Origin of the sequence: Acinetobacter sp. FDAARGOS_724 (assembly GCF_013364475.1) — a bacterium.
Classification (GTDB): Bacteria; Pseudomonadota; Gammaproteobacteria; order Pseudomonadales; family Moraxellaceae; genus Acinetobacter; species Acinetobacter variabilis.
This window is the reverse complement of record NZ_CP054908.1, coordinates 285,642-343,312: the sequence shown is the minus strand read 5'-3', so window position 1 is coordinate 343,312 and position 57,671 is coordinate 285,642. Positions and strand designations below refer to the sequence as shown.

Genomic DNA, 57,671 nt, shown 5'->3' with positions numbered 1-57,671 from the left:
GGCTCTTGGCCATCGCATCAAAAATTTCCTTATATACGCCGTCTTGATGATAAAGCGCGTCATGTTCACCGTGTTCGGCAATACAACCTTCTTTCATTACATAGGTATAGTCTGCATCAATAATTTGAGACAGGCTATGCGAAATAATAATCACGGTACGGCCTTGCTTGATCTGATCCAGACTTTGTTTGATCTGTTCTGTCGCAATGGCATCCAGACTCGCCGTCGGCTCGTCCAGAAAAATAATCGGCGGGTTTTTCAGGAACATCCGTGCGATGGCAATCCGCTGTTGCTGACCGCCAGACAGTTGCAAGGCATCGGAATCATAGCCATCCGGTAGCTGTAAGATCTGTTCATGAATTGAGGCTTTTTGAGCAGCAGCAATCACTTCATCCATACTGGCATTGGTTTTGCCATAACGGATATTGTCAAAAATCGTGCCCTGGAAAATATGGTTTTTCTGTAGTACCAATCCAATATGATCACGCAGATATTGAGTGTTATAATCTTTTAAATCAATCCCATCCAGCTTGATCTGGCCTTCCTGTGGTTCATAAAATTTATCTAGCAGACTGATCAAGGTTGATTTTCCGGCTCCCGATAATCCTACCAGTGCGGTAATGGTATTGGGGCGGATTTCCATATTGATATCTTTTAAAGCATGATGCCCATTCGGATAATAAAAATTCACACCACTTAGCTCAAATTGACCTTGGACAGGTGGTTTTTGCTGTCCGCTTTGCTCAATTTCAGCATCCGCTTCCAGAATATTGAAGAAGCTCTCTGAATAAATCATGGCATCATTCACTTCATCATAAATCCGGTGCAATGAGCGAATCGGGGCAGAAACATTATTAAAGAGCAGCACATGGTACATAATCATGCCAATACTCATCTGTCCATCCAGTACAAAATAGGAAGTCAGAATAATAATCAGGACTATACCGATCTGTTCAATAAAGGTTTTCAGACCATCAAACAGGAAGCTGGTCTGCCGGGTTTTCATCTGGTTATCGGTCAGCTCACGCTGCAAGTTCAGCTGCTTGTCTGATTCAATCGATTCCCGGTTAAAGGATTTGATGACTGTAATTGAATTAATGATGCTGAGAATACCTTGGCTCTTTTTTTCCCGACCATCTCTCAGACTACGACGCCATCCACCGAGTTTTTGTGCCTGTTTATAGGTGAGCCAGAAGTAGATCGGCACAATCGCTGTGGCGACCAGTCCGACATAAAAATTGGCATAGTACATCAGCCCTAGCGCGACAATTGCACTGGTAAACAGAGGAAAAATATCAATAAAAAAGATCTGAACCAGTCGGGTGAGGGAGCCAATTCCGCGGTCGATCCGGGTCTGTAATTTTCCAGCCTGATTATTGTCCTGATTAAAAAATGCCAGCCGGTATTTTAAAAACTTTTCAATAATGCCTTGAGCCAGATCTTGGGAAATAAAAATCCGCAGCTTTTCTCCATAAAACTTCTGCCCAAACTGGACCAGTGCATTTACCACCTCTTTACTGAGTAAAATGGCAGAGATAGTGATCAGGATATGCCAGCCTTCATCCAGCCCTTGCCCTTGTTCCAGCAGTGCATTGATGCTGTCAACTGCATATTGCAAGGTCAGTGCATTGACCTGAGCAGTAAAGGAACCAATCAGGGTCAGAATGAGGGTCGCAATTACCAAGAGCCGATAAGGGCTGACAAAGGGACGAAGTTTTAAAAACAGCTGCCATAAATTCATAAGCAATTATTTTTATTGTCAAAGTTGAATTTAGTCTAGGCAGGAATGGACGTGCTCTCAAGAGTAAATGTTGTATTTATTTGTGAAATAGGATTGTAATTTCTCTGGATAAGTCTCAATCTTTTCAACAAGATATCGTAAATTTTAGACTAATTTTAAATGACTTTGGACCTGTTTGCCCCAGAACCTCAAGCGAATTTATTACCTTTTGATGGGGTGGTAGAGGATTATGGGCAGATTTTAAATGAGCAGCAGAGCCAGCAATATTTACAGCATTTTCTAGCTCATCTGGCCTGGCAAGCGGATGAAGTCACTTTATTTGGCAAGCATTATATTACTGGGCGAAAAGTCGTCTGGTATGGTGATGAACACTATCAATATCATTATTCCAGAAGTTTCAAACAAGCTCATATCTGGACACCGGGGCTATTTAGGTTAAAGCAGCATATTGAAAAATTGGTGGGCCATTCCTTTAATTCCTGCCTGGCCAATTTATATGAAGATGGTTCGCAAGGTCTGGGCTGGCATAGTGATGATGAAGCTGCTCTATATCAAGGAGCATCTCAAGAAAATGTGATTGCATCCCTCAGTCTGGGTGCAACCCGCAAGATGAGTTTTAAACATAAAACGGAAAATAAAACAGTAGATCTGCTTTTACAAAGTGGACAGTTGATTGTGATGCGTGGACAGACTCAACACTACTGGAAACATTGTATCCGGAAAACGACTCGGGTTCTGGAGCCTAGAATTAACCTGACTTTTCGTTATTTTTTTCCTTAATTAAATTATCTTTGATAAAACAAAAAATACTAGTTCATTAGTATTTAAAATTTCTTCTCCCTCAGGGAGAAAGTGAGAATGAGGGAGTTTCTTTGCTCATTGTTGAATAATTAAAAAATGATTGATGAAGGCACTCTATTGTTTTTAGATTAAAAGTACCCCAATGAACTAAAAAAGAGATTCTTCAATTCAAAAAAAATAGCATCTCGAAAGATGCTATTGCTTATATTTAAAAGAAATTTAGGGTTGCAGTCCAGCCGGATGCCTATACCAGCTTTCAATCAAGAGGGCAGCAGCAATACTGTCCGCAGACAATTTTTTGCCGCGACCTTGTGCCTGATAATGATCCAGTTCATCCCGTGCTTCACGAGTGGTCAGGCGTTCATCCACCATCAAGGTTTCAATATTGGTCTGATGACGTAAACGGCGGGCAAATTTACGTGCCCGTGTCGACAGTTCAGATTCACTATCATCCATATTTAGTGGCAGGCCGACCAAAAATAGGCCCGGCTGATGACTTTTTACAATTTTCAGTAATTCGTCCCAGTTCGGAATCCCGTCTTTCATAGGAAATAAAGGGAGGGGATTGGCACTTTCAATCAGGGATTGGCCGACTGCCATTCCCATTTTCTGTGTACCAAAATCAAACGCCATAATGGTGTTTGGCGCGTTTACATCAGGCATGTCCAATCTCGGAAGATAACCAGGTTCGGTCTACGCCCATTTTTTTATAGGCAGCATCCCAGCGGTCGTTATAAGGTAAATTAAAAATCAGGTCCATATCGGATTCACAGATCAGCCAGTCACCCCGGGCAATCTCTTCTTCAAGCTGCTGTTTGCCCCAGCTCGCATAACCCAATGCGATCTGATAGCGGCCTACACCTTCATTATGCGCAATCGCATCCAGAATATCTTTAGATGTGGTAATACAAACATTTTCACCCACAGCAATAGAGGAATGCCAGGTCGGCTGACCGGTATGCAGGACAAAACCGGCCTCAGGTCGCAAAGGTCCACCTTGCAACACTTCATGGGGATTGACATTATCCGCCTCAATATCCAGGTCATTTAGCAATTCTTTAATTTGAATGCCAGCAGGGCGGTTAATAATGATCCCTTGAGCGCCATCTTCATCATGACGGGCCAGATAAATGACCGTGTGGGCAAAAAAATCGTCACTTGCATGGGGTGGCGCAATCAGACAACGATGAGTCAGATATTGTTTAGTCACCTGAGCGGCTCTCCAAAAGTCTATATCGTTTGTGATCGTGGTAGATGATTTATCAGGGCAAAAGACTGGATTTTCAATTCTGCAAATTGTCTATTCCTTTATTTACTTATCCCACAAAAATGCACCACTGACAACTTAGCTTTGTAGATACTAAGGGCTTTGTTGCACAAACCTATCTGTAAAGGCTTTTTCAGCGATATAATTTTCAAATGAAGAAGCCTACACACAAAATCTACCGCACAACCAATTGGCCCGCATATAACCGAGCACTCATGAGTCGCGGAAATATTGCCATTTGGTTTGATCCTGCTACGCAATGGTATGCTCCATCAAAAGGCAAACAAGGGCGAAATCAAACCTACTCCGACGCAGCCATCCAATGCTGCTTAATGATTAAATCCTTATTCCGTCTATCTTTACGTATGGTCACTGGCTTTGTGCAAAGTCTGATTAAACTTTGCGGATTAAATTGGATAGCTCCAGATTACACCACGCTTTGTAGAAGACAAAAGCATATTGATATTGTAATCAGCTACCAAAAAAGCAGCGATGGGCTGCATCTACTCATGGACTCTACAGGCATGAAGTTTCTAGGTGAGGGCGAATGGAAACGCAAGAAACATGGAGCTGAATATCGTCGCCAATGGCGTAAACTACATATTGGTATAGATGCCAAAACCCTACAAATACGCGCTATTCAGCTCACAACCAATAATGTCAGTGATTCACAGGTGCTTGGTGATTTACTTAATCAGATTCCACAAGATGAGCAGATTGACTCTGTTTATACCGATGGAGCTTATGACACCAAGCAATGCCGTCAGGTCATTGCAGATCGGCAAGCACATGCGGTGATTCCACCTAGAAAAAATGCGAAACCATGGAAAGATACAAAGAGTAGCTCGCTAGAGCGAAATGAATTACTTCGAACAGTTACACGTTTAGGCAGGACACTATGGAAAAAATGGTCAGGCTATCATCGCCGCAGTTTGGTGGAAACCAAGATGCATTGCATCAAATTATTAGGCGATAAATTAATGGCAAGAAGCTTTCCTAGTCAGGTGAATGAAATTCATGCACGTGTAGCAGTCCTCAACCGATTTACGGAATTAGGTCGACCACTTACCCAAATTACGCCTTAAATTTGGCTCAATTAGGGGCGCTCTGCATTTCAAATCTTTGTGCAACAAAGCCCTTTGCTGGATAAACAGCAAAATCGTGCGAAAGTCAGTGTATCCCGTGTGGGCTTTAAAGCTCTGGCTTTGATGAGTAATGATTCAATCGTTCCTTATCTGGTGCCACCTCACGAACAGGTACTGGCACATATTTCTCAGGCAAAAAATTATATTTTCCTCAAAGATTTAGAGGCTGCATCTGTAGAAATGCGGGTCGCGCAAGGCCTACAGCGTGAAATTGAACTGGCTCATCAGAAAGAGCTGGAAAGAAAAAAAGACAAAGTTAAAAAACCGGCTACTGAAGGAAATCCGCTCAGTGCACTGGATGAAGCATTTATAGGTCTGGATCCTATTGCCGGCAAGATTAAAAACAGCTACCAGAATGCGTATGCGTTCTACATAGCTGCAAATTTATGGGAAACCTTAGGTGAATATAACGATGCCTTGGTAGATTATAAAAAGGCCTATGAATTACAGCCAGATGCGCAGATTGCCCAAGACGTAAAACGCCTGAATCAGTTAGTAGCAAAACCAAAAAGTGGCAGTGTGCCGGTGATTGTCTTTATCGAGCAAGGCATTGTGCCGCAAAAGGTTGAAAACAAGATTGATGTGCCAACACCAGGCGGTCTGGTCAATATCGCTTTTGCGACTTATGAACCAAGCACCTATGTGGCACCGAAAAGCTTAAAAGTCAAAGTCAACAATAAGCCTATGCAAGACAGCTATGTAATTAGTGATATTGGCGCTCTGGCGGTTAAAGATCTGAAAGAAAAAGTAGTAGGCAATCTGACCAGTCAAATCATGCGTGCAAGCGCTAAATATGCTGCACAAAAACAGTTAGGTAACCAGCTGGGTATTTTGGGCCAGGTGGCTGGCAATGTGCTCAACATGTCAACTGAACGTGCTGACTTGCGTGGCTGGAGTACCTTACCAAGCAATGCCCAGATTGCCCGCTTAAATCTTGCTCCAGGCAATCATAAATTACAGCTCTCTAGCGGCAGTCTTTCCAGTTCAGCTGTCAATCTGGATGTCAAAGCCAATCAAACTGTCTTTGTTTATGCACATCACGTCAATGACAAGATTACTGCCAGCGTAAGCACCATCCCACATTAATAAAACCTAAGAGAACGATATGAAACGTCAATTCAGCTTTGCAGTACTTGGTTTAGGGGCACTGTTAATGGTGGGGTGTACTGCACCGAATGCCTTGTCGACCCAGACCAATTCAAGTAATGAAATCAGCATCCGTACGATCACCAATAACCCGATCCTGAGTACAGAAGTATTTGTGGAACGCGTAAATATGAGTGCGGCAGGGGATTTGAAACGTGCATCGATTGTAATCAAAAACCGTCGTTTTAATAACAAAGACTTTAGCTACAAGATCGTATGGGTGGATGCGCAAGGTGCGGAAGTGAATCCTGAAGGCGCCATCTGGAAGCCGATTCAGTTAACCGGCCGTGAAACCAAAGGCGTGCAATCTCTGGCGCCAAATCCATCTGCTGTCGATGTTATTGTGTACTTGAAAAAATAAGAGAGATTAAACATGAATGCAAAATTGATTTTCGCTGCATTGGCAGCAACGACTCTGGTTAGTGGCTGTGCATCTACTGGTGCAGTGAGTTATGGCGATGCGCAAGCAGTTGAAACTTTGACGACTGACTTCGGTTCGACTGATCTGCAAATGATCGCAGCGAAAATGGTGGATGACATGCTGATGTTCCCGCCGATCGTGCAGATGACACAAAACCGTCGCCCGGTGATTGTAGTAGATCGTATTCACAATAAAACTCAGGAACATATTGATACCGAATCAATTACCGATAGCATTCAGAACAAGCTGATCAACTCTGGAAAATTCCGTTTTGTGGATATGAAGTCTGTAAATGCGATGGCGCAGCAACTGGCCTACCAAAAACAGAGCGGCATGGTGAATCAGGCAACTGCTGTACGGAGCGGTGGTCATATCGGTGCTGAATATATGCTAAATGGTAACTTGTCGAGCATTGTAAAAAATGCAGGCGGTAAGAGCGATGTGTATTACAAGTTCACCTTTAAATTGCAAAACCTGCAAACTGGAATTGTCGAGTGGACTGGCGAGAAAGAAATCCGTAAAGCAGGCAAGCGTTCGACTTTCGGTCTGTAATTTAAATTAAGGTTGCTGTGCTTTGGCGCAGTGACCACAGAAGAACTCAATATGAAAAAAATATTACTTGCAGGCCTGTTATCCGGATTGCTCAGTTCATCTGCTTTTGCAGCAATTAAGGAAGTGATCAAAGAAGCCAGCGGCAGTGGTCCTACACAGCATCAGGCTATTTCTGAAGCGTTATTGGTAGCGGTTCAATCAGTAAATGGTGCTTCGGTTTCTTCGCAGATGGATTATGAAGAAACCGTTTCTTTATCAGTGAATCATCAAGGCTGGACCTATACCGGCAAAGTATCCCCAGTCTTTAGCGTAGCCAATCAGGGTTCGGGTTCAGTCACTAAATTCCAGGTACTTAGTGTTTCTGGAGCGAAGAATAATTATCGGGCCAAAGTCCGTGCTCATGTGGTTAAGTTTGAATCTGCTGTGCAGGATCAGCATTTACACCGGATTGCTGTTTTACCATTCCAGATGGCAGAAAAAAATAATCGACTGGCTGGTGGGGTATCTGCCCATGAATTTAGCCAGGAATTATCTGATACCCTAGGTACTTATCTAACCCAAAGCGGACAATTAAGTGTAGTTGATCGTCATTATATTGAGGAAATGCAGTCTGAAACTGATTTCCTGTATTGGGATGGCGCACCACAGGAACTGGCACGTATCGGTCAGAAAGTTGGGGCAGATTATTTGCTGGTTGGTCAGATTAAAGATTTATCTAGTGCCAGTGAGCAGCAGATGTATGGTCTGAATGCTGGCGCGGCTCAGGTGCGCCTAAGCTGGCGCGTGATTGAAGCTGCGACCAGTAAAGTTGTTGCAGCTGGAATCTTTAACCGTACCTTGTCTAATTTAATGACACAGAATATTTTGACGAACAGTTTAAATGACAGTACTGCAGACAAAATTGCTCAAGGTCTTAATCCAGAGATTTTACAAGGTTTGAAATTGCAACCTGTACTGACTCGTCAAGCTTATGACCAGTCACCCGGTTATGGAATGACGCCAGGTTCTAGTGATCAACCAGTCAAATGGTAATTTTTAGCTTTAGCTAAAAGTTGTTCATAAAAAAATCCCTGCACTAGTCAGGGATTTTTTATTAAGCATGATTTATGCTTGCTGAAACTTTAACTGTCTTAACTGACGTGCATGCTGCAAGGTGGTTTCATTAATTTCCACGCCACCCGTCATACGTGCAAGTTCCTGTACAATTTCACTTTCTTCCAGATTAATAATGGTACTACTGGCCGGATCAGTCTGGCGCTTTTTCACCAGTAAATGCTGATCGGACTGTGCAGCCACCTGTGCCTGATGGGTGATACATAGAATTTGTACATGCTGTGCCAGATCAGCCAATAAGCGACCCACGATTTCCGCAGTACCGCCACTGATCCCGACATCGATTTCATCAAAGACCAGTACTTCAGCTTCGGTTTTTTCTGCATTCATCACCTGCATCACCAAGGCGATACGAGATAATTCACCGCCTGAAGCCACCCGTGCCAGAGGTTGCGCTGGAATGCCTTTGTTGGCAGTAAACAAAAGTTGAATAAAACTCAAACCTTCACTTGATGGATGTTCCAAAGGCTCAAATTTAAATTCAAAATGCGCTTCAGGCAGGGCAAGCTGTTTCACCTGTTCGGTCAGTTTTTTCGCCAGAGGTTTGGCTGCATCACGGCGAATCTGATCCAGATGTTGTGCTTTGCTCAGGAACTCCTGATAAGAGACCTCAACCTGTTCAGCCAAAGTTTCTGGGTCTTCCAGCTGATGCAGCTGCTCAAGCTCAGCCTGCCAGGCCTCATATTCTTCTTTCAGCAATTCTGGCTGGGTGCGGTATTTGCGTGCTAAACGGTGAAATACTTCCAATTTAGAATTCAGTTCTTCCATACGTTCCGGATCAAAGCTTTGTCGATCCATAAACTGGCGTAAGGTCGCCGTCGCATCTTCGAGTTCACTTTGGGCATTTAGCAAGGAAGTGTAAATCTGGGAAAGCTGCTCGCTACGACCGGCATGCGATTCCATGCGACGCAAGATTGAAGCCAGTTCCTGCGAAATATTCTGTTCTCCTTCGTCCAGGCCATTCAGGTTATAGACACAGTCCTGCATAATCGCTTCATGATGTGAAAGGCGGTCAAATTCCTGCTCAATTTCCTGATAATCCGTCTGAACGACTTCTTCTAGTTCTTCGAGTTGCAGCTCCAGAGTTTCCATACGTTGCTTACGGGTTGCTTGTGCATCCAACGCTGCCTGATGCTGGCGAATATTTTTATGCCAGGTACTGTAAGCGTCACGTACTTCCTGAGCGGGTGCATAAAAATTGCTATAGCGATCCAGCCAGTGTTTGGGATAAGGCGGTTCTAACAGTTGCTGCTGACTATGCTGGCTATAAAGCTGAACCAGTAGTCGGCCAATTTCTTTCAGTTCTGACAGGCTGCTTGGGCGGCCATTGATCCAGGCCTTGCTGCGGCCAGTGGCAAAGATCACCCGGCGTAAATGAATTTCCCCTGACTCATCATCGAGTTCATGCTCTTTTAACCAGCTCGCCTCAGCGCTGTCTTCCTGATAGCTAAAGGTTGCTGTTATATCGGCTTTTTCGGTGCCATAACGCACATAATTGGTATCGGTTCGCTCACCCAGACAGGCAGACAGGGCATCCAGTAACAGGGATTTACCTGCACCGGTTTCACCAGTAAGAACGTTAAAACCTTTATCAATATCAATAGCAAGATGCTCGGCCAAAGCAAAATTGATCAGAGTTAAATGTGTCAGCATAAACGCATCCGGGCTGCGAAAAGTTTGAATGAAATAGCATGTCAGTTGCTTCAGTCTAGCAACGCGGCTGTTATTATAAATCAGGATAAATCGATTTCATTCTATCTTAAATTTCAGGGATTAATACACGCTTATTTGAATGTTGTGTCACAGGAACCAAGATTAGGCCACTGAAGTTACAAAAGATATTTTCATTTTTCTGACATGCTTGAAGGTTAAATTAAATCAGATCGGAATATATTTTGCTTATAAATAGCGGGAAAAATCACGGCATTTTCCAAGCTCTGCCGAAATCACTCAAACAGCCTGGAATCAAGACAAGCAGGGGTACCCAATAATTTCATTCAAGTCCGATAAACTTCGATTGATTAGTTGCGGGTGCACATTTAAACTACAGCAATCAAAATATTACAAAATGCTTTATCTGGAGAAATGGCATGTCAGCTCAGTTTGATCATGTATCAGTACTTAAAAAATCGAATGTGTATTTTGGCGGGTTATGCATCAGCCATGTGGTGCAATTTGAAGATGGCACTAAAAAAACCTTAGGGGTAATTTTACCTTCAGAAAATGCATTAACTTTTGAAACACATGTCCCTGAGCGTATGGAAATCATTTCAGGTGAATGCCGTGTGCAAATCGCCGACAGCGAAGAGAAAGAACTGTTCCGTGCTGGTCAGTCGTTCTATGTGCCAGGCAATAGCCGTTTCAAAATCGAAACTGATGACGTGCTGGACTATGTTTGCCATTTTGAAGGCTAAACAGACCTACAGATGAGCTGTAACCGATCAAGAAATTTTGTTCTGAATCGGTTAAACTAAGCTTGATAAAGAATCCTGTGAAGTTGGCTTTGCAGGATTTTTCTTTTGCTGCCTATTTCCCAATTTATTTTCGAGGTCGTTCATGGCTAAACCTGAGTATTATTATGGCGTCCATTCAGTAGAATCACTGCTGGAGCTTGAGCCTGAACGTGTCTTGACTCTTTTTACCCTGAAAGGTCGTGATGATCAGCGCCTGAAACGTGTGCTGGAATTGGCTGAGCCTTTCGGCATTAGTGTCCAGCAGGCCAGTCGTGACAAGCTGGAAAAATTGGCAGGTTTGCCTTTTCACCAAGGCGTTGTGGCGGCAGTTCGTCCGCATCCAACCTTAAATGAAAAGGATCTGGAAGATCTATTGAAGCAAGATTCTCAAGTACTTCTATTAGCGCTCGATCAGGTAACTGATCCACATAACCTGGGTGCTTGTATTCGTACTGCCGCAGCGATGGGTGTAGCGGCTGTGATTGTGCCACGTGACCGTTCAGCAAGCCTGACGCCAACTGCACGTAAAGTGGCAGCGGGTGGTGCAGAAAAAGTGAAGTTCATTCAGGTGACCAATCTGGCGCGTACTTTGGGTCAAATCAAAGATGAATTTAATGTACGTGTGGTTGGTACGATGCTGGATGAAAAAGCTTTACCTATCCAGAAATTTGATTTTACCGGAACAGGTGTATGCGTGGTGATGGGTGCGGAAGATACCGGTTTACGTCCAATTACCCAAAGCCAATGTGACCAGACGGTTTATATTCCGATGGTAGGTAATCTGCAAAGCCTGAATGTGAGCGTGGCAACAGGTATGGCTCTTTATGAGGCCTGTCGTCAGCGTCAAGCTTAAGTCCTTTTTATTGTTTATTCATAAATACTGTTAAAGAAGAAGTCTATGTCTCCCCGAACGCAAGGTTATGCCTTTGTCTTAATTACCATGTGTATTTGGGGAGGTTTTACCTTAAGCACGCGCTTAAGTGCCCAATGGGGGATTAGTGCCTGGGATCTGGTAGGATTACGATTCCTACTGGCTTTTCTGATTCTGATGCCAGTCCTGATTTATAAAAAGGACACAGCCTTTTTATGGAGTAAGGAATCCTTTCTCTTAGCCATGATCGGTGGAGTGGGGTATTGCCTGACCGCCTATACCGCTTTCCATTATGCACCTGCAGCCCATGCTGCCGTATTTCTCAATGGCTGTATTCCGCTTAGTACCGCAGTGGCCGCTTTTGTATTATTTAAACAAGGGTTTGACCGACATACCTGGATCAGTATGGCGATTATGCTGCTTGCGATTAGCAGTATGAGCTGGCTGATGTTCCGGGAGTCTGGTGTTGCCTTGGGATTAGGCGATCTGCTGTTTTTCATCAGTGCGATGTGGTGGGGGGTGTTCACTGTACTGCTACGTCAATGTAAGCTATCTGCCTGGCATTCTATGGCTAGTGTGGCGATCTGGTCAGCCATCGTTTATGTGCCAATTTATCTGCTATTCTTCCCCAAACATCTGGATGCGGCTGAACCTTGGCAAATGGCTTCCCAAGTTCTCTTTCACGGTATTTTTGTGGTGATTGTAGCGACACTAACTTATGTGGAAGCGATTAAGCGTTTAGGTGCATTTAAAGCGGGCAGTATCGTGACCCTCGCACCATTCATTGCTGCCATACTGGCTGTACCGTTATTAAATGAACCTCTAAGTCTCGCGATTGTCTCTGGTTTGGTAGGTATGGCAATTGGTGCCATACAGCCTTGGCGCTGGTTGATGCATCGAGATAGCCTGAGTCAAAAACTGGAACAACAAAAAAAGCAGTCCTAAAAGGGCTGCTTTTTATTTGAACTCTGACTGAGTTCGGGTTAATGATTTTGAGCAGCCATCTGAAGATATTTTTCATGCAATGGCGTGAGATGGGCATAGAGATGCTCCAGCTCACCATCATTCAGCACAATATCATCAGCCATGGCACACTTTTGTTCACGCGGCATTTGTGCGGCAATGATCTTCTGAATTTGCTCTACATTTTGTCTATCACGCTGCGAAGCCCGTTGAATTTGCAGTTCAATAGCAGCATCAATTAATAATGTATGTTGTGTCAGTTCATGCTGATTGGTTTCAAACAATAAAGGAGACACTAAAATCGCATAAGGACTTTGTGCTGCATGCAACTGTTGAATAATTGAAGTGCGAATAGCAGGGTGGGTGATATTTTCCAGCGTTTTTCGTGCTTCTTGAGAATGAAAAATATGTTCGCGCAAAGCACGGCGATTCAATGAGCCATCCTCAAGCAAAACCCAATCGCCAAAAGCTTGCTGAATCTGCTGTAGGGCTGGTTGACCAATATCAACGACTTCACGGGCGACAATATCCGCATCTACGACAGCAATCCCTTGAGATTCAAACCATTGGCTGGCAGCAGACTTGCCACTGCCAATTCCACCAGTTAAACCTAGTACAAATTTCACTTTACTGACCTAAATAAATTTTCATGATCTGCTCACCCCATAAAAAGGCAATCCAGCCGGCAATGGCAATATAAGGGCCAAAGGCAAAGGGCTGATTTTCTTTACGGACTTTAAGCAGGATAATCCCAATAATCGCACCCACTAATGATGACAATAATACAATGAGTGGTAGGAGCATAGGCCCCATCCAGGCACCTAGGGCCGCTAACAGTTTGAAATCTCCATAGCCCATACCTTCCTTGCCGGTCACCAGCTTAAATAGATAATACACTACCCATAAGCATAAGAAGCCAATGATATAGCCCCAGATGGCAGAACTAGGGGTAGTATAAATCGCATAACTATTAATACCCAGGCCGAGTGCAGCCAGCGGCAGGGTATAGCGATCAGGTAATAACTGGGTGTCGAAATCAATAAAGGTGAGGGCAATCAAGACATAGGTAAAAACCAAACCAAACAGCATCTGTATTGTAGGCCCGAATGTTGCTACCACTATTAATGCACAAACAGCTGTGAGAAGTTCGATAAATGGATAGCGAATACTGATTGGATTCTGACAGTTGCCACATTTACCGCGTAATAAGATCCAGCTAATCACTGGAATATTTTGATACCAGCGAATAGGAGTCTGACATTTCGGGCAGGTTGAAGCTGGCTTGCTTAAAGTAATTTTGCTTTCATCAATAATGGGCTGATCTGGATGCAAAAACAGCTGGCAATCTGTACGCCACTCCTGTTCCATCATTTTAGGGGTGCGGTAAATGACAACGTTTAAAAAGCTACCAATACAGAGACTAAAAAGCCCAACTGCGAGATAAAGCGCAGTTGGGTTTTGACTGAAATATAAAATAAAATCTTGCATTAAACCACGGAACCCATTTGGAAAATTGGAAGGTACATTGCGATAACAAGGCCACCAACAAGGACACCAAGAATGGCCATAATCAAGGGCTCCATCATGGAAGTTAAACCGTCGACCGCATTGTCGACTTCATTTTCATAATGGGTTGCGACTTTATCCAGCATAGCATCTAGTGCGCCGGATTCTTCACCAATCGCAACCATTTGTACGGCCATAGAAGGGAATTTATCGGTGACACGCATGGCAAATTGAAGCTGTTGACCGGTTGCAACATCTTCCTTGATTTTTAATACCGCCTCCTCATAGACCACGTTATTGGTTGCACCAGCAGTCGATTCAAGCGCATCAATTAATGGCACACCGGCAGCAAAAGTGGTGGCGAGAGTGCGGCTATAACGAGCAATGATCGCTTTATAGACCAGATCACCAAAGATGGGTGCTTTGAGCGCAGCCTTATCCAGTAAATCACGGAATTTTTTGCTACGCTTTTTCGCTTCAAGGAAAGCAGTAATCACTACGCCAATTCCAATAATCAAAAGGAACCAATATTTTTGCATCCATTCGGACATATTGACTACCATTTTAGTAAATGCAGGTAAGTCCGCACCGAATGAAGAGAATAAGTCCTGGAATACAGGGACTACTTTCACCATCAGAATAATCGTCACGATCACAGCTACTACAATAACTGTAGCTGGATATTTCATGGCTTTTTTGATCTTTTGCTTCAACAGTTCACTTTTTTCTTTATAAATCGCGACACGATCCAGCATGGTTTCCAGAGCACCAGATTGTTCGCCAGATTCGACCAAAGAGCAGAATAGATTATCGAAATATTGTGGGTATTTTCGTAAGGCTCCGGCAAAAGTATTCCCCCCTTCAACTTCGCCTTTAATTCCAAGCACAACCTCGCGCATGGATGGATTTTCTAAACCTTCTGCAACAATTTCAAAGCCTTGTACTAAAGGCACCCCCGCTTTCATCATGGTGGCGAGCTGACGGGTGAAGATGGTGATATCCAGGGTGGAAACCTTTTTCTTCATCAAACCTTCGAGAATATTTTTTTTCTTTTCTCGAATGGTTTTGATCGTAATGCCTTGTTTGCGCAAGTTCACTTTTGCCAAGGCCATATTTCGTGCCGGCAATTCCCCTTTGATCTTTGCGCCTTTGCGGTCAACCCCTTCATAACTGAAGATCGGTGTCATCTGGCCTTTTTTTACTGCTGCCATAGCTTTATCCTTATTTTATATTCAGCACGATCATTCGCTGGTTACACGATTGACTTCCTGTAAAGAAGTCACCCCCTGCATAACCTTCACTAACCCTGATCGGCGTAAATTGTTAAATCCTGCACGCGCGGAAGCTTCAGCAATTTCAATGGCATTGCCATCTTCCATAATAATTCTTGAAATTTCAGGTGTGACTTTCATGACTTCGTAAATACCGACCCGGCCCTTATAACCTTCACGGCATTCATTACAGCCGACTGGCTCATAAATCTGAAATTCAGGGCTTTGTAAATCTGCTTCGGTAAAGCCCATTTCTAGCAAACTTTGCTGAGGAATATCAGCCGGCTTTTTACATTGTGAACACAAGCGACGGGCCAGACGCTGCGCAATCACTAGATTGACCGAGGTCGCGATATTGAAAGAAGGGACGCCCATATTACGTAAACGGGTCAGAGTTTCCGGAGCACTGTTGGTGTGCAGGGTTGACATCACCATATGACCTGTTTGGGCTGCCTTGATTGCAATTTCAGCTGTTTCCAGATCACGGATCTCACCGACCATGACAATATCAGGATCCTGACGCAAGAAGGATTTTAATGCCGCTGCGAAAGTCAGGCCAACTTTATTATTCACGTTAACCTGATTAATCCCTTGCAGATTAATCTCGACCGGATCTTCCGCAGTAGAAATATTGGTATCTTCACGATTTAAGATGTTTAAGCCCGTATAAAGGGATACGGTTTTACCGGAACCAGTAGGACCGGTAATCAGTAACATCCCTTGCGGTTTATCTAAGGCTTCCATGAATAACTCTTTCTGCTCAGGTTCATAACCTAAAGCATCAATTCCCAGCATGGCACTAGACGGATCTAGAATACGTAGAACCAGTTTTTCACCAAACAGGGTAGGGAGTGAGTTAACACGGAAGTCGATAGCTTTGTTTTTTGAAAGCTTTAATTTAATACGGCCGTCTTGAGGCACGCGTTTCTCAGAAATGTCCATTTGCGACATAACTTTTAAACGTGACGCCAAACGGTTTGCTAGTTGTAGCGGCGGTGTTGCAATTTGACGTAAGACTCCATCAACACGATAGCGTACCCGATACATTTTTTCATAAGGTTCAAAATGTAAATCTGATGCCCCCATACGAATGGCATCAATCAGTAATTTATTAATATATTTAACAATCGGGGCTTCTTCACTTTTGTCTTTTTCGTCTTCTTCTTTATTTGGATCGGTTGTGTCGACATCGACATCCAGATCGAAATCATCATCAAAATCAAAAGTACTTTCTTCAGTAAAGTTTTGCTCAATCAGTTTTTCAAGTTTATTGTGTTCAACAATAACAGTTTCGATATTCAGTTTGGTTGCAAAGCGGATGGCATCCGTTGCTTCAATATTGGTTGGATTGCTCGTGGCAACATAAAGAACATTGGAATTCTTATAAATTGGCAAAATTCGATGTTTGGTAATTAGCTTTTCATCGATATCTTCACGCAGGATTTGTCCTGGATCATAAGCGCCAATATCAAATAAAGGCTCACCAAATTCTACTGAGATCGTTTCGGCAATGGTGGTAGGGGAAAGATTATGATGACTGACCAAATAGGCCACGATATCCGTTTTTTCTTGTTTGGCATTGGCTAAAGCTGTACGCATATCTTCAGCCGATAATACCCCTTCATAGACCAGGCGACGAATAAACCCCGTAAATCTTGGTGACCCCTGCAATGCTGTCATGCTTCAATATGCCTATCAATTCAATTTTTTTAATTTGCTATTCTAAAATTATACGTTTGTTATACAAAAATACCATAGCTGAGAATGCTGCAATCTTCCTGATATTCAGTAAAAGCTTGAACTGGTCGGAAGAACCGGGCATTTTTTTCAGTGATAACAAAAAATATCCATTTTGAATAGTCTAAACTGAGAAATAGGATGAATAAAACTATTCTTTAAATTTTACAATTCCGTGTAGAATGTGCCCAATTCAAGATATGTCAGTGAAATAGGTTATTTATGTCGGTTTCGACGATTACCCCTTGGGTAGTGGGCAACTGGAAAATGAATCCAATGCAAGCAGATGCCCAGGCTTTGGTTCAAAATTTCAAAGACTTGCTTGAGTCTGCACCAGTTTCAACAGAGAAATGTCATTTGGGTGTGGCACCGACAACCCTTGCCTTAACTCAAATTCAAACTGAATTTGCTTCTGCAAATCGCCCTGTATATACCGTAGCACAAGATGTATCACGTATTTCAGGTACAGGCGCTTATACCGGGGAAGTAAGTGCTGAATTATTGGCTGATAGCCAGATTCACTATGTATTGATTGGACACTCTGAACGTCGTGAAATTTTTGCTGAAAGTTCACAGATTCTAAATGCTAAAATCAAGAATGCCTTAAATGCTGGCTTAACCGTAATTTACTGTGTGGGCGAAAGTCTGGAACAGCGTGAAGCAGGGCAGGCAGAAGCAGTGGTTCTGCAACAGATTTGTGATATCGCGACTGTGGTTGCAGGCGAGCAGTGGAAAAATATCGTGATTGCTTATGAGCCAATCTGGGCCATTGGTACCGGTAAAACAGCTTCTCCGGAAGATGCGCAGGCCATGCATGCCCAGATCCGTCAGGGCTTGAGCCAGATTACAGGTTATGCTGCGACTATGGCGATTTTATATGGTGGTAGTGTAAAACCGGAAAATGCAGTAGAGTTAGCAGCCTGTCCTGACATTAACGGGGCATTGGTGGGTGGTGCATCGCTCAATGCTGAGTCGTTCCATCAAATTGCTCAAGCATTTGCAAATACACAATAATTAGGAGTTCAGCATGCAAACTTTTGTGCTGGTAGTACATATTATCTTAGCGATTTTGATGATTGTCTTGATTTTGGTTCAGCATGGTAAAGGTGCGGATGCAGGTGCATCATTCGGTGGCGGCGGTGCGGCAACGATCTTTGGTGCCTCGGGTTCGGGTAATTTCATGACCCGTTTGACGGCAGTTTTTACCGCATTGTTCTTTGTAACCAGTATTACTTTGGCGATTCTTGCCAAGAAACAGACCACTGATGCGTACAGTTTGTCTTCAATTCAATCAGCTCCAACTGCGCCTGCGCAACCGGTTGAAACTTCACCAACTGCACCACAAACGACCGAATAATTTTAATTAAACCTTTCTTTTTTTCAGTGATGCGACTAGAATGCGTCACAGCTGCGGTGGTGGTGGAATTGGTAGACACGCTACCTTGAGGTGGTAGTGCTTTCGGGCGTGGGGGTTCAAGTCCCCCCTTCCGCACCAACTTATAATCCAGAACATAAGTTGGTGTATGCAGCTAAAAAAACTTCTGTTGATGCGGGATGGAGCAGTCTGGTAGCTCGTCGGGCTCATAACCCGAAGGTCGTTGGTTCAAATCCAGCTCCCGCTACCAATCAATCCTTTTTTAAAGACGCAAATTTTTAAAAGGCAGCTTAAATCTGATTTAAGTTGAGAAGGATTATTTGCATGTTGTTGCGGGGTGGAGCAGTCTGGTAGCTCGTCGGGCTCATAACCCGAAGGTCGTTGGTTCAAATCCAGCCCCCGCTACCAATCCTTTAAAGATGCAAACTTTAAAGGCGGTTTAATGATAGAATGTTAAGCTGAACGTTATTTGTATGCTGATGCGGGATGGAGCAGTCTGGTAGCTCGTCGGGCTCATAACCCGAAGGTCGTTGGTTCAAATCCAGCTCCCGCTACCAATTTTTCAGTAACAGATAACAAATATGCAGAATGATGTGGTTGTGATTGAAAAGTTCGCATCTTTTGTATATAATTTTTGCACGTTGATGCGGGATGGAGCAGTCTGGTAGCTCGTCGGGCTCATAACCCGAAGGTCGTTGGTTCAAATCCAGCTCCCGCTACCAAGTTTCTTAAAAGAGGCTCACAACTATGGTGGGCCTTTTTGCACAGTGGGATTTGAAAAAAGTTCAAATTGTGTATTAATTGGGGCGATTTACGCCCTTTTTTATTGGCTATCGTGTAGTGTCGACAATATTTGGTCAAATCTCCATGTTTCACTACTACTATAGTTTGTATTGGTTTGTAGTGGTCAAATAGATCATAAAATCGCACCAGATGACGAGAGTAAATGAAGCTATCAAATAAAACTCAAGCACTTCAGGACTTGATTGCACCAGCAGTTGAAGCCTGTGATGTAAACCTGTGGGGGATTGAATTCCTGCCACAAGGCAAACGTTCATTATTACGGATCTATATCGACAAACCGGTCGATGAAAATGCAGCACCTGTTGTCAATGAAGATGGCGAAGAAGAGCAGGGTCGTGGTATTGGGGTTCAGGACTGTGTGCGTGTCACACAGCAAGTCGGCGCGATCTTGGATGTACATGATCCAATCTCAGGTGAATATTCGCTTGAAGTGTCTTCACCAGGTTGGGATCGTCCATTCTTCCAGCTCGAACAGATGTCAGGCTATATTGGTCATACCGTAGCACTACGTCTGATCAGTGCGGTAGATAACCGTCGTAAATTCCAGGCAAAACTGGTTGCAGTCGACCTTGAAAATGAAATGATTCAAGTTGAAGTAGAAAAGCAACAGATTTTGGATATCGACAGTCACAATATCGATAAAGCAAACTTGGTCTATCAAGATTAATTCAATTAATAAGAATCTGAACGAATAGGTGACTTATGGCACGTGAAATTCTTACCGTGGTTGAAACGGTTAGTAACGAAAAAGGTGTAAGTCGTGAAGCAATTTTTGAAGCGCTAGAACAAGCTTTGGTTGCAGCGACTAAGAAGAAATTCTACGAGGGGACTCACTCGGAAGAAGCTCGTCTTCGTGTAGAAATTGACCGTAAAACTGGTGATTACCGTACTTTCCGTCAATGGGAAGTGGTGGCTGATGAAGATCATGAAATGCCTGCCTGTCAGGATGCGATCTCTGATGTGGATCCAGCACAATGGTCGATTGGTGATATCCGTGAACTGGAAGTAGAATCAATCGATTTCGGTCGTATTGCTGCCCAGATCGCGAAACAGGTGATTGTACAGAAGATCCGCGAAGCAGAACGTGCACTAGTTGCTGATGCTTATGAATCTAAAGTCGGTGAGCTGATCTATGGTGAAGTGAAAAAACAAACCAAAGATGGTTTTATCATTGACTTGGGTGACAACGCAGAAGCGTATCTGGCACGTGAAGAGATGATTCCGAAGGAAATCCTTCGTCCGAAACAACGCGTAAATGCGATTCTATACAGCGTTAACCGTGAAGGCCGTGGTGCACAATTATTGTTGTCACGTGCTAAACCGGAAATGCTGATTGCATTGATGAAAAAAGAAATTCCTGAAATTTCTGAAGAAATCATTGAAATTAAGGCTGCAGCTCGTCAACCGGGTGTTCGTGCTAAAATTGCAGTGAAAACCAACGACCACCGTATTGACCCGGTGGGTGCTTGTATTGGTATGCGTGGTACACGTATCCAGGCTGTACAGCAAGAGCTCAATGGCGAGCGTATTGATGTAGTGGTTTGGTCGGATGATCCTGCGCAATATATCGCAAGCGCATTAGAACCAGCCGATGTATCTAGTATTGTCATCGATGAAGATGCACGTACTGCAGATATCATTTTCGCGACTAGTGATCAGCTAGCTCGTGCAATTGGTTCACAAGGTCAAAACGTTCGTCTGGCATCTGAATTGACTGGCTACAAGCTGGACATGATGCTGGAAGAAGAATACTACGCACGTCAGCAAAGCGAAGCACAAAAATACCTGGACATGTTTGTTACACGTCTGGATATTGCTGAAGATTTGGCGATGGCGTTGGTAGAAATGGGCTTCACCTCGCTTGAAGAAATTGCTTACGTACCGCCAGAAACGTTTGATGAAATCGAACTGGATGCGGAACTGGTTGAACTACTGCAAAGCCGTGCGAAAGAAATTGCACTTGCTGATGCATTACAACAGCAAGAAAACGTACAAGCGCCAAGTGAAGAACTTGTTGCAATGGAAGGCATGACAGCAGAGATCGCGCAAGCTCTCGCAGCTCGTGGTGTGGTAACCGTAGATGACTTAGCTGACCAAGCGACTGATGATATTGAAGATATCGAAGGTCTCGGTGCTGAGAAAGCCGGTCAACTTATTATGAAAGCGCGCGAATCATGGTTTAACTAGGAGGTAGTATATGACGGACAAGTCGATTAAAGAGTTAGCACTCAGCGTGGGTCGCCATGTTGATAAGCTCCTAGAGCAGGTTCGTGAGGCAGGTTTACCACAGCGTAAAGCTGACGATATTATTACCACCGAACAACAAGATCGCTTAATGAATCATGTGAAAAAGACACAAGGTTCAGATGGCCATGCAGGACAAATCACGTTGAAACGTAAAACGACCAGTACTGCTAAAGTGGCAAGTACTTCAGGTAAGGCGAAAACGATTAATGTAGAAGTTCGCAAGAAACATACATTCGTCAAGCCAGACCCGGAACAAATTAAAGCAGAAGCTTTAGCGAAGGCTCAAGCTGAACAGCAAGCGAAAGCAGAAGCTGAACAGAAGTCAGCACCAGCTAGAAAACCTGCTGATGCACCTAAATCGGGTACAAACAATGCAAGCAAAGCCCTAGAAGCAATGCGTGCAGCTCAGAAACAAGAAACTGAGAAACAGGAAACACCTAAAGCAGCTGTTGTGGTAAAACGCAAATCAACTAACAAGCCGATTGTGAAAGCAGCGGTTAAACAAGTTGAAACAGCAGAACAGAAAAAAGCACGTGAAGCTCAAGCCGCTCAATTAAAAGCAGCTGAAGAAGCGGCACGTCGTAAGGCAGCTGAAGAAGCACAACAACGTACCCTTGAGCAAATGCGCAAGATGGCGTCGAAGTATTCTTCTGAAGATACCACTGCAACCATTCGTGTGATTGATGATTCTCCACTTGCTGCTGGTCTGGTTGGCCAGGCATATGAAGACTCATTTGCGAAAGAAGACCGCGAAATTAAACGTGGTACCAATACTTCAAATACACGTTCACCGAAGAAAGGTGGTCGTCGTGGTGAAGAGCAGTCTTTCCGTGATAACTCACACAAACGTGGTCTGAAATCTAGCCAAGCGAACAAGCATGGTTTTGAAAAACCAGTGAAAAAACAGGTTTATGACGTTGAAATCGGTGAAACGATTGTCGTTGCTGACCTTGCTGCGAAAATGGCGGTTAAGGTTCGTGAAGTGATCAAGTCACTGATGAAAATGGGTGAACTGGTTACTCAAAACCAGGCGATCGATCAGGAAATCGCAGCACTTGTGGTTGAAGAAATGGGCCATAACCCGGTACTGGTTTCTGAAACTGCAGTTGAAGATAACCTGCTTGAACAGGCTGAAGAAGCTCGTGGTGCGCAAACTACTCGTGCGCCAGTTGTTACGATTATGGGTCACGTTGACCATGGTAAAACATCGCTTCTGGACCGTATTCGTCGTGCCAAAGTGGCGCAAGGTGAAGCAGGTGGCATTACCCAGCATATCGGTGCTTATCATGTAACGACTGATAAAGGTAGTATCACATTCCTTGATACTCCGGGACACGCAGCGTTTACTGCAATGCGTTCACGTGGTGCCAAAGCGACTGATATCGTAGTCTTGGTTGTTGCAGCAGACGATGGCGTGATGCCACAAACTGCAGAAGCAATCGATCACGCACGTGCAGCGGGTACGCCAATCATTGTTGCAATCAACAAGATGGATAAAGACTCTGCTGATCCAGATCGCGTATTGAACGAATTGACCACCAAAGAAATCGTACCTGAAGAATGGGGCGGTGACGTTCCTGTCGCGAAAGTATCTGCACATACTGGTGCGGGTATTGACGAACTTCTTGACCTGATTTTAATTCAGTCTGAATTGCTTGAATTGAAGGCGTCTGAAGAAGGTGCGGCACAAGGTGTTGTGATTGAAGCGCGTGTTGATAAAGGCCGCGGTGCAGTGACTTCTATTCTTGTACAAAACGGTACGCTGAAAGTGGGTGATCTGGTTCTTGCTGGTTCATCTTATGGCCGCGTTCGTGCCATGACCGATGAAAACGGTAAACGTATCAAGTCTGCAGGTCCTTCGATTCCAGTTGAAATTCTGGGTCTTCCAGAAGCGCCGATGGCAGGTGACGAAGTTCTTGTTGTGAATGACGAGAAGAAAGCACGTGAAGTTGCCGATGCGCGTATGGATCGTGAACGTCAAAAACGTCTTGAACGTCAATCTGCAATGCGTCTTGAAAACATCATGGCGTCTATGGGCAAAAAAGATGTGCCAATCGTCAATGTGGTATTGAAAACTGATGTACGCGGTACATTGGAAGCACTGCATGTTGCATTGGCTGAGCTTTCAACGGATGAAGTAAAAGTACGTATTATCGGTTCTGGTGTAGGTGCGATTACTGAATCTGACGTAACACTTGCTGAATCTTCAGAAGCGGTTCTTCTGGGCTTTAACGTACGTGCCGACAATACTGCACGTCAAAAAGCAGATGCAGACAGTATCGACATTCGTTACTACTCAGTAATCTATCAATTGATTGATGACGTGAAAGCAGCGATGAGCGGTAAGCTTGCTCCTGAACACCGTGAAACGATCTTGGGTGTTGCTCAAGTACGTGAAGTGTTCCACTCAAGCAAATTTGGTGCTGCAGCAGGCTGTATGGTCCTTGAAGGCGTATTACACCGTAATAAACCGATTCGCGTATTACGTGATGACGTGGTGATCTTCCAGGGTGAGCTAGAATCTCTTCGTCGCTATAAAGAAGTGGTGGAAGAAGTTCGTGCCGGTATGGAATGTGGTCTTGCGGTGAAAGGCTATAAAGACATCAAACCTCTCGACAAGATCGAAGTGTATGATGTGCAATTGATTAAACGGAGTCTTTAATGGCGGGTAGTCAACGTCTTAAGCGTATGGCGGATACGGTACAACGTGAGTTGTCTGAACTGATCCGTCAGGAGCTGAAAGATCCACGTCTGGGGGGTCTGGTGACCATCTCAGCCGTGAAGGTGAGCCCAGACTTAGGATATGCAGAAGTTTATGTCACAGTAATGGGGCGTGAACTGGGTGATGAGCAAAGTGAAGCGGCAAATAAAGAAACACTCGATGTCCTGAATAAGGCATCTGGGTTCTTGCGCCATGAACTGAGCCGTCGGATCAAGACACGTATTACACCTCGTCTACGTTTCCATTACGACAAAACCAATGCATATGGTAACTATATGTTTGGTCTGATTGCTGAAGCAGTGAAGGATTTACCTCCTGCTGAAGATAAGAAAGATGAAGAATAAGCTTTTATAAAGCTCAATAAAAAAGCCACCTTAGGGTGGCTTTTTTATTACTGAACTTTTAAGTAGAACTGGCGTAAGCGTCCGCTGAACCCCATGTCTATTTTTTAATTTGAGTTGGATTTCCAGCGGTGTGGTAGCAATTCTTCTATTTGGGTCACTTTATGGGTCGGCAATCTTTTCAGCACATCACTTAAATAGGCATACGGATCCAACCCATTCAGCTTTGCTGACTGGATTAAAGTCATGATGTTTGCCGCTCGCTGACCACTACGCAGCGAACCTGCAAATAACCAGTTCTTACGTCCCAACGCCCAAGGCCGCACTTGGTTTTCCACCCAATTATTGCAAATCGGTAGATTGCCATCATCCAGATAGCGGCTTAAAGCTGGCCAACGCTTCAGAGTGTAATTGATGGCCTTGGCGGTTGGAGAACTCGATGGCACCGTCAGTTGATGCTGGTTGAGCCATTCATACAGTTGTTGCATCACCGGTTGGCTATGCTGTTGTCGGTATTCGCGGCGGTGTTCTGCTGTACTATCGGTCTTTTTCCTGAGTTCTGCTTCTATCGCATACAGTTTCTGAATCAGCACTAATGCCTGTTCAGCGATCTGACTTTTCCCAGTCACATGTAGCTCATGGAATTTACGACGCGCATGCGCCATGCAGCCCACCTCAATGACATCGCCTGATTTAAAGCGTGCTTTATAACCACTGTAATCATCACAGACCAGATGGCCCTGCCAGCCATTCAGGAACTCTTCTGCATGCTGACCTGAACGGCTATCCTGAAAGTCATAGATCACCGCTTGAACTGGATTGTACTGTGTAGTGGCATAGGCCCAGACATAACCTTTCTTCGGTTTTTTCTCATCATCACCCATCCGCATGATGGTGACTGGTGTTTCATCGGCATGGATCACCCGCTGTTGCAGCACCACCTGTTTTAAGGCATTGGCCAGAGGTTCCAGTTCTACACCGCAGCGACCAATCCAGTCAGATAACGTGGATCTGGACAGATCAATGCCCGCCCGCTGATAGATCAGGCGCTGACGGTACAGCGGCAAATGATCGGCATACTTCGATACCAGCACATGGCTGAGCAGTTCAGGACTGGCAATACCTTTATCAATCACATAGGCGGGCATCGCTTGCTGAGTCAGGGTGTCACACTGATCACAGACCCATTTGCCACGTACATGCTGTTCCTTATAGAACTGTGCCGGTCTGAAATGCAGTTTTTCACTGATATCTTCGCCGATACGACGTAACTGGCAGCCACAACTGCATTGGGTTGATGCAGGTTCATGCTCAATACGGATGGTGTGTAGATGATCGGGCAGCAGTCGACGTTTAGGTTTGTTGACTGTGGCTTTGTGTGTCGCTGCATCAGTTTTATCTGCATTCAGCCGTTCCAGTTCCAGATCAACAGCGGCAATATCTTCTTCGACCGCTTCATCCCAGAGATGGATTTGTTTTGCGGTGAGATGTTCGTTTTTACTGCCGAATTTGTGCTTTTTAAACAGCGCAAGTTCATGCTCGTATTTTTGATTGAGAATGGAAAGATGCTGAACTTTGGCATCTAATTGCAGATTGGATACTTCAAGATGCTGAACTTTGGCATCTAATTGCTGGTTTGATTGTGCCAGAGACTGATGTTGCATTGCCAACTGTCTAGTAAATTCCAGCAGTTGTTCATGGGTCAGTTGGCTTAAATCAGGCAGTGTATTCATGACCGCAGTATGCCTGAGGTCATGAGAAGAATGAAATAGAACGTTTGGAGAATAGCAACTTGGACCAAGCTAGTTTAGAGCATTGTGACCACTTGCTGTCGTCCAATGCGCTGCCAAGGCAAACCCTGGATCAGTGCCTGTAACTGTTCTGGGCTGAGGGCTACGCTTTCACCCTGGTGAACTTTAGCCCAGTGAAATTTTCCCTGTTCCAACCGCCGAGCACACAGCCAGATCCCCAGTCCATCATGTACCAGCACTTTCATGCGATGGCCACGTTTATTACAGAACAGGTAAGCACAATGCGGTTTGATGTAGCCAAAGGCTCTCACCACCTGAGCCATGGCCGTATCCATACCTGCACGCATGTCCATGGGCTGAGTAGACAACCAGATTTCATCGATACGGATCATGTTGTAAGTGCCTTGAGTAATTTTGCTAAAGCAGACATTTCTGATACTTGCCATTTCAAGCCAATTTCTGCTTTTGAGTGGGGTAAAGTAATTTGAACCGTTAACATGCCAGTAGAAATAGGATCTAATGGTGCAGAGCAAGATAAGGCAATAAATGCAGGTTTATTCGGTAGTAGTGAGCGATCATTCCCTGGCTTAGCATCAATTAAGCGAATCCATTTGGATACAAGATTTGTATTCAATCCATGTTGCAAAGCGACCGAAGCAATTGAAACCTCCGATGCTTTACACGCCTGAACGATCTGCTGTTTAAATTCAGCACTATATGTTCTTCGTTTTATCGTAAGAGATGCGATGGATGTCTGGTTATTTGTAGTCATAAATTTAAGTTCCCACTTGTTTTTAAGTGAGGACTAAATTAAGGCTTATAGGACGAATTCATAAGGTGTGTTCAGCGGACGCTTACGAACTGGCTAACTATTACTTGAGTCTTGATCATTCATTTTCTTTTCATAAAATGCACGACGGCGGGTTTTCTGCCAAGGCAATGGACGTTCCAGAGTTTCTGGCACTTCACCACTCATCGAACGCAAACGTAAATGTAAGGCCGCTTGCGCCATCAGGTTGGCAGATACCGGTGCAGTAATGAAGGCAAATAGGGTAATCAGTACTTCGGCAAAACCTAAACGGCCATAGATGGCTGAAAAAATAATAGAAGCGATCAGGAAGCTTCCCAATCCTAAGGTACTGGATTTGGTCGGTGCATGCAGACGCATAAACAGGTCGGGTAGACGTATCATCCCAATACCGCCCACCAGCATAAAGAACGCGCCAATCAATAAAAAAATCGAAACTAGTATTTCTAAAATTAAAGGCATTTAAGAACTCCTAGTCGATGACATGGCCAGTGGTGAAATAGCGGGCAAGGGCAGCGGTAGAGACAAAACCTAACATGGCCACTAGTAAGGCACCTTCAAACATGAAAGTACTGCTCCAGTAGATTCCCAGAATCACCACCAGACAGGTTGCATTTAAAAATAGGGTGTCCAGTGCCAGCAGACGGTCGACGATTGATGGGCCCATGACCAGCCGGATCAGACACAGCAACATGGAGATCGTGACAGCACCCAGACAAATCAGCAATGCATATGGCAGAATGGTCATGCTTCAGCTCCTGATTGTGCGCTAAAAATTTTAATCAATGGTTGTTCATAGCGCTGTTTGATGGTTTCAATTTCGGCCTCTTCATCATCCGTGCTTAAGGCATGCACCAGAATATCGCCACGGTCCTGATCAATCCCCGCAGAAACTGTACCAGGTGTCGTGGTAATGATCATCGCCAGTAAAGTATTTACTTCTTCATGTTCGGTATCCAGAGGAACACGAAACCATTTGGGATGCAGATTTTTGGTCGGTCCCAGAACCAGAATCGCTACCTTAATGTTTGCGACAATGATGTCCCAAACGACGACCCAAAACAGGCGCATCGCTGGCACCCACCGGATATTCGGTGTGTAATCAATAAAAGGGGCGACTATTCGGGGAATCAAAATGGCCAGAAATATTGCCATAAGGAGTGTGCCGACTTCCATATTATGGGCCAGCATGACCCAGCTCATCGCCACAATGACCGAAACGAAAGGATGTGGGAACCAGCGTTGAAGTAATGATTCAGCCATTAAAGTCCCTCCGCCGGTTTAAGTTGATTGTCGTCGTATTTGTTCTGTTCAATATACTGTTTATCTATCTGACGCTGTTTAAATTCAGAAATATGTTCGCCATTTAAGGTATTTTCTGAAATGACATAAGGAATCAGATGCGCATTTGGATCAGGCGTTTCACCACCATATTTGGTTTCCGGTAAATAACCCGGATCAAATGGCTGTACACTGATGAACTTACCTTCAGCATCACGTTTTAGCAATGCGGCTTCATAAATCGGATTGGTTTTAATCTGTGCTGCGGTCTGATAATTATATTGATAGATCGGTGCAGCAAAAACAACGAAGGCAGTCAGACTGAGCAATAGTAGATAAATAACCCGGTCATTACGTGCCGGTGCCTTACTTGGTAAGGCTTCATACTTGCTGAATTCTGCAGAATTTTCATCCTGTTCAGGTTTGCTTGAACGCCAGAACAGAATAAAACCGACCCGGGTAAAAGCCAGAATACTTAGTAAGCTGACCAGTAGAACCGTAAAGATAATCAGCATTTGATGCTCAGACTGTCCTGAAGCTTGCAGGATAAACACCTTACCGAAGAAGCCGCTGAAAGGTGGTAAGCCGGCCATCATCAAGGCAATGATGAAATATACAATGGAAACCAAAGTATTCTGTTTCATCTGTGGGGCAATTTTAAAGTGATCTTTAAATTCACCGCGTTGTGAGGTAATCCAGCCACATAGGATATAAAACGCTGCGCCAATTAGGGTACTGTGTACCATATAGTACAAGGCACCTGCCCAAGCCTGAGTGCTGTTCATGGCAATCGCAATCAGAATGGTGCCGACCGAAGACAGGATCATAAAGCCGACGAAACGACGTAGACGTTCAGTCCCAATGGCACCAAATGCCCCATACAGTGAAGTAATCACCCCAATTACCAGCAGACAGTTCATCAGAATCTGGTGGCTATATTCATCATCAAATACAGTGCCATTGACCCGGATAATCGCGTAGATCCCGACTTTGGTCATGATGGTAAACAGGGCAGCCACCGGAGTAGTCGCAACAGCATACGTTTTAGGAAGCCACAGGCCTACCGGTAACATGGCTGCCTTGATCCCGAACACCACAAATAGCATCAGTCCGCCTGCAACGGCCAGCTTATGTTCATCGCCTGCCAAAGTTGGCATCAGTCTAGCGACATCAGCCATATTCAGACTGCCGACACTGCCATAAATCATGCCGAGCCCGATCAGGAACATGGCAGAAGCGAGCAGGTTAATAGCCACATAATGTACACCGAGCTGGAAGCGTGCCTTGCCTTGCCCATGCAAAAGTAGGACATAGGATGCCATTAACAGGATCTCGAAGAACACGAACAGGTTAAACAAGTCACCGGTCAGAAAGGCACCACTAAGCCCCATTAATAAAAAATGCACCATGGCGTGGAAATAGCGCCCGCGAATATCCCATTCTTTGCTGGCATACCAAACGATTGGCAAAGCGAGTGCATAGGTCAGTACCAGCATCAAGGCAGAGAGTTGGTCTAGGACCAGCACAATACCAAAAGGGGCAGCCCATTCACTTAAAGTGTAGACATTAATTTGCCCTTGGCTGCTATTGATCAGATAGCCAATCGCCATAATCAGACCCAATAGGGTCGAAATATGACTCACGCCACGACGCCACGGCTGACGCCAGTCGGTAATCAGAGAACCGGAACCCGGGTTACCTAACAGTACTAAAATAAAGGCAGTAAAGGCCGGTAAAAGAATACTGAAAATAGGGGTGTGTTGATTCAAGAAGTTGAGAAGATCAGTCATTACGGCTCATCCTCGCGTGGGTCATGTTGCGGTATTTCTTCTTTGGAATCAACGTGATCTGTTCCTGATTCATAACGGCTACGTAAGGCCAGCTGTACAATAAAGGCGGTGGTGGCAAAACCGATTACAATGGCGGTCAGCACTAGCGCCTGAGGTAAAGGATCGGTGACCTGCGTGGCTTCGGTGAGCACTGCAGGCGAATTCATCTGAATACGGCCCATGGCAAATAAAAACAGGTTCACTGCATAACCAATCATGGCCAGTCCAAGGACGACCGGAAAGGTACGTGCCCGCAGAATCAGATAGATCCCAGTGGCAGTGAGTAGGCCAATTGCTGAGGCTAATAAAAGTTCTAAACTAATCATTCTATTATCCTCTTGGTACTGGGCCAGTCATACTTGAGTGACGGGAGTCACCCAGAACGGAAATCATCAGCATGGTCGCCCCGACTACGGTGACATAGACACCGACATCGAATAGGGCAGCAGAAGCGAGATGCATATCGCCAAGTAATGGTGGATGGACATGAATATGAGCACTGGTCAGGAAAGGACGTGACCAGAACCAGGCTGCGATGCCAGTTAGGCCTGCAATAGTCAGGCCGATACCAATCCAGATCTCATAGAGACGTCCAGATTTAGCTCCCAGCATTTTTTCTGCATGATCCTGACCAATGGCAACGTATTGAATGATCAAGGCCAATGAGGTGATCAGACCGGCAATAAAACCGCCACCCGGAAGATTATGGCCGCGCATAAAGATATACAGACTAACCACTAGGGCTACCGGTAAAATCCATGATGCGGTAATACGCAGCATCAAAGGGGAGGGGTTAAAACGGTAAGTCAGGCCTTGAGTAATGGTGGTGCCATGAGCACGCATACCGTCCATCAGGCTCAGCACCCCGATTGCGGCAATTCCAAGTACGGTAATCTCGCCGAAGGTATCGAAACCACGAAAATCGACCAGAATTACATTGACGACGTTTGTACCGCCACCAAGCGGAATCGATTGTTGGATGAAGAACCAGGAAATTGAATTATGGTCACGCGTCATAACCAGCCAGGCAACTGTTGCAATTCCTAGACCTCCGCAGACTGCAATCACTGCATCTCGCCAGCGTCGGGTCGGGCTGGATTCATAAGGCGTCAGTTGTGGCAGTAGAGACAGGCTCATCAGTAGCAGAACCGTCGTTACTACATCGACTGTAATCTGGGTTAAAGCCAAGTCGGGTGCCGAGAAACCAATGAAAACCATGGTGACGACCAGACCGACCGCACCACTGATCAGGATGGCCTTAATCCGTTCATGATGGAACCAAAGCATCATCCAGCAGGCAGAGAACAGCAATAACCATAGAACGATGGCCAGAACCGGTGCATGGGTCAGTTCCCGGCTACCGGTATCAATCCCATTGACTACAAGAGGGTAGCCCACCAGACCAATGGTAAACAGTACAATCCATAAAATATAACTTTGCAGTTTGCCATTTTCAGTCGCACGGCGGAAACGTCTTGAATTCAGTAACAGATTTTTCAGGAACAGATCAAATAGTACACGACCTTGAAGTTTGCCGAGTTTTGGATCCAGATCAATTTCCCGAATTGCGCCGCCTTTGGCCAGTGCAAAATAGAAAATCGCACCGCCGAATATCGCAATAATACTCATCACCAAAGGTAGATTAATACCGTGCCAAAGGGCGAGATGAGTGCCTTCAAAGGCGAAATTCTGGGTTGACGCTTGTGTGGTGCTATTTACAATCTTTTCGACCAGTAATCCTGGTAACAGGCCGACTGCGATACACAGGAAAGCCAGTAAAATAGCCGGTGCACGCATACCAAATGGTGGCTCATGCACATCTTTATTTGGGACTTGCTGGCCTAATGGACCATCAAAAAACACGCCATGTACCAGACGAATCGAATAGGTGACAGCGAAAATCCCGGCCAGTGTTCCTGCAATAGCTGCACCGATCATGACTGGGCCACTTAAGTTTGCGACCAGTTCGGTAAAGAACATCTCTTTGGACAAGAAACCATTAGTTAATGGAATACCAGCCATGGAGGCGGCAGTGATCATGGTCAGCGTTGCGGTAAAAGGCAGCATTTGCCAAAGACCGGACAATTTTCGCAGATCCCGGGTACCGGATTCATGGTCAATGATCCCGGCAATCATGAACAAAGCAGCTTTAAAGGTTGCATGGTTAATGATATGGAAAATTGCTGCTGCGACGGCGAGTGGTGAGCCAATACCCAGCAGACACATGATCAGGCCTAAATGGCTAATAGTTGAATAGGCCAACAGACCTTTCAGATCTTCTTTAAAGATGGCAAAGAATGCTGCCACACATAGGGTAAATAACCCGATAAAAGTAACAATATTATGGAACAGCGCCGCGCCTGCAAAAATTGGCAATAAACGCGCAACTAAAAACAGGCCCGCTTTGACCATAGTGGCAGAGTGCAGATAGGCAGACACCGGCGTCGGTGCTGCCATGGCATTTGGTAACCAGAAGTGAAATGGGAACTGCGCACTTTTGGTAAAAGCACCGAGTAGAATTAATAATAATGTCGGTACAAATAGAGCATGCGCCTGAATCTGTTCGCCCATCATCAGGATCTGGTCAATCTGATAGGTACCCGTAATCTGTCCAAGCAGAATAAAACCACCCAGCATAGATAAGCCGCCCATCCCGGTAATGGTCAGAGCCATACGAGAGCCGCGTTGAGCCGCTTCGTAATTGCTCCAGTAACCCACCAGCAGGAAAGAAGAAATACTGGTGAGTTCCCAAAAGATCAGGAGAATCAGAAGATTATTAGACAATGAAATGCCGAGCATCGCTGCCATAAACAGCATCAGCAGGAAATACAGTTTACTTAGAGAGTTTTTAGGGCTGAGATAGTAATAGGCATAGATATAAATCAGGGTGCCAATTCCACTAATCAGCAGAGCAAACAGCATGCCCAAAGCATCCAGCCGGAAACTGAAATCGATTCCAAGCTGGGGTAGCCAGGACCAAGTCTGGGTAATTACCGTTCCATTAAATACAGCAGGCGCCTGACTCAACAGTAATAAGAAACTGCTGAGACTGACGGCAATTGCTCCTAAAGCCGTTACCCCGCGTGAAAATTGCTTCAGCCACGAGACAAGGGTTGTGCCTAATACTAACGGTAACAATATAATAATTGGCAGCACACTCGTATCCATTGTCGTGATATAGGTTAAGGTCAACCTAGGGTGAATCTTTATCTTTCAAGGATTACAGGACCGCAAAGAGCGACCCAAAACTTCTCGATCTTGAAAGCCAGAATGATATTCAAACAGAATAAAACAGTTGTATTGCGCAACTTATAAACGATAGCAAATTCCGATTTTACAACGAAAATTGCAAGTAAAACCGATCATATTACAGGATAACCACAACATCAATGTTTTTATGTAGAACTTGTAGATTATATGTAAGCTTGGTTTTGATATGGGGTGCATGCTTGAACATCTCGTACAAATTTGACCGAAAATAAAGATCAAACTCCCTGCATTTATTGATAAAAATTTATAACTTCTTGATCAGGAATGCAGAAAATCCAAACCTATTCTTGCATCCTGATTTTATTTTTTAAATTGCATTATCGTTTCAGGACTATTTAAGAAGATTGAGGCAAGCTTTGTGAATTATCCTGACTCAAGAGCTGTAAAAGCTCCTGTTGCTGTTCTGCGCTTAGCTGTTCCTGAATCAGTTGCAGAACAGACTGAGCCGTCAGGTTGGCTGTTTCTGGTTCTTGAAGTGCATCTTCAACTTTTTCTATATCATTATGATTTTGGCTAATCTCAAGCAACTCTGCATAGAAGTGATCATACTGAACCTGCATTGGATTCAGATGGATGTGATGCAGCTGTTTATTTTCCAGTTTTAGACACTGAAAATCCTGAGCCTGTTCCAGCAATTCCGGCCGGTTTCCAGTCACAATAATCTGCAAGTTAGGAAACGCTTGATGCAGACGCGGTAAAATGACGGCAGCCATGTCCTGATCCAGTTGATGGTCAATTTCATCAATCAGCAAAATGCCAGTACCCTCCTGACAAGGAAATAAGCTGTGTGGATTAAGCAGACAAAGGCGTCGTACAATATCTCCCACTAGTGCAATCCAGTTCCGGATACTGCTCGACAACTGCTGAAAGCTAAAAGTGTGATCCTGATAACGCACCATTAATTGCAGCTTGGGCTGGTAATCGAGATAAATCTGGCGAAGTTCCGGCAGCACAATGGATAAAGCTTCACGCAAAGCAGTCAGGCTTGGCGTATGCATATGCGCTTTGGCTTTTTCAATTTGCTGGGCCAGCTGATCTGTTTGAATATCGTCCGATTGCTGTAACGCCTGATCTAGAATCTGGTCAATGATCTTGGCACTTTGTGCATTTTCAATATCACTGACTTCACGAAACCATTCAAAGAAACGTGCAAAAGTCGTAAAAGGAATGGCAGTAATTTCATAGGCATGCGCAGTCTGAAAAATGGCTTGATTATTTTTGCTGAGTAAATTGATTTCATTGACGAAGCGTTCAGCCGGATAATAGGCGACCATAGGCAGACCGAGCAAAGGGTCATGTTGCCTTGCCTTTTGATAGAGATTCACCATGGCATCGAGTTGCTGGGTTTCCGCTTTGGCAAAGCCAATGCCCTGACTATTTAAAGTTTTGTATAACTGCCAGGAACAGGATTGGGCAGGGGCTACTTCCCCCTGTGCTGATTCAGGTAATGATCCCAAATCATCAGGAAAACGCACCTGGATATCAATTTTGGATTGCAGGCGGTTTTGCAGGATATCCTGATCCAGCATGCTTAAACCTGCAGTACGCAAGTCGCGAAAACGGGCAGAAAACCAGGTTAAAGCCTGATAACTCAAGCGCAGCAAGGTGGTTTTACCTGAACCCTGATCACCCAGAATTAAAGTCACAGGTGATTTTTGCAGATCAAAATCGAGCTGGATATTAGAAAAGTGCAGAGCATGTTTGAGTTGTATTTTTTCGATGTGCATGGATCACCTGTAGCGTGATTTTTACATCTATGTTTTACCTTAGCCGACGGCTTGGCGCAGTGACTGTGGCATCCTGATTTTCAGTTGTTGAATGAGGTCATAAATGTGATGAATATTTAAGCTTACTTTAGCACGAGTACAAGCCACGTACAGCAGACGTAACTCTTCGTCACTAATTTTATGGTCTTTCTCGTTCAGCTTGAACTGGTAATCATCTTCAATATGCACACGATCCCATTCCAAACCTTTGGCCTTATGCGCGGTAGAGATAATGTAGTCCGCTTGCCCGATTGGCGTGATTTTGGCGAGGGCAGTTTTCAGGGGATCAGTACCATGTTCATCGACCAGTTTGACTAAAGGCTTGATATCACTGCCTTCATTGGTCTCACAGTATTCGTGTACATCATGCCATGAGTTAAACCAGGCCAGTTCAGGCACATCAACTACACGCTTGCCCTGTTTCAGCATCGCAGCGGCATCAACAAAACGGTTCAGTTTGACATGATCCGCTTGCAGGCTGACTTTATCGCCACGTACTAAACCGGCAAGTAATAGTTCCATAGCACGCGCATTGGTCCGGCATAGAATCGCATCGCGTAATTTAGTGTGCGGTTTATTGACGACTTTGGAGTTTAAGTGCGGATTACCGAGTAAGGGCACGGTTTCATTCAATGCTCCCAAAATCGCATTGGCATTTAACGCAATTTCAGGCCCGAAACGGAATGAAGTGGTCAGACGAGATTCGGGTAGCGGCAGCTGCTGCATGGCATTCACTGCGCCACGCCAGGCATAAATCTGCTGATGCGCATCGCCGACATAGATGACCTGAGTGCTACGCTGTTTCAGCAAAATTCCCAGCATCAGTGGGTCGGCATCCTGTGCTTCATCAAACAGCACATAGTCGGCAGGAATATTGGGCTCAGACAATGCCCAAAGTTTCAGGTAAATATCATGCCCAATCCCGGCCTGATGATTGGGATCAATTGACTCTAGCCAACGCCGTTCAACTGCTGGATAAAGTTTCTTTTGCAGTGCTTCAATATCATCTGGATGTAGCCAGCTCGGTGCCTGAATATGCCGCGGGGCAGGATATTGCGAACTGGTCGAGCAGAAATAGCCAACTGCATTCGCGACCAGACTAGCCAGACGCGAAGGCATCAGTACATACTTTTCATAGCGTCCGCCCATCATCCGGCGCAAGGTCATCGGTTCAAGGCGATATTCCTTGGCAATAAAGCTTGGACTTAAACGTGGTAGGCGTAGCTTATCCGTGACTCCACGTGGAACACTGCGAAAAGCCAGAGAGTGAAATGTTCGGCAGTCCACACCACGATGAAACTTGTTTTGTGCTTCTGAGGCAATCGATTTATTAAACGCCAGATACATGCCGCGCCGTTCCGGCATGGCATCACTGATCATTTGCAGGGTGGTGGTTTTACCTGTGCCCGCATAGGCAATGACTTTAAAAGATTTTCCCAGACGTGCGTTATCAATGGCAGTGGCCTGCTCATAGGTCGCTTTGGGTTTTTGCAGATCAGACACAGGTAGATTCATTCACGATTTAATGTTGGCGATTGGCTTTTTCAACCAGACCGGATAGACCCTGACGGCGTGCCAGTTCATTCAGGACCAGTTGCGGATCCAGGTCGAAGTAACCGAGCATCACAATGGTATGGAACCATAAATCAGCCACTTCATAGATCAGGTCATTCTTGTTGTCTTCAGAGGCTTCAGTTTTGAAATCTTTAGCCGCGATCACGGTCTCAAAGCTTTCTTCACCGACTTTTTCCAGAATCTTGTTGAGGCCTTTATGGTACAGCTTAGCCACATAAGAGGATTCCGGATCAGCTTTCTTACGCTCTATCATCATCTCGCCCAAGTATGACAATACTTCAACTTGTTCAGACTGAGCGGTTGAGGCATTCATGGCAAGGGTATGTGGATTTGTTGATTTTTCACCGTAAATCGCAGCAGGATCTTTGATTTGTGCATCCACAATTTCCCAGCCATTCGGTGTCAGTTTGCGGTAGAAACATGATTCACGACCAGTATGGCAGGCAATACCACCATGCTGTTCAATCTGTAAAATAATCACGTCAGCATCACAGTCCAGACGGATTTCATGCACAGTCTGGAAATGACCAGATTCTTCGCCCTTATGCCATAGCTTATTGCGCGAACGGGAGAAATACACTGCCTGATTTTTTTCAGCAGTTAAATCCAGCGCTTCACGGTTCATCCAGGCGACCATCAATACACGACCAGTTTGATGGTGCTGAGCAATGGCAGGGATCAGACCTTGTTCGTTAAATTTTACTTCATCGAGCCATTGCACGTTGTTCATAAGGGTTTCCATTAATTGAATCAGAATATAAAAAGATGGATAGGAAATATCCGTCCATAGTGTACGTGATCTCGTCGCATTTGCGGCAAAAATCTGTGCCTGAAAAGACAAGATGTGTCGTTAGGCGCATTCTGATTATAAACCTGAGGGATTGAATCTCTAAAGTGCAGAAATAAAATAGCCGCCCTTAGGCGGCCAGAATATTCTTGACGAAATTACCAGTGCTCACCCGGGAAGATTCGCGCATAGGCCTTTTGTACCCAGTTCAGTTTTTGTGGCTGACCCACTGATGCTGAAGAGCTTGGGAACAGGTTATAACCGATCGACATCAGGACATTGTTGATGTCTGGTGCAATCGCATAGGTAATCGAAGCCAGACGTCCCAAATTGGTTGCGACTTTCTTCGGACGTTTCACAATCGCATAAGCAACCAGTTCAGCTGCCTGTTCCGGAGACAGGGTAGGCACATATTTATAGATCTTGGTCGGTGCGATCATTGGTGTACGAACCAAAGGCATATAAATTGAAGTGATTGCAATTTTATGTGAATGGACTTCTGCAGACAGACAGCGGCTGAAAGCATCCAGTGCCGCTTTAGATGCGACATAAGCCGAGAAGCGGGTGGCGTTCGCCAATACACCAATCGAGCTGATATTGATGATATGACCTGCACGGCGAATCATCATTTGCGGCAGGATATTCATCACCAGGCGCACTGCACCAAAATAATTTAGCTGCATGGTACGTTCAAAATCATGAAAACGATCTACTGATTCATGCACCGCACGGCGAATCGAGCGGCCCGCATTGTTAATCAGGATATCGATATGGTCGACTGAAGCAATAATCTGTTTGGACACTTCATCAATGGATTCCATATTGTTGAGATCACATGGAAATACCGAAGCTTTACCGCCTTTGGATTCAATTTCTTTTTTTACTTGTTCTAGGGTGTCTTTGGTACGCGCGACCAGTAAAACATGTGCGCCAGCATCTGCCAGCTGATGTGCCGTCGTTAAACCTATACCACTGGATGCGCCTGTAATGAGAACAGTTTTACCTGCAATACGTTTTTCCAATTGTTTCTGTAGTCTAGTTTTCACGTTTGTTATCCCTAATTTGAAGACTGCGTTCAAATTATTTTTATTAAAAAATCAAAGATGGCTCTAACAGAGATAAGAGCGAAGATGATAACTAATTATTTAAGAAAATCTATACATTAAACTATTGAAAATAAAATAAAAAATTAGAGTAATTGCTCTATTTGTGTTCGCCGTTTCAATTGATTTTTATCATAAAAATAAATCACAAAGCAAGTGATTGTATTCAAAAAATAAATAAAAAAACTCCAGCATTTTTGCTGGAGTTTTCTGCTTTAAAATGGCGCTTAAACTGCTGTGAGAGATTGTTCCAGATCCGCAATCAGGTCATCAATATGTTCAATCCCGATTGATAAACGAACCATATCTTCACTCACACCTGCTGATTTAAGCTCTTCAGGATTGAGCTGGCGGTGGGTGGTGGTTGCAGGATGACAGGCGAGACTCTTGGCATCCCCAATATTGACCAGACGGGTGAACAGTTGCAGGGCATCAATAAAACGGGCACCGCCTTCACGACCACCTTCTACACCAAAAGTCAGAATGGCAGACGGTTTACCTTTCACATATTTTTGTGCCAAAGCATGCTGCGGGTGATCTTTCAGGCCAGCATAATTGACCCATTTTACTTTCGGATGTTGTTGTAAATATTCTGCAACCTTCAGCGCATTTTCAGTATGACGTTCCATACGCAGGCTCAAAGTTTCCAAGCCTTGCAGAATTAAAAATACATTTTGTGGGCTGATCGCTGCCCCGGTATTACGCAGAGGTACGACACGAGCACGCGCTATATACGCCGCTTCACCTAAAGCTTCGACATAATTCACACCATGATAACTCGGATCCGGTGTATTCAAAGCAGGGAAACGCTCGGCATGTTGCCCCCATGGGAACTTGCCACTATCCACGATAATGCCGCCAATCGAATTCCCGTGACCACCAATATATTTGGTCAGTGAATGCACCACGATGTCGGCACCGAAATCAAAAGATTTCTGTAGGACTGGGGTGGCAACTGTATTATCAACGATGACTGGTATGCCATATTCATGGGCAATCTTGGAAATCGCTTCCAGATCAATGATATTACCTAGTGGATTACCGATCGATTCCACAAAAACCAGTTTGGTTTTGTCATCAATTAGGCCACGTAATGCCTCTGGGTTTTGATAATCAAAGAAGCGAATTTCAATCCCTTGTTTAGGCAGCGTATGCGCAAACAGGTTATAGGTGCCGCCATATAAAGTAGACACTGAAGCAATATTGTCACCCGCTTCACCAATGGTCTGAATCGCATAGGTAATCGCAGCCATACCCGAAGCCAATGCCAGCGCACCAATCCCGCCTTCCATAGCTGCAATACGTTGTTCCAGCACTGCCGTGGTTGGGTTCATGATACGGGTATAAATATTGCCCTGAACTTTTAAATCAAACAGGTCTGCACCGTGCTGAGTATTGTCAAAAGCATATGAGGTAGTTTGATAAATGGGAACCGCAACAGCTTTAGTAGTAGGTTCCGGGCTATAGCCTGCGTGAATCGCTAAAGTTTCTGCTTTATAAGTCATGATCGTTGGTCTTCTTGTGTTTTCTGCTGTATTGAAACTGCTCAAATATTAGCACTTGAAATATGAAGAAAAGTGCATATTTATTCAAATAAATATCTTAATTAACGATATAGCATCAGCAAAATAATGCAAGTTTAGGTGTCAGAAATACTGTTTGAAAAATAAACAGGATTAAACTTGTAACAAGGCATTAACTTCACGTGAATGGCTTATGTTTTGAAGACTTTCTGCGTATAATAGCCGATTATTTTTTCGCTCATGATTGAGCAGGGGAAGTTTGTTTCTTCCCCATTTGGTTTTTCAATTGAGGAGTCCTACGTGGCCCAATATATTTATACGATGAACCGAGTGTCCAAGATGGTTCCGCCAAAGCGCGAAATTCTCAAGGATATCTCCTTATCATTTTTCCCAGGCGCAAAAATTGGTGTGCTTGGTCTGAACGGTGCAGGTAAATCTACTTTGCTTCGTATTATGGCGGGCGTAGATAAAGATTTCTCTGGTGAAGCACGTGCGCAACCGGGTATCAAAATCGGTTACCTCGAGCAAGAACCACCACTTGATCCAACCAAAGACGTTCGTGGCAACGTTGAAGACGGCGTACGTGAAGCACTTGATGCATTAGAACGCCTTGATCAGGTATTTGCAGACTATGCAGATCCGGATGCAGACTTCGATGCTTTGGCGAAAGAACAGGAAAAACTGGAAGCGATTATCCAGACTTGGGATGCGCATAACCTGAATAACCAGTTGGAACAGGCTGCAGCAGCATTGAACCTGCCAGCATGGGATGCAGATGTAACCATGCTTTCAGGTGGTGAACGCCGTCGTGTTGCATTATGTCGTTTACTGCTGTCTAAACCAGACATGCTGCTTCTCGACGAACCGACCAACCACTTGGATGCAGAATCTGTATCTTGGCTGGAACGCTTCCTGAAAGACTTTCCGGGCACCATCGTGGCGATTACGCACGACCGTTACTTCCTGGATAACGTGGCCGAGTGGATTCTGGAGCTTGACCGCGGACATGGTATTCCTTACCAAGGTAACTATTCTTCTTGGCTGGAACAGAAAAATGCGCGTTTAGAACAAGAGAATAAACAGGAAGAATCTTTTGCTAAAGCATTGAAAAAAGAACTTGAATGGGTTCGTTCAAATGCGAAAGGCCAGCAGAAGAAAAACAAAGCACGTATGGAACGTTTCGAAGAGCTTAACTCTCGTGAATTCCAGCAACGTAACGAAACTTCTGAAATCTACATTCCACCTGGTCCACGTCTGGGCAACAAGGTGGTTGAAGTTGAAGGGATCAGCAAATCCTTTGGTGACAAACTGCTGTATAAAGACCTGTCTTTCACAGTACCACCAACAGCGATTGTCGGTATCGTAGGTCCAAACGGTGCAGGTAAAACTACACTGTTCCGTATGATGACGGGCGAACAGCAACCGGATACTGGTACAGTGACTTTAGGTGATTCTGTAAAAGTTGCTTATGTGGGTCAGATTCGTGACACCCTGGATGACAATAAAACCGTTTGGGAAGAAGTGTCTGGCGGTCTGGACATCCTGAAAGTGGGTGATTATGAAATTGCATCTCGTGCTTATATTGGACGCTTTAACTTTAAAGGCCAAGATCAGCAAAAACGCGTAGGTGAATTGTCAGGTGGTGAGCGTAACCGTTTACAACTTGCGAAAATCCTGCAACAAGGTGCGAACGTAATCCTGCTCGATGAACCATCAAACGACTTGGACGTAGAAACTTTACGTGCGTTAGAAGATGCAATTCTGGTCTTCCCGGGCTGTGTGATGGTGGTATCGCATGACCGTTGGTTCCTAGATCGTATTGCGACTCACATCTTGTCATTTGAAGATGAGACTCCAGAGTTCTTCACCGGTAACTATACCGAGTTTGAAGAATATCGCCGTAAGAAATATGGTGATGATCTAGCAGCGAAGCGTCAGAAATACCGCAAAATTGGTGCTTAATCAAAGCGCGTAAAAAAACCAGCCTTTGGGCTGGTTTTTTTATTTAATATTGGACACTCATTTGGCTATAAGTATTCGATAACAACCGCGCAGCTTTTAAATGACCTTGCTGTTTAGCCTTATTCAGCCATTCTTCAGCATGAAAATAATTCTGATCTAAACCTAGACTACCTTTAAGAAAGTGTTTACCTAATCGGTATTGCGCTTCGGTGTGTCCACGTGTTGCTGCACTTAAGTAGTTCCAGAAAGCATTTCGTTGATAACTTTCTTGCTGCTCTAACTGCGTAATTTGAAAATGTTCGGCTTGGCGTTGCTTTAAAATATGGCAAAGCTTTTCAAGCTGCACAGCTTCCAGATAATAGGTGTCTGCTTCAGAAATAGAATTTTCTATTTCCGAACCTGTAGGTTTATCATGAGAAAACAGAAAATGTATGACTTTTTTGAGTTTAAGCATTTTTATTCCTCACCTTTGCCATTATTAATAATTAATTAAACTATCCACTAAAGACTACAATATAAAGCGATTTTATTTCGGTAATGAATTGCATGCTTTTAGTCTCATGTTGATATTTTTGTGTATTTAATGAGCAAAAACAAGCAGTAGGAATAAAAAAAAACTTCATTTTAAAAGTGAAGTAAATTGGAAGAAATATGAATTTGTTGTTCTAGTCGACATTTTGATATTAAGGGTTAAAAGATTTAGGGCGTGTTGAACATTGGGTATAAATTAATGGCAAAAAAAATAGCGAACGGTTAATCTTTAAGTTCTCACACAAAAAAGATATCGTTCGCTATGCCTCGCACCATGCTCAAAGATGAACACTGGACAAGACTGAAACCTATATTACTAGAACTTAATATCTATGACAAAGGAAATCTTAGACAAACGGTTGAAGGCGTGCTTTATCGCATGCGTGTTGGCTGTCCTTGGCGCGACTTACCCGAGTATTTTGGCAAGCCTAATACCATCTATAAAGCTTACCAGCGCTGGTTTCGCAGTAATAAGCTGATTGCATTATTTACGTTACTGATCAAAGACGCAGACCTTGAGTGGGTCTTTATCGATGGCACTCATATTAAAGCGCATCAGCACAGCAATGGAGGCAACGAGAACCTACAATCCATTAGCAAAAGTGTGGCAGGCCGCGCGACCAAGATTCACTTAGCAGTTGATGCTCATGGCAATCCGATTACCTTTCTTTTATCAGATGGCACAACCCACGATGTCAAAGTCGCACCTGATTTAATAGATAAGGTTAATTTGAGCGATACAGAGGTTTTATGTGCCGATAAAGGCTATGATTCTGATGCACTACGAGCCCATATTGAACAAGCAGGGACGCATAATAACATCCCTCGAAAACGAAACACTCAGTCTTCTAACGACCATATGGACTGGGACTTGTATAAAGCCAGGCATCTAGTAGAAAATGCTTTCGCTAAGCTAAAACAGTATAGGGCGGTTGCCACCAGATTTGATAAGCTCAAGCAGAGTTATGAAAATACGGTCGCTCTTGCTTGTGCTTATATCTGGCTCAAATTATGAATGTTCAACAGGCTCTAGATAAGGGTCTGATACTTGGGATGATTACCGTTCTAATTGAAGTCATTTGTCATAACGCCCGTTATGCGAACAATAGATATTATGAGTCTGATTGTTTAAGTAAGCATGTTAGCATTAAAGTAGAAGGAGTTAATTGATTATTGAATTGCTCCTTAAAAAAATTTACTGTAAGCAGATTTTTGAAGTTCAAATCATCAATCAAAAAATTACGCCTTCATTTAAACGCAATTGCAAGCTATCAGTAAAGGTGACTGAAAAAGGCGTCGCACCATTTAACTCAAGACTATTGAGCCTTTGTGCCATTGGGTGACTGTTCGTTGTATCAACACTTAGCTTAAGATCACCTTTAGTGGCAATTTTAGCGCCATTTAATGTACGTGTATCTGCGGTTGCCCGTATTAACGCATCATTTAACATTGAATATAAAACTAAGTCTGCCCAAGGTGCGGTAACTGATGCGCCGATCGTACCTGATAATGACAAGATTGATGTTTGAGGATTCTCTGGATGTTTGACAGAACTACTAAAATCCTTATTGTCTAAATTAAAATCAATATCGGTGACGAATTTCGGGTAGCCCCATAATTCTTTACCTGCACGACACGCAACTTCGGTGGTTACCGGTAAATCACAAACCCACATGCCGGTATTGCGTCGATCTGGTGGTAATGTCATTTCCACCAATGGATGAGTCGGTGTGTCTTGGTCTGCAGGATAGACAAGCATACTTGATGCAACTTCGTGATAAGGCTCGCCATCAGTTAATTCACGATAATCATAGAAAGCTAGACTAAATAACGCTTTATTGCCTATAAGCTTAGCAACCTTTAACTTTGGATTGTCCAATACACTGACTGCTTTGTCATAATCGACCATAAAAAAAGCAATCAGGCTTGACGCATCAAAGTACTTAATAGGCAGCTGAGCCTCACCTTGTGACATCTGTCTTGTGTGGGTGGCTTGTTGAAAAAATGGGTCAGCATGCCATTTATTATTCACGTTTTTATTCATTATCATAGGTTAAGTACCTTTGTTATGATCAGATTATTTTTAATCAGTTTTATTTGAACATGACAATAGAAAAGTATAAAGCGTTATTGTGTAAGGCAGTGCGTTCTACTCAATTAATTTAAAGTTTGGAAGTTATCTAGAGCCTGTTGAACATTCATAATTTGAGCCAGATATAAGCACAAGCAAGAGCGACCGTATTTTCATAACTCTGCTTGAGCTTATCAAATCTGGTGGCAACCGCCCTATACTGTTTTAGCTTAGCGAAAGCATTTTCTACTAGATGCCTGGCTTTATACAATATTGACTCTCCGACAAACCCGGTACGGTTCACTAAATCGAATCAAAAGACTATAAATATACATTATAGGATAATATTTTTTTGAAATAAAAAATAATATACCCAAGAAAAAAATTCTTCATAAAATCCATTTAATAATGAATAAAAAATAAAATCTACTGACCATGAAAAATCTATATTATCTGTATTAACCTTTTTTGGAAGTATTGAAAAAAAATTAAATGATAAATAGTCATATAAACTGGCAATGATATCTGCGGTTAAAATAAAAATTAATGTTAATGGTATAGTATATCTATTAATATTGAAATTAAATAATCGAAAATTAAAATGACGTATAAACAAGTAAATAGCTGCTATTCCTAGGCTTAAGAGCTCAAAACCTATTCCCCAATAATTTGCTATTTTCAAATCATATGAGCTAATTAAAGCAGTATCTCCATAATCAGATGAATTCAAAAATTCTCCTGTTGATTGGTATATTGCTTGACCAAAAAAAATTAAGGTTAATATAAAAATATCAAATAAGTTTAAAGTATTAGTGATATTTTTTTTAAAAAAAGGCATTCATTTATTCCTAATCTTAAAAGCTTAATTATTAACCTAATCATTTTATAAGAAAAATCTTCTAAGAAATTTTCTTAGAAGATTACAGTATCTTATCTAGAAATTAAGATTTAAGCCTAAACTAAAATTTCTTCCAATTTGGGGAATATATGGCAAAAATGTTTCATGGGCATAGACTTTCTGATCAAGTAAATTATTCGCTTTAAAGAATAAATCATATTCTGTGTGAGATAGCTTATTTTTATATGCTAAAGTCATATTAAGCATATTATAACCTGATGTAACCTGCTCAAATTTAGAAATATTATCTTGTTTAAAGACTCGATAATATTCTATTTCACCTTTAAGCGATTCATCAAAATCAGCTTTTAGTCGTGTACCCAAACGAGCAGGAGGTAATCTAGGAGTGTAACGATCCTTTTGGGGAGCTAAAGTCGGTTCTCTATTCCAGATATCGTATGCAATTACAGCATCAGGTAAATTTGTTAAACGGCCTTTCACATAATCTCCAAAAAGAGAGCCGTGATAAACAGAATTAAATTGATACCCTATGTTGCCCTCTAATCCATAAAAATTAGCAGCAGACTGGCTATAATGATTAATACGTAGTGTATGCTGATCTCTAACTTTTGTAGTTCCTAAAACTTCATTGAGTGTCTGTAAATATATATAGTTATCAAAATCATAATAGTAAGTACTGATTTGATAATCAAGTAAATCATCCTTATAGGCCAGACTGATTTCTAAATTATTGGATTTCTCTTTTCTTAGAAAGCGGTTACCTATTTCAAAAGAATTAGTAGCGAGATGCATACCATGAGTATACATTTCTTGTGCATTAGGTAATCTTTCTTGATGTGTACCTGTTAATGATAAGATATAATTTGGAGCAAATCTCCAGTGGACTGTACCTGCATAAGAAAAAGCTGTTTCTTTGTTAGGTTGAACAGCTTCTAAAATAGATTTTAAATTTTGAGCCCTGATTTTATTATTTTTTTCTACATAAGGACTGTTATATTTATTAGGCCAAGGTTTCATTGAATCTTTAATTTTTTCTATATCATAATCCATACTAACTTTCTGCTTTTCTATACGAGCACCTAGTTCGAAAGTAAAGTAGTTCCAGTTATATTTTTCTAGGCCAAATACACTAAAGTTTTTAGTGACATTTCGATTTAATAGCTGCTGATTATCTAGATAGGTGGTATGGCCTTCTTGAGAATGGACTGGTGATAAAGCACTATTATCCTGTTCCAAATATTGTAGCCCCAAGATACCGGTTAATTCCCCTAATGGCTGATGTGATAACTCTATGCGGCCTACTTTTCCTGTATTTTTAAAAAAGTTAGTAATCTTATCTCCCTCGAGTTCATTGTGAAAATAATCTATATAACTCAATGAGGTACGAATTTTGTCAATACCGGTAAATGGTTGAGTGAATTCTCCACGCACATCATAACGTCGAGTATTTAAATCAATATAAGGAGCATTATGAGAGAAATTAGTTTCATGAATATGATTATGCTGATGACAATCAGGACGTGGATTTATGTAATTAATATCTTGCTCATCCATCAATTGAGGATAATATAAAAGATAATTTTTTAATCCACTAATTCGTGAATCGATACCGATTGCAGAGGCACCACAACCTTCATATAAATGGCTATGGGCTGGTAAACCATATTCATCATGACGATGTGTATAAGAAACTCCTAAATAAGTATTATCGTCTATCCAGGATAATCCGAGCGTACCTAATCTTGACTCTGCCCAGCTTTCTGGTAAGTATTTTAAATTTTTATAAACAATGTTTTGGTTTTCAAGATCTTCTAAAGAATTATAAGAGCTAGACTGGTAATGAGGAGTTTTATAGTTACCAGCATTACGATATAACCCTTCTGCCCGTAAAGCTACACGTGGGCTTAAGCCAACTGTTACACCTGCTGTGGTCAACTTCTCATTACTGCCAGTATTAAAACGTAATGTAGTGTTACCCTCTAATCCGTCTTGAGGCATTTGGGTTGGAATTTTATAGTCAATGACATTGACTACCCCTGCCGCACTATTTGAACTATACAAAAGGGTACTTGCACCACGTATAATTTCAATAGACTTAGCTAAACTTGGTTCAACTGTGACAGCGTGATCTGGAGACATATTAGACATATCCAACACGTCAGCATTATTCTGTAAAACTTTAATACGTTTTCCTTCCTGCCCACGAATAATAGGAGCAGATGCTCCACCTCCATATTGATTAGAATGAATTCCTAATTCCGTACCCAAGGCATCCCCTAGAGTTGTCGAACGCTGTTTAAGTTTACTAGTATCAATAAACTGATTACTAACATTTAGACTTTTGCCTAACAGCTCAGACCCTAACTCATCAGATTGTACAGTTAATACTATTGTATTTAAGGTAGTAACAGGCCCTTCAGCTGCCAATACAATTTTCGAGGCCCCTAAAGTAATTAAAGCTAAAAATAGTTTACTTTTATTTAGCATAAAACAACCAAATTTAATGTTATGTTATATCATAACACTTAAAAATTTATAAAATCTACTATTTAAATTTTTGAATGGTAATCCCCCCTAACAATAATCCTCCACAATCTGAAGAAACAAACGAAGTAAATACAGATTACATAGAAGATAAAACTGCTCCTGAAGTTACAGACAACCAAAATAATAATGAATCTCACGATAATCAAAACGTAGGCGAAGAAGAATTACGAAGTATTGAGATTGTTAAAAACTATTTAAAAGACCCTGATACTGCAAAATTTAGGAATGTAAAAAATAATTGTGGTGAAGTGAATGCTATGAATAGCTTTGGAGTATATGAAGGTTATAACGGGTTTGTGATCTGGGAAGCTGAAGGAAAAACATATGTTAATTTTTCTTCAACAACAAATAACTTCAATTTATTTGTTCGTGATTTCTGTAAGTAAAAAATGATCGACAAATACTCTCATCATTAGCAAGTATTTAACATAATGGCGGTTATACGAAGTACACTTGTATATTAATATAAATTTCAAGCACTTAATTAAAACAGAAAAATCCAAAAATGACCAAAAAGCCGATTTTGAAACAAGTCGGCTTTTTTATGAGCGGTTTTGATAGTTCTTGCCAATAAATTTGTTTAAAAAGTAATCAATTTTAGCATTTTTCCAATGTTCTCAATTCTTCCAGGTTGAAAACTATCCCCAATTGCTGGGGATAAAATTTAGGCTATTTTGTACGCCTGGGCTTACGTAAATTCCGGTTCTTTACGGCTGTCCAGGATAGGTGAATTTTACGATATGATAAGCTAAAGTGTAGCTATGAGGGGGCAGTTGCATTAGCTTGTATATTTATTTGGCTACCTTTATCGGGTAAATTCTATACTTGAAATGTCAACAGACCCTAGTTTTACTAATAAAAAAATCTTGCATAAGCATGCAAGATTTTTCGGCTTTGAAAGTGAGTAAATTATAGAAATCAGATTTCCCACTCATGATTGCATTCACGGCATTTCCATTTTTTTTGACTTTGCATGAAAGCCTGCATGGAAATTTTAAAATCAGGTAAATCTTTATAGAACATGAAGCCTGCGATCAGACAGATTATAAACACGATCACAGTAGCGGTCTGTAAAGTCGTACCTGCACCATCTCCAAAAATCCACATCGCGATGCTAATGATGACCAATAGCAATAATACAAACAGGGCAGGCACCAGTATGATCAGGCTTTTAGGCACGACAGGACGCGCCGCCGGTTGACCTGGCTGAGCCACGGGCATGATTTTTGGGCTTTGACATTTAGGGCAACGATATTGCATTACAACTCCAAAATTCTAAATTACTGATTATTTTATCGGAAGATACGCAAAAACCGAAATACCGCCAATATAAAACAGACAGACAATAAAAAACCCAAGTCACAATGCTTGGGTTTTTTATTAAGATGTTGCCATCTTGAATATGGCGTCCCTACGGGGATTCGAACCCCGGTTACCGCCGTGAAAGGGCGATGTCCTAGGCCTCTAGACGATAGGGACAAATGAGGCAAATACACAGGTAAAGCAAGACTTATTTGGTGGAGTCAAGGAGGATCGAACTCCTGACCTCTACAATGCCATTGTAGCGCTCTACCAACTGAGCTATGACCCCAGTCTGTGTGAGCGCTATATTATGGATATAACGCTCATCCGTCAACTAAAAAATAAATTAAGCTTGATCAACTGCTTTATTTTTCGGCAGTTTCAAACTCTCATTCAGTTTCTCCCAAACTTTTACTTCCTTTTTGCTAGGGCCACCGACAACTTCCAGCGCGTGGCGCAGACGGGCAAAAGTCAGATCCGGACCAATGGTAACCATGGTCTGCATGACTGGAGTAGAAGCGGTTGAACCGGCAATCGCAATAAAGAACGCTGGCATAAAGTCACGTAATTTAACGCCCATCTGATTCGCCAGATCCATCAGTGTTTGGCTGACAGTGTCATTGCTCCAGGTGAACAGGCTTTCCAGACGCCAGATCGCAAATTGCAGGCTTTGACGAACTTGTTCTTCAGAAAGTTTTTTGCTTTCGAACTGTTCTTTAGTCAAAGTCGGGAAATGGTTGAAATAATGCGATGACCAATTCACTGCTTCAGACAGCAGATTGATCCGTGGTTGAATTACAGCAGCGATTTCTTCCAGTTTGGCACGGTCTGCTTTCCAAGCCAGTAAGGTATCTAGCAGTTCAGCAGGAGAGAGAGCTTTAATCCACTGACCATTCAACCAGTTTAGTTTTTCAACATCAAAGATTGGACCACCCAGAGAGACACGGTTAATATCAAAGTGTTCAATCATTTCAGCCAAAGTGAATTTTTCACGCTCATCTGGCATTGACCAGCCCATACGGCCAAGATAGTTCAGTAACGCTTCTGGCAATACACCGATGTCTTTATAATAGTTGATTGAAGTCGGGTTCTTACGTTTAGACAGTTTTGATTTATCCGGATTACGCAGTAGCGGCATGTGGCACAGGACTGGCATATCCCAACCAAAGTATTTGTACAGCAACTGATGTTTCGGTGCAGATGGAATCCATTCTTCACCACGAATCACATGCGTAATTTGCATTAGGTGATCATCAACCACGTTTGCCAGATGGTAAGTTGGCAGACCATCCGTTTTTAGCAGAATTTGCATGTCGACTTGCGCCCAGGGAATTTCTACTTCACCACGGAGCATGTCATTAAAGGTACATACCCCTTCAGTCGGCACTTTCATACGGATCACGTGCGGTTCACCAGCTGCCAGACGACGTGCCACTTCTTCTTTAGACAGTTTTAGACCGCGACCATCATAGCGTGGAGTTTCGCCACGCGCCTGCTGTTCAGCACGCATTTCATCCAGTTCTTGCGCTGTTGCGAAACAGTAGAAGGCATGACCTTTGTCTACCAGTTCTTCTGCGTATTTTTTATAGATGCTCATCCGTTCTGACTGACGGTATGGTGCATGTGGACCACCGACATCTGGGCCTTCTGACCAGTTCAGGCCTAACCAGCGTAGTGAGTCCAGAATCATTTTTTCAGATTCAGGAGTAGAACGCAGCTGATCTGTATCTTCAATACGAAGAATAAATTCACCACCGTGCTGTTTGGCAAAACACAGGTTGAACAGGGCAATATAGGCAGTTCCCACATGCGGGAAACCGGTAGGAGAAGGTGCAATACGAGTACGAACAGTCATAGCCGGATCTAATCTTAAATATAAAATTGCAGCTATTATAACGAAGGTGGAGAACCAAAACTAAGTCTTATGAATTGCTCGGAGAAAAAATACTTTGCACAAAACGGGTAAAGCGCAGGTTTTGAGCTGCAAAAAAGCTTTGAGTCGGATTTGATTTGAACGCAGTCAGCGCTTTAAGTTCATCCTCAGTATGAAAAGCATTTTTATCAGCTTTATGTTGCTGAATTGCTTTTTCAATTGGTGAGGTTTTCACTTTAATTGCATTTACAGAGGCTTTAGGTAGCTCTGTTTTTACAACTACGGCATGGCCAAGTTGAATCGAGAACAGCATGATAAGACTTAGGATGCTGGCTGTGAATATTTTAAATTTCATATCCAAACTTCCTCCTTAGCTCTGGTTAATCTTGTTTTGCTAAAAATGTTGTTATAATACTGACTACAATCTAATCACATTCAGATATAAAAAAGTAGAACCAGGTCACATTTTTTACAAAAAACTAATATTTCTCTGTGGAAAATTACTAAATCTTAGAATTTCCACATTTAAGTTGCCTATTTGTAACAGATAAATGTGTAGAGATCGTGAAGAACTGTCTTATATTGTAGCAGGATATTAAATTTTTAGGAGAAAATGTATCCGAAATGAATTGTGAGTATATATATCAAAAATAGAATATGATTGAATAAAATATTATAAGCGCATGATTGTTAATTACTTTTTTATTTATATAGTGCTGGATAAAGATAAATTAGCAATGAGCACTAATCATGAAAAAGATAATAACATTTACTATTTTAGTATTACTTGGCGGAAGTGCCATTCCTGGCTATGCTGCAAAAGACTTTCTCAACGTTTCCTATGATCCGACCCGCGAATTCTATCAGGAATATAACGAAGAATTTGGTAAGTTCTGGAAACAGAAAACCGGGCAAGCGGTCAATTTTAAACAGTCGCATGGTGGTTCAGGTAAACAGGCACGCTCTGTGGTGGATGGTTTGCAGGCCGATGTAGTTACTTTGGCACTGGCCAATGACATCGAAGAAATCGTCAATACCGGTTTAATCGAAAAGGGCTGGCAGAAAGAGTTCCCAAGTAATTCGGCTCCTTATACTTCTACAATTGTATTTCTGGTTCGTAAAGGTAATCAAAAACAGATTAAAGACTGGAATGACCTAACCAAACCAGGCGTTGAAATTATTACGCCAAAGCCAAAGAACTGGTGAAAAAACTCTATGCTAATGTCAAAGTATTGGATTCAGGTGCGCGTGGGTCCTTAACGACCTTTGCTGAGCGCGGGATCGGCGATGTATTACTCTCTTGGGAAAATGAAGCATTATTGGCTACACAAGGTCTGGGTAAAGATAAGTATGAAATTGTCTATCCTTCGATTTCCATTCTGGCTGAGCCATCAGTAGCGATTGTCGACAAGACCGTGGATAAAAATGGCAACAGCAATTTAGCCAAAGGTTATTTAAACTATTTATATTCACCAAAAGGGCAGAAGCTGGCAGCGAAATATTACTTCCGTCCACGTGATGTCAAAGCAGCAGCAAAATATGCGGCGCAATTCCCAAAAATCCAGACTTTTACTATTGATAAAGTCTTTGGCGGCTGGGCAAAAGCGCAGAAAACCCATTTTGTGAATGGGGCGATTTACGATTAGATCTCTGCGGAAAACCGTAAATGATTTTAATTACCGAACCTTAATTTAGAAAGCGGATAATTTATTATCCGTTTTTTTTATATCTAATGCATAAAATGCTATAAAAATAGGATAAGTCTTTAATCTAGATATTTTTATTATATAAAACATGAAATTAAAACAAAAAATAACTAAATATTACCCTGTATGCACTTTGTTTGCTCAATTGCGAAAAATAACTTTATTTCATATAGTTATATCTAATGAAGATAATCTCCCGATGCTCTTATGAAAACTCAATTAAAATCACTGGTTAGTGCTGCCTTATTGGCAACAGGTCTGACATTTACCGCAACTGCGAGCCAAGCCGCGGATCGTGAATTCCTGAACGTTTCTTATGATGCAACCCGTGAATTCTATGACGAATTCAACAAATCTTTTGGTGCCTACTGGAAAAAACGAACCGGTATTGATGTGAACTTTAAACAGTCTCACGGCGGTTCAGGTAAACAGGCCCGTTCTGTGGTCGACGGTTTAAAAGGTGATGTGGTTACTTTGGCATTGGCAAACGATATTGAAGAGATCGTAAGATCTGGTCAGATTCAGCCAGGCTGGCAAAAAGAGTTCCCGCATAATTCTGCACCTTATACTTCAACGATTGTCTTCATGGTGCGTAAGGGTAACCCTAAAGGAATTAAAGACTGGAAAGATCTGACTAAACCGGGCGTAGAAATTATTACACCAAACCCGAAAACGGGTGGTTTGCCACGTTGGGTTTACCTGTCAGCTTGGGGTTATGCAGAGAAACAGCCGGGTGGTAGCAAAGCCAAAGCCCAAGAATTTGTCGGCAAGCTTTATAAAAACGTCAAAGTGATGGACTCTGCTGCACGTGCATCGATGACTACATTTGCTGAGCGTAATATTGGTGATGTGCTGTTAACTTGGGAAAATGAAGCTTTGGTAACGCAAAAAACTCTCGGTAAAAATAAGTTTGATATCGTTTATCCATCTTTGACCATTCTGACTGAACCTTCTGTAGCCATCGTAGATCGTACAGTGGATAAAAATGGCAACAAATGGTTAGCTAAAGGTTATATCAACTATCTTTATTCTCCACTTGGTCAGGACATGGCAGCACGACATTTCTATCGTCCACGTAATGAGAAAGTCTTAGCCAAATATTCATCACAGTTCCCGAAAATTAAAACCTTTACCATTGATGAAGTGTTCGGTGGCTGGGCCAATGCACAGAAAACTCACTTTGTGAATGGCGCAATCTTCGACCAGATCTATAACTCGAAGCGTTAATCTATTGATTAAAAAATAAATTTAAAATATAAAAAAAGCTTCCTCGATGGAGGCTTTTTTATCGACTGTCGAAAAATAAAAACGGTTTTCTCTATAGAAATTAATATTTATCTACAAAAAGTCGTTTGGAGCTTTAGCTAAACAGAGTGATAATGTGCAGTTAAATTTTTCGCCCTATTGATTGAGTTTTTATGTCACATATTTCTGTATTACTTCACGAAACGATTGATGCCTTATTGGCTGGTCGCAATACGGGAATTTATGTGGATGGAACCTTTGGCCGCGGTGGGCATACACGTTTATTGCTTTCCAAATTGGATGAAAATGCACGCGTCTACGCCTTCGATAAAGACCCGCAAGCATTGGCTGTTGCTGCAGAACTGGAACAGGAAGATTCACGGTTTAAAATTATTCATGCCAGCTTCGCTGATTTAAAACAGGCATTAGCTGAGCAGGGTATTGAAAGTGTAGATGGTGTGATGGCTGACTTAGGGGTGTCTTCACCGCAGCTGGATCAGGCAGAACGCGGTTTCAGCTTTATGAAAGATGGCCCGCTGGATATGCGCATGGACAACTCGCAAGGTCCGACTGCAGCCGAATGGCTGGTAGATATTGAAGAAGAAGCACTGGCTAATGTGATTTTTCAGTATGGTGAAGAGCGTTATAGTCGCCGTATAGCTAAAGCGATCAAGGCTGCCGGATATATTGATACCACAGCCAAACTGGCGGAAATTGTGAAAGTTGCCCATCCAAAATGGGAAAAAAATAAACATGCTGCCACCCGGACTTTCCAAGCGATTCGTATTGCTATTAATAAAGAATTAGAAGATATTGAAACTTTCCTCCCTCAAGCGGTTGAGATTTTGAAACCGGAGGGACGTTTGGCTGTCATCAGCTTCCACTCACTGGAAGACCGGTTGATTAAGCAGTTTATTCAAAAAGAATCAACGCTTGAAGAAGATTCAGGCTGGGGAATGCCGCAACAACAAAAGGATACGCGACGTTTAAAGAAAATCGCCCGGGTCAAGGCAGGTGATGAGGAAGTTAAAGCCAATCCTCGTTCACGTAGCGCATGGCTGCGCGTGGCAGAACGTTTAGCTTAATAGGCACATCATGAAAACTGAAGTGGTTGATAAAAAAACAGAAAAATTATGGCTGAAAAAAGTCATTGTTTATCTCATATTAATATTGATGGTCTTCATCAGTGCGATATTTGTCGTATTCCAGGTCTTTGAATACCGTCAGGATAACCGCAAACTGAGTACCTATCTGCGTGAACGGGATGACCTGAATGCAGAGTGGGGACGTTTGCTGATTGAACAGCAGACCTTTGGTGCGACCGCGCAGATTGGTACCCGTGCAGTGACTCAGTTAAGGATGTATTCACCTTCGATTTCACAGAGTGTCGTAATTTCCTTACCACAACCTTCAGATGAGAAAAAATAAGGCTAGCGCTCGAACATGGTAGACAAGAGAAAGAAGCAACCGGTACGTAAAAAGCAGTCCGTCACCGAGAAAAATGCCTTAAATGTTTATATCAACCGTTTTTACATCATGTGGGCCGTGGTGCTGCTGTGTTTTGTGACACTGATCGGCCGAGCTTTTTATGTGCAGATTATTAATAAGGATTTTCTGCAAAATAAAGCCAATGCCAATATTCTGCGAACCAATACCATCAAGGCTATGCGTGGCGTAATTTATGATCGTAATGGTATTCCGCTGGCGATCAGTACGCCGATTATGAAAATCGTGATTGACCCACGTGACTATTTTGATAATAAAAAACTTTATGATGAGACCATGCTGGCGCTACAGAAAGAGCCGAATAGCCGTAAACTGAAACGTCAACTCCCAGATAAAAACCTGAATCTGGATGAGCTGGCTGATGCAGTGGGTATGGATCGTGCTGAATTGCGCAAAAAAATGGAAGAGCGTCCACGTTCACGTTATCTGATCCTGAAAAAAGAAGTGCCGCCACAACAGGCGGAACTGATCATGAAGCGTAATTTCCAGGGTGTGTATACCGAGAAAAACTATAAGCGTTATTATCCGCAGCCACACCCAAACTCCCAGATTATTGGTCTGACCAATAGTGAAGGAACTGGGATCGAAGGTCTGGAGATGCAGCTGAATACTCGTCTTGCCGGTCAGGATGGTGAACAGCAGATTATCCGTGACAAAAAAGGCAACCGGGTTAAAGAACCGGAAGTGATTAAAGAAGTCGAGCCGGGTGAAAATATTACCCTGAGTATCGACTCACGTTTACAGTACATTATGTACCGTGAACTCACTGCAGCGGGTGTCGCCAATAATGCCCGCTCCGCAACGGCGATTGCAGTCGATGTCAAAACTGGTGAAATTCTGGCAATGTCTTCTTGGCCTTCTTATAACCCGAATGACAAGAATGGCTTATTAAATAAAGACGCAATGCGTAACCGTGGTGCTGTCGATTCCTTCGAGCCGGGTTCAACCATGAAGCCGCTAACAGTGGCGATGGCTCTAGAGAGCGGGAAATATACGGCCAATTCGGTGATCAATACGAGTCCAGGTAGTATGCGGGTCGGGAATCATACTATTCGTGATACGCATAACTACGGTCAGTTGACACTGGGTGGCATTATCCAGAAATCATCAAACGTCGGTGTGGCCAAATTAGCTTTGTCACTGCCGTATGAAACTTTACCGACTTTCTATAAACGTCTTGGTTTTGGTCAGCGTTCCGCAGTGAAATTTCCGGGTGAAAGTTCTGGTTTGATTCTGCCGCCAAGTAAATGGAATGTGTCTGAAGTAGCAACCATGGCTTATGGTTATGGTCTGAATGCGACTGTGCTGCAATTGGCTGATGCCTATGCCATGCTGGCGAACAAAGGTGTGAAAGTGCCTTTAAGTCTATATAAGTTAGAAGAACAGCCACAAGGCGAGCAGATGATTGATCCTCAAATCGCAGAACAGGTTCTGCTGATGATGGAAACAGCAACTTTGCCTGGTGGTACAGCAACCCGTGCAACCGTACCTGGTTATCGTGTTGCAGGTAAAACGGGTACTGCGCATAAATTGCGTGCCGACCGTAAAGGTTATTCGACCAATGAATACCGTGCTTTATTTGCCGGCGTGGCACCAGTCAGTGACCCACGGATCGCTATGGTGGTGGTGGTAGAAAACCCACAAGGCACCTACTATGGTGGTACGGTATCTGCACCTGTCTTTGCTCGTGTGATGCAGGAGTCTTTACGCCTGCTGAATGTTCCATTGGACAAACCTTTAGAATCTCCCAAAGTCCAGTAAATAGGTGATCAATGTCAATTACATTTCAAGATCTCTACGCCGTTCAAGAACCTGCTGAATGGATGCGACAATCCTTTCAGGGTTTCGAACTGGACAGCCGCAAAGTTAAACTGGGGCAAATTTTTATTGCCCTGACCAG

Annotated in this window: 52 protein-coding genes, 7 tRNA genes and 3 pseudogenes (2 of these 62 cut by a window edge); 30 read left to right on the top strand and 32 right to left on the bottom strand. The window is 43.1% G+C overall.

Going from position 1 to position 57,671, the window contains the following annotated elements:
* Nucleotides 1–1,741: the 5' portion of an ABC transporter ATP-binding protein gene (locus tag FOC32_RS02995; protein ID WP_175966299.1), read on the bottom strand. It extends 62 nt beyond the left edge of the window; the window shows 1,741 of its 1,803 coding nt (coding positions 1–1,741); the start codon lies at nt 1,739–1,741; its stop codon lies off the left edge, out of view.
* A gap of 159 nt (nt 1,742–1,900) precedes the next feature.
* On the opposite strand from FOC32_RS02995, the gene FOC32_RS02990 reads away from it, so the two are divergent.
* Nucleotides 1,901–2,521, top strand: coding sequence for an alpha-ketoglutarate-dependent dioxygenase AlkB family protein (locus tag FOC32_RS02990; protein WP_175966298.1), 621 nt, complete (start codon nt 1,901–1,903; stop codon nt 2,519–2,521).
* Between the two features lie 240 nt (nt 2,522–2,761).
* On the opposite strand, the gene ruvX is transcribed toward FOC32_RS02990, so the two are convergent.
* Nucleotides 2,762–3,205: a Holliday junction resolvase RuvX gene (gene ruvX / locus FOC32_RS02985; protein ID WP_034705889.1), complete on the bottom strand. Its 444-nt coding sequence runs from the start codon at nt 3,203–3,205 to the stop codon at nt 2,762–2,764.
* The gene (locus FOC32_RS02980; protein ID WP_175966297.1) at nt 3,198–3,752 is read right to left on the bottom strand and encodes a YqgE/AlgH family protein; all 555 of its coding nucleotides are present in this window, start codon (nt 3,750–3,752) and stop codon (nt 3,198–3,200) included. The genes ruvX and FOC32_RS02980 overlap by 8 nt, the downstream gene beginning before the upstream one ends.
* 209 nt (nt 3,753–3,961) lie before the next feature.
* Here FOC32_RS02980 and FOC32_RS02975 point away from each other — a divergent pair, with 209 nt between their 5' ends.
* From FOC32_RS02975 to FOC32_RS02955, 5 genes are read left to right on the top strand one after another with little or no spacing between them, the layout of a single operon-like run.
* Nucleotides 3,962–4,894, top strand: coding sequence for an IS5-like element IS17 family transposase (locus FOC32_RS02975; RefSeq protein ID WP_175966295.1), 933 nt, complete (start codon nt 3,962–3,964; stop codon nt 4,892–4,894).
* A gap of 39 nt (nt 4,895–4,933) precedes the next feature.
* Complete coding sequence (locus FOC32_RS02970; RefSeq protein ID WP_228301741.1) at nt 4,934–6,040, top strand: hypothetical protein; 1,107 nt, start codon at nt 4,934–4,936, stop codon at nt 6,038–6,040.
* 19 nt (nt 6,041–6,059) lie between these two features.
* Complete coding sequence (locus FOC32_RS02965; RefSeq protein ID WP_175966293.1) at nt 6,060–6,461, top strand: YcfL family protein; 402 nt, start codon at nt 6,060–6,062, stop codon at nt 6,459–6,461.
* Between the two features lie 12 nt (nt 6,462–6,473).
* Nucleotides 6,474–7,073 carry a penicillin-binding protein activator LpoB gene (gene lpoB, locus FOC32_RS02960; protein WP_175966291.1) on the top strand — a complete coding sequence of 200 codons (600 nt, stop codon included), beginning with the start codon at nt 6,474–6,476 and terminating at the stop codon, nt 7,071–7,073.
* Nucleotides 7,074–7,124: 51 nt separating this feature from the next.
* The gene (locus tag FOC32_RS02955; RefSeq protein WP_175966289.1) at nt 7,125–8,105 is read left to right on the top strand and encodes a CsgG/HfaB family protein; all 981 of its coding nucleotides are present in this window, start codon (nt 7,125–7,127) and stop codon (nt 8,103–8,105) included.
* Between the two features lie 72 nt (nt 8,106–8,177).
* Here the strand turns inward: FOC32_RS02955 and recN are convergent, their stop codons facing one another.
* Nucleotides 8,178–9,839, bottom strand: coding sequence for a DNA repair protein RecN (gene recN, locus FOC32_RS02950; RefSeq protein WP_175966287.1), 1,662 nt, complete (start codon nt 9,837–9,839; stop codon nt 8,178–8,180).
* A gap of 437 nt (nt 9,840–10,276) precedes the next feature.
* On the opposite strand from recN, the gene FOC32_RS02945 reads away from it, so the two are divergent.
* The 3 genes from FOC32_RS02945 (at nt 10,277) to FOC32_RS02935 (ending at nt 12,455) form a co-directional block, all read left to right on the top strand.
* Nucleotides 10,277–10,600 (top strand): pyrimidine/purine nucleoside phosphorylase, encoded by a 324-nt coding sequence (locus FOC32_RS02945; protein ID WP_004787221.1) that lies wholly within the window; start codon nt 10,277–10,279, stop codon nt 10,598–10,600.
* Nucleotides 10,601–10,742: 142 nt separating this feature from the next.
* On the top strand, nt 10,743–11,492 hold the full coding sequence (gene rlmB, locus FOC32_RS02940) for a 23S rRNA (guanosine(2251)-2'-O)-methyltransferase RlmB (protein WP_175966285.1): 750 nt from the start codon (nt 10,743–10,745) through the stop codon (nt 11,490–11,492).
* Between the two features lie 45 nt (nt 11,493–11,537).
* Complete coding sequence (locus FOC32_RS02935; protein WP_175966283.1) at nt 11,538–12,455, top strand: DMT family transporter; 918 nt, start codon at nt 11,538–11,540, stop codon at nt 12,453–12,455.
* A gap of 38 nt (nt 12,456–12,493) precedes the next feature.
* On the opposite strand, the gene coaE is transcribed toward FOC32_RS02935, so the two are convergent.
* From coaE to pilB, 4 genes are read right to left on the bottom strand one after another with little or no spacing between them, the layout of a single operon-like run.
* Nucleotides 12,494–13,099 (bottom strand): dephospho-CoA kinase, encoded by a 606-nt coding sequence (gene coaE, locus FOC32_RS02930; protein ID WP_175966282.1) that lies wholly within the window; start codon nt 13,097–13,099, stop codon nt 12,494–12,496.
* Between the two features lies 1 nt (nt 13,100).
* Nucleotides 13,101–13,961: a prepilin peptidase gene (locus tag FOC32_RS02925; protein ID WP_175966281.1), complete on the bottom strand. Its 861-nt coding sequence runs from the start codon at nt 13,959–13,961 to the stop codon at nt 13,101–13,103.
* Nucleotides 13,961–15,190, bottom strand: coding sequence for a type II secretion system F family protein (locus FOC32_RS02920; protein ID WP_004787210.1), 1,230 nt, complete (start codon nt 15,188–15,190; stop codon nt 13,961–13,963). Before FOC32_RS02920 ends, FOC32_RS02925 begins: the two co-directional genes overlap by 1 nt.
* Nucleotides 15,191–15,220: 30 nt before the next feature.
* Complete coding sequence (gene pilB / locus FOC32_RS02915; RefSeq protein ID WP_175966280.1) at nt 15,221–16,930, bottom strand: type IV-A pilus assembly ATPase PilB; 1,710 nt, start codon at nt 16,928–16,930, stop codon at nt 15,221–15,223.
* A 279-nt stretch (nt 16,931–17,209) separates the two neighbouring features.
* Here pilB and tpiA point away from each other — a divergent pair, with 279 nt between their 5' ends.
* From tpiA to FOC32_RS02860, 11 genes are all read left to right on the top strand, one after another.
* A complete protein-coding gene (tpiA, locus tag FOC32_RS02910) occupies nt 17,210–18,001 on the top strand; it encodes a triose-phosphate isomerase (RefSeq protein ID WP_175966279.1) in 792 nt (263 codons plus the stop codon).
* A 13-nt stretch (nt 18,002–18,014) separates the two neighbouring features.
* Nucleotides 18,015–18,344 carry a preprotein translocase subunit SecG gene (gene secG / locus FOC32_RS02905; protein ID WP_004787204.1) on the top strand — a complete coding sequence of 110 codons (330 nt, stop codon included), beginning with the start codon at nt 18,015–18,017 and terminating at the stop codon, nt 18,342–18,344.
* A gap of 53 nt (nt 18,345–18,397) precedes the next feature.
* A tRNA-Leu gene (locus tag FOC32_RS02900) sits at nt 18,398–18,482 on the top strand.
* A 53-nt stretch (nt 18,483–18,535) separates the two neighbouring features.
* A tRNA-Met gene (locus tag FOC32_RS02895) sits at nt 18,536–18,612 on the top strand.
* 81 nt (nt 18,613–18,693) lie between these two features.
* Nucleotides 18,694–18,770, top strand: a tRNA-Met gene (locus FOC32_RS02890).
* A gap of 72 nt (nt 18,771–18,842) precedes the next feature.
* A tRNA-Met gene (locus FOC32_RS02885) sits at nt 18,843–18,919 on the top strand.
* 88 nt (nt 18,920–19,007) lie between these two features.
* Nucleotides 19,008–19,084, top strand: a tRNA-Met gene (locus FOC32_RS02880).
* Between the two features lie 224 nt (nt 19,085–19,308).
* Nucleotides 19,309–19,833, top strand: coding sequence for a ribosome maturation factor RimP (gene rimP / locus FOC32_RS02875; RefSeq protein ID WP_034169753.1), 525 nt, complete (start codon nt 19,309–19,311; stop codon nt 19,831–19,833).
* 35 nt (nt 19,834–19,868) lie between these two features.
* On the top strand, nt 19,869–21,353 hold the full coding sequence (nusA, locus tag FOC32_RS02870; protein WP_004787201.1) for a transcription termination factor NusA: 1,485 nt from the start codon (nt 19,869–19,871) through the stop codon (nt 21,351–21,353).
* 10 nt (nt 21,354–21,363) lie between these two features.
* On the top strand, nt 21,364–24,075 hold the full coding sequence (gene infB, locus FOC32_RS02865; RefSeq protein ID WP_175966278.1) for a translation initiation factor IF-2: 2,712 nt from the start codon (nt 21,364–21,366) through the stop codon (nt 24,073–24,075).
* Nucleotides 24,075–24,479: a ribosome-binding factor A gene (locus FOC32_RS02860; protein WP_004810065.1), complete on the top strand. Its 405-nt coding sequence runs from the start codon at nt 24,075–24,077 to the stop codon at nt 24,477–24,479. The genes infB and FOC32_RS02860 overlap by 1 nt, the downstream gene beginning before the upstream one ends.
* A 104-nt stretch (nt 24,480–24,583) precedes the next feature.
* Here the strand turns inward: FOC32_RS02860 and tnpC are convergent, their stop codons facing one another.
* From tnpC to FOC32_RS02790, 14 genes are all read right to left on the bottom strand, one after another.
* The gene (gene tnpC / locus FOC32_RS02855) at nt 24,584–26,209 is read right to left on the bottom strand and encodes an IS66 family transposase (protein ID WP_175965981.1); all 1,626 of its coding nucleotides are present in this window, start codon (nt 26,207–26,209) and stop codon (nt 24,584–24,586) included.
* Nucleotides 26,210–26,283: 74 nt separating this feature from the next.
* The gene (gene tnpB / locus FOC32_RS02850; protein WP_004642106.1) at nt 26,284–26,619 is read right to left on the bottom strand and encodes an IS66 family insertion sequence element accessory protein TnpB; all 336 of its coding nucleotides are present in this window, start codon (nt 26,617–26,619) and stop codon (nt 26,284–26,286) included.
* Complete coding sequence (gene tnpA, locus FOC32_RS02845) at nt 26,616–26,999, bottom strand: IS66-like element accessory protein TnpA (protein WP_005100737.1); 384 nt, start codon at nt 26,997–26,999, stop codon at nt 26,616–26,618. The genes tnpB and tnpA overlap by 4 nt, the downstream gene beginning before the upstream one ends.
* Before the next feature lie 93 nt (nt 27,000–27,092).
* The gene (locus FOC32_RS02840; protein WP_175966277.1) at nt 27,093–27,497 is read right to left on the bottom strand and encodes a Na+/H+ antiporter subunit G; all 405 of its coding nucleotides are present in this window, start codon (nt 27,495–27,497) and stop codon (nt 27,093–27,095) included.
* Between the two features lie 10 nt (nt 27,498–27,507).
* Nucleotides 27,508–27,783 (bottom strand): monovalent cation/H+ antiporter subunit F, encoded by a 276-nt coding sequence (locus tag FOC32_RS02835; protein WP_004787192.1) that lies wholly within the window; start codon nt 27,781–27,783, stop codon nt 27,508–27,510.
* Entirely contained in the window at nt 27,780–28,298 is a 519-nt protein-coding gene (locus tag FOC32_RS02830) for a Na+/H+ antiporter subunit E (protein WP_175966276.1), read from the bottom strand. Before FOC32_RS02830 ends, FOC32_RS02835 begins: the two co-directional genes overlap by 4 nt.
* A complete protein-coding gene (locus tag FOC32_RS02825; RefSeq protein ID WP_175966275.1) occupies nt 28,298–30,106 on the bottom strand; it encodes a monovalent cation/H+ antiporter subunit D in 1,809 nt (602 codons plus the stop codon). The genes FOC32_RS02830 and FOC32_RS02825 overlap by 1 nt, the downstream gene beginning before the upstream one ends.
* Nucleotides 30,106–30,471 carry a Na+/H+ antiporter subunit C gene (locus FOC32_RS02820; RefSeq protein WP_004787185.1) on the bottom strand — a complete coding sequence of 122 codons (366 nt, stop codon included), beginning with the start codon at nt 30,469–30,471 and terminating at the stop codon, nt 30,106–30,108. Before FOC32_RS02820 ends, FOC32_RS02825 begins: the two co-directional genes overlap by 1 nt.
* 4 nt (nt 30,472–30,475) lie before the next feature.
* Nucleotides 30,476–33,313, bottom strand: a complete 2,838-nt coding sequence (locus FOC32_RS02815; RefSeq protein WP_175966274.1) for a monovalent cation/H+ antiporter subunit A — start codon at nt 33,311–33,313, stop codon at nt 30,476–30,478.
* Between the two features lie 437 nt (nt 33,314–33,750).
* Complete coding sequence (locus tag FOC32_RS02810; RefSeq protein ID WP_175966273.1) at nt 33,751–35,142, bottom strand: AAA family ATPase; 1,392 nt, start codon at nt 35,140–35,142, stop codon at nt 33,751–33,753.
* 39 nt (nt 35,143–35,181) lie between these two features.
* Complete coding sequence (locus tag FOC32_RS02805) at nt 35,182–36,684, bottom strand: AAA family ATPase (protein WP_034590271.1); 1,503 nt, start codon at nt 36,682–36,684, stop codon at nt 35,182–35,184.
* Nucleotides 36,685–36,703: 19 nt separating this feature from the next.
* On the bottom strand, nt 36,704–37,486 hold the full coding sequence (gene hisIE, locus FOC32_RS02800) for a bifunctional phosphoribosyl-AMP cyclohydrolase/phosphoribosyl-ATP diphosphatase HisIE (protein ID WP_004787175.1): 783 nt from the start codon (nt 37,484–37,486) through the stop codon (nt 36,704–36,706).
* A 215-nt stretch (nt 37,487–37,701) separates the two neighbouring features.
* Complete coding sequence (locus FOC32_RS02795) at nt 37,702–38,589, bottom strand: SDR family NAD(P)-dependent oxidoreductase (RefSeq protein WP_004787173.1); 888 nt, start codon at nt 38,587–38,589, stop codon at nt 37,702–37,704.
* 284 nt (nt 38,590–38,873) lie between these two features.
* Nucleotides 38,874–40,151 carry an O-acetylhomoserine aminocarboxypropyltransferase/cysteine synthase family protein gene (locus FOC32_RS02790; RefSeq protein ID WP_175966271.1) on the bottom strand — a complete coding sequence of 426 codons (1,278 nt, stop codon included), beginning with the start codon at nt 40,149–40,151 and terminating at the stop codon, nt 38,874–38,876.
* 318 nt (nt 40,152–40,469) lie between these two features.
* Here FOC32_RS02790 and ettA point away from each other — a divergent pair, with 318 nt between their 5' ends.
* Nucleotides 40,470–42,131: an energy-dependent translational throttle protein EttA gene (ettA, locus tag FOC32_RS02785; protein WP_005233568.1), complete on the top strand. Its 1,662-nt coding sequence runs from the start codon at nt 40,470–40,472 to the stop codon at nt 42,129–42,131.
* Between the two features lie 43 nt (nt 42,132–42,174).
* Here ettA and FOC32_RS02780 read toward each other — a convergent pair whose 3' ends face one another.
* Entirely contained in the window at nt 42,175–42,585 is a 411-nt protein-coding gene (locus FOC32_RS02780; RefSeq protein WP_175966269.1) for an SEL1-like repeat protein, read from the bottom strand.
* Nucleotides 42,586–42,924: 339 nt separating this feature from the next.
* Here FOC32_RS02780 and FOC32_RS02775 point away from each other — a divergent pair, with 339 nt between their 5' ends.
* A complete protein-coding gene (locus FOC32_RS02775; RefSeq protein ID WP_175966267.1) occupies nt 42,925–43,677 on the top strand; it encodes an IS5 family transposase in 753 nt (250 codons plus the stop codon).
* A gap of 216 nt (nt 43,678–43,893) precedes the next feature.
* On the opposite strand, the gene FOC32_RS02770 is transcribed toward FOC32_RS02775, so the two are convergent.
* From FOC32_RS02770 to znuD2, 4 genes and pseudogenes are all read right to left on the bottom strand, one after another.
* The gene (locus FOC32_RS02770; protein ID WP_224213984.1) at nt 43,894–44,694 is read right to left on the bottom strand and encodes an acetoacetate decarboxylase family protein; all 801 of its coding nucleotides are present in this window, start codon (nt 44,692–44,694) and stop codon (nt 43,894–43,896) included.
* Between the two features lie 166 nt (nt 44,695–44,860).
* A pseudogene (locus tag FOC32_RS02765) lies at nt 44,861–45,004 on the bottom strand (transposase); the annotation flags it as partial.
* A 63-nt stretch (nt 45,005–45,067) separates the two neighbouring features.
* Nucleotides 45,068–45,571: a CPBP family intramembrane metalloprotease gene (locus tag FOC32_RS02760; RefSeq protein ID WP_228301742.1), complete on the bottom strand. Its 504-nt coding sequence runs from the start codon at nt 45,569–45,571 to the stop codon at nt 45,068–45,070.
* Nucleotides 45,572–45,667: 96 nt separating this feature from the next.
* A complete protein-coding gene (znuD2, locus tag FOC32_RS02755; RefSeq protein ID WP_175966266.1) occupies nt 45,668–48,079 on the bottom strand; it encodes a TonB-dependent receptor ZnuD2 in 2,412 nt (803 codons plus the stop codon).
* A gap of 74 nt (nt 48,080–48,153) precedes the next feature.
* Between znuD2 and FOC32_RS02750 the strand changes: the two genes are divergently transcribed.
* Nucleotides 48,154–48,525: a hypothetical protein gene (locus FOC32_RS02750; RefSeq protein WP_175966264.1), complete on the top strand. Its 372-nt coding sequence runs from the start codon at nt 48,154–48,156 to the stop codon at nt 48,523–48,525.
* Nucleotides 48,526–48,875: 350 nt separating this feature from the next.
* A pseudogene (locus FOC32_RS02745) lies at nt 48,876–48,968 on the top strand (IS5/IS1182 family transposase); the annotation flags it as partial.
* 89 nt (nt 48,969–49,057) lie between these two features.
* Here the strand turns inward: FOC32_RS02745 and FOC32_RS02740 are convergent.
* The 5 genes from FOC32_RS02740 to FOC32_RS02720 form a co-directional block, all read right to left on the bottom strand.
* Entirely contained in the window at nt 49,058–49,399 is a 342-nt protein-coding gene (locus tag FOC32_RS02740) for a hypothetical protein (protein WP_175966262.1), read from the bottom strand.
* A 143-nt stretch (nt 49,400–49,542) separates the two neighbouring features.
* Nucleotides 49,543–49,618: transfer RNA gene (locus tag FOC32_RS02735), tRNA-Glu, on the bottom strand.
* Between the two features lie 36 nt (nt 49,619–49,654).
* Nucleotides 49,655–49,730 (bottom strand) — tRNA-Ala (locus FOC32_RS02730).
* Nucleotides 49,731–49,787: 57 nt separating this feature from the next.
* Nucleotides 49,788–51,296 (bottom strand): glutamate--tRNA ligase, encoded by a 1,509-nt coding sequence (gene gltX, locus FOC32_RS02725; protein WP_175966260.1) that lies wholly within the window; start codon nt 51,294–51,296, stop codon nt 49,788–49,790.
* 67 nt (nt 51,297–51,363) lie between these two features.
* The gene (locus FOC32_RS02720) at nt 51,364–51,669 is read right to left on the bottom strand and encodes a hypothetical protein (protein ID WP_175966258.1); all 306 of its coding nucleotides are present in this window, start codon (nt 51,667–51,669) and stop codon (nt 51,364–51,366) included.
* A gap of 395 nt (nt 51,670–52,064) precedes the next feature.
* On the opposite strand from FOC32_RS02720, the pseudogene FOC32_RS02715 reads away from it, so the two are divergent.
* The 6 genes and pseudogenes from FOC32_RS02715 to FOC32_RS02690 form a co-directional block, all read left to right on the top strand.
* A pseudogene (locus FOC32_RS02715) lies at nt 52,065–52,960 on the top strand (sulfate ABC transporter substrate-binding protein).
* A gap of 267 nt (nt 52,961–53,227) precedes the next feature.
* Nucleotides 53,228–54,247 carry a sulfate ABC transporter substrate-binding protein gene (locus tag FOC32_RS02710; RefSeq protein WP_004787154.1) on the top strand — a complete coding sequence of 340 codons (1,020 nt, stop codon included), beginning with the start codon at nt 53,228–53,230 and terminating at the stop codon, nt 54,245–54,247.
* A 191-nt stretch (nt 54,248–54,438) separates the two neighbouring features.
* Nucleotides 54,439–55,350, top strand: coding sequence for a 16S rRNA (cytosine(1402)-N(4))-methyltransferase RsmH (gene rsmH / locus FOC32_RS02705; protein WP_175966256.1), 912 nt, complete (start codon nt 54,439–54,441; stop codon nt 55,348–55,350).
* A 10-nt stretch (nt 55,351–55,360) separates the two neighbouring features.
* Nucleotides 55,361–55,693 carry a cell division protein FtsL gene (gene ftsL, locus FOC32_RS02700; RefSeq protein WP_175966254.1) on the top strand — a complete coding sequence of 111 codons (333 nt, stop codon included), beginning with the start codon at nt 55,361–55,363 and terminating at the stop codon, nt 55,691–55,693.
* Nucleotides 55,694–55,708: 15 nt separating this feature from the next.
* Nucleotides 55,709–57,532, top strand: coding sequence for a penicillin-binding protein PBP3 (gene ftsI, locus FOC32_RS02695; protein WP_175966252.1), 1,824 nt, complete (start codon nt 55,709–55,711; stop codon nt 57,530–57,532).
* 11 nt (nt 57,533–57,543) lie between these two features.
* Nucleotides 57,544–57,671, top strand: partial view of a UDP-N-acetylmuramoyl-L-alanyl-D-glutamate--2,6-diaminopimelate ligase gene (locus FOC32_RS02690; protein ID WP_175966250.1) — the 5' end (the start) only. Its footprint extends 1,369 nt past the window's final position; the window shows 128 of its 1,497 coding nt (coding positions 1–128); it begins with the start codon at nt 57,544–57,546; the stop codon falls past the right edge of the window.

What these genes read in the sequence shown, in the direction of transcription:
- FOC32_RS02860 (WP_004810065.1), top strand. Translation starts at nt 24,075, where the DNA reads ATGGCGGGTAGTCAACGTCTTAAGCGTATGGCGGATACGGTACAACGT.
- tpiA (WP_175966279.1), top strand. Translation starts at nt 17,210, where the DNA reads ATGTCGGTTTCGACGATTACCCCTTGGGTAGTGGGCAACTGGAAAATG.
- gltX (WP_175966260.1), bottom strand. Translation starts at nt 51,296, where the DNA reads ATGACTGTTCGTACTCGTATTGCACCTTCTCCTACCGGTTTCCCGCAT.
- FOC32_RS02835 (WP_004787192.1), bottom strand. Translation starts at nt 27,783, where the DNA reads ATGACCATTCTGCCATATGCATTGCTGATTTGTCTGGGTGCTGTCACG.
- lpoB (WP_175966291.1), top strand. Translation starts at nt 6,474, where the DNA reads ATGAATGCAAAATTGATTTTCGCTGCATTGGCAGCAACGACTCTGGTT.
- FOC32_RS02955 (WP_175966289.1), top strand. Translation starts at nt 7,125, where the DNA reads ATGAAAAAAATATTACTTGCAGGCCTGTTATCCGGATTGCTCAGTTCA.
- FOC32_RS02760 (WP_228301742.1), bottom strand. Translation starts at nt 45,571, where the DNA reads ATGCCTTTTTTTAAAAAAAATATCACTAATACTTTAAACTTATTTGAT.
- tnpB (WP_004642106.1), bottom strand. Translation starts at nt 26,619, where the DNA reads ATGATCCGTATCGATGAAATCTGGTTGTCTACTCAGCCCATGGACATG.
- FOC32_RS02810 (WP_175966273.1), bottom strand. Translation starts at nt 35,142, where the DNA reads ATGCACATCGAAAAAATACAACTCAAACATGCTCTGCACTTTTCTAAT.
- rimP (WP_034169753.1), top strand. Translation starts at nt 19,309, where the DNA reads ATGAAGCTATCAAATAAAACTCAAGCACTTCAGGACTTGATTGCACCA.
- tnpC (WP_175965981.1), bottom strand. Translation starts at nt 26,209, where the DNA reads ATGAATACACTGCCTGATTTAAGCCAACTGACCCATGAACAACTGCTG.
- FOC32_RS02825 (WP_175966275.1), bottom strand. Translation starts at nt 30,106, where the DNA reads ATGACTGATCTTCTCAACTTCTTGAATCAACACACCCCTATTTTCAGT.
- nusA (WP_004787201.1), top strand. Translation starts at nt 19,869, where the DNA reads ATGGCACGTGAAATTCTTACCGTGGTTGAAACGGTTAGTAACGAAAAA.
- FOC32_RS02830 (WP_175966276.1), bottom strand. Translation starts at nt 28,298, where the DNA reads ATGGCTGAATCATTACTTCAACGCTGGTTCCCACATCCTTTCGTTTCG.
- FOC32_RS02990 (WP_175966298.1), top strand. Translation starts at nt 1,901, where the DNA reads ATGACTTTGGACCTGTTTGCCCCAGAACCTCAAGCGAATTTATTACCT.
- FOC32_RS02840 (WP_175966277.1), bottom strand. Translation starts at nt 27,497, where the DNA reads ATGCCTTTAATTTTAGAAATACTAGTTTCGATTTTTTTATTGATTGGC.
- ftsL (WP_175966254.1), top strand. Translation starts at nt 55,361, where the DNA reads ATGAAAACTGAAGTGGTTGATAAAAAAACAGAAAAATTATGGCTGAAA.
- pilB (WP_175966280.1), bottom strand. Translation starts at nt 16,930, where the DNA reads ATGACAGCATTGCAGGGGTCACCAAGATTTACGGGGTTTATTCGTCGC.
- hisIE (WP_004787175.1), bottom strand. Translation starts at nt 37,486, where the DNA reads ATGAACAACGTGCAATGGCTCGATGAAGTAAAATTTAACGAACAAGGT.
- FOC32_RS02815 (WP_175966274.1), bottom strand. Translation starts at nt 33,313, where the DNA reads ATGGATACGAGTGTGCTGCCAATTATTATATTGTTACCGTTAGTATTA.
- rsmH (WP_175966256.1), top strand. Translation starts at nt 54,439, where the DNA reads ATGTCACATATTTCTGTATTACTTCACGAAACGATTGATGCCTTATTG.
- FOC32_RS02775 (WP_175966267.1), top strand. Translation starts at nt 42,925, where the DNA reads ATGCCTCGCACCATGCTCAAAGATGAACACTGGACAAGACTGAAACCT.
- secG (WP_004787204.1), top strand. Translation starts at nt 18,015, where the DNA reads ATGCAAACTTTTGTGCTGGTAGTACATATTATCTTAGCGATTTTGATG.
- FOC32_RS02945 (WP_004787221.1), top strand. Translation starts at nt 10,277, where the DNA reads ATGTCAGCTCAGTTTGATCATGTATCAGTACTTAAAAAATCGAATGTG.
- rlmB (WP_175966285.1), top strand. Translation starts at nt 10,743, where the DNA reads ATGGCTAAACCTGAGTATTATTATGGCGTCCATTCAGTAGAATCACTG.
- ruvX (WP_034705889.1), bottom strand. Translation starts at nt 3,205, where the DNA reads ATGCCTGATGTAAACGCGCCAAACACCATTATGGCGTTTGATTTTGGT.
- FOC32_RS02925 (WP_175966281.1), bottom strand. Translation starts at nt 13,961, where the DNA reads ATGCAAGATTTTATTTTATATTTCAGTCAAAACCCAACTGCGCTTTAT.
- tnpA (WP_005100737.1), bottom strand. Translation starts at nt 26,999, where the DNA reads ATGACTACAAATAACCAGACATCCATCGCATCTCTTACGATAAAACGA.
- FOC32_RS02720 (WP_175966258.1), bottom strand. Translation starts at nt 51,669, where the DNA reads ATGAAATTTAAAATATTCACAGCCAGCATCCTAAGTCTTATCATGCTG.
- ftsI (WP_175966252.1), top strand. Translation starts at nt 55,709, where the DNA reads ATGGTAGACAAGAGAAAGAAGCAACCGGTACGTAAAAAGCAGTCCGTC.
- FOC32_RS02965 (WP_175966293.1), top strand. Translation starts at nt 6,060, where the DNA reads ATGAAACGTCAATTCAGCTTTGCAGTACTTGGTTTAGGGGCACTGTTA.
- FOC32_RS02780 (WP_175966269.1), bottom strand. Translation starts at nt 42,585, where the DNA reads ATGCTTAAACTCAAAAAAGTCATACATTTTCTGTTTTCTCATGATAAA.
- FOC32_RS02740 (WP_175966262.1), bottom strand. Translation starts at nt 49,399, where the DNA reads ATGCAATATCGTTGCCCTAAATGTCAAAGCCCAAAAATCATGCCCGTG.
- FOC32_RS02710 (WP_004787154.1), top strand. Translation starts at nt 53,228, where the DNA reads ATGAAAACTCAATTAAAATCACTGGTTAGTGCTGCCTTATTGGCAACA.
- FOC32_RS02920 (WP_004787210.1), bottom strand. Translation starts at nt 15,190, where the DNA reads ATGGCAGCAGTAAAAAAAGGCCAGATGACACCGATCTTCAGTTATGAA.
- infB (WP_175966278.1), top strand. Translation starts at nt 21,364, where the DNA reads ATGACGGACAAGTCGATTAAAGAGTTAGCACTCAGCGTGGGTCGCCAT.
- recN (WP_175966287.1), bottom strand. Translation starts at nt 9,839, where the DNA reads ATGCTGACACATTTAACTCTGATCAATTTTGCTTTGGCCGAGCATCTT.
- FOC32_RS02750 (WP_175966264.1), top strand. Translation starts at nt 48,154, where the DNA reads ATGGTAATCCCCCCTAACAATAATCCTCCACAATCTGAAGAAACAAAC.
- FOC32_RS02975 (WP_175966295.1), top strand. Translation starts at nt 3,962, where the DNA reads ATGAAGAAGCCTACACACAAAATCTACCGCACAACCAATTGGCCCGCA.
- znuD2 (WP_175966266.1), bottom strand. Translation starts at nt 48,079, where the DNA reads ATGCTAAATAAAAGTAAACTATTTTTAGCTTTAATTACTTTAGGGGCC.
- FOC32_RS02935 (WP_175966283.1), top strand. Translation starts at nt 11,538, where the DNA reads ATGTCTCCCCGAACGCAAGGTTATGCCTTTGTCTTAATTACCATGTGT.
- FOC32_RS02790 (WP_175966271.1), bottom strand. Translation starts at nt 40,151, where the DNA reads ATGACTTATAAAGCAGAAACTTTAGCGATTCACGCAGGCTATAGCCCG.
- FOC32_RS02820 (WP_004787185.1), bottom strand. Translation starts at nt 30,471, where the DNA reads ATGATTAGTTTAGAACTTTTATTAGCCTCAGCAATTGGCCTACTCACT.